We start from the raw sequence: 57,671 nt of genomic DNA, 5'->3' as shown, positions 1-57,671 counted from the left end.
ATGCGCGGGTGGGTCAGGGAGGATGTCTGCCCCAGCGCCTCGACGAACGCGTCGTGCTCGTCGTCGGCGTCCGGTGTTCCTTGGCGCGCGGACTGCTCGGCCGCGGTCGCGGTGGCCACCTGGAGCAGTACGTCCACCCCCCAGGCGGCCTGCCCGTCGGGCACTCCGCCCCGGTGCAGCAGAGCGAGGACGCTCTCGACCAGCGCCAGATAGTTCGGCCCGACGGGCCGTGCGACCAGGGCGGACTGCGCGAGACCGGGGTGGTCGAACAGGACGCGGGTGTACGACAGCAGCACCTGTGCCAGCCGGTCGCGCCAGTCGCCCTCGTCCGCCACCGGCGCGAGGTCGACCGCGCCGAGCAGTTCCTCCAGGATCGCGGCGTGCAGCTCGGCCGTGCCGGCGACGTACACGTACAAGGACGCGGGGCCGGTGTCGAGCTCCTGGGCAAGGCGGCGCATGGTGACGCGCTGAAGTCCCTCGGCGGCCATGAGGCGGACCGCCGCGGTGACGATGCCCTCGTGGGTGAGGGCGGGCTTGGCCGGGCGTTCGCGGCGGCTTCGGGGAGCTGAGGGTCGCGGAGTCACCCCCCGACCATAACGAACATGTTCGTTACGAACAAGTTCGTCACTCCGTGTCGCCCGTTCCGGGTGCGCCGGGCGGCCGGGGAACGGAGGATGCGAGGGGTGGCGAGCCGCACCGACCGCCCCGTCGTACCGAGAAGCGACGTCCTAGGGAGACGACACCATGGCGCCCGAGCGATCCTCTTCCGGCAGCACAGCACCGCGAGACCCGAGCCTCGCCCGGCCGATCGCCGAGCGGGCGGGCTGGAGCGAGGTGGACCTGCGCGCGGTGGACACCGTGCGGGTACTCGCCGCCGACGCCGTCCAGAAGACCGGCAACGGTCATCCCGGTACGGCGATGAGTCTGGCGCCGCTCGCCTACCTGCTGTTCCAGCAGGTCATGCGGCACGACCCCGCCGACGACCAGTGGCTGGGCAGGGACCGTTTCGTCCTCTCGTGCGGCCACACCAGCCTGACGCTCTACATCCAGCTCTACCTCGCCGGCTACGGCCTGGAGATGGAGGACCTGAAGTCGCTGCGGACCTGGGGATCGGCGACCCCCGGCCACCCGGAGTACCGGCACACCCGCGGCGTCGAGATCACCACAGGCCCGCTGGGCCAGGGCATGGGCGCATCCGTCGGGATGGCGATGGCCGCACGCCGGGAGCGGGGCCTGCTCGACCCGGACGCCGCGCCCGGCACCAGCCCCTTCGACCACCATGTGTACGTGCTGGCGTCCGACGGCGACATGATGGAGGGCGTCTCCTCCGAGGCCGCGTCGCTGGCCGGCCATCAGCAACTGGGCAACCTCATCACGTTCTACGACTCCAACCAGATCTCCATCGAGGACGACACCGACATCTCGTTCAGCGAGGACGTCCCCGCCCGCTTCGCCGCGTACGGCTGGCATGTGCAGACCGTGGACTGGACCCGCACGGGTGACTACGTCGAGGACGTCGACGCCCTGCTCACCGCGATCGAGGCGGCGAAGGCGGAGGACTCGCGGCCCTCACTGATCATGCTGCGCACGATCATCGGATGGCCCGCACCGACGAAGCGGAACACCGGCAAGGCGCACGGGGCCGCCCTGGGGGAGGAGGAGGTCGCCGGCACCAAGCGGCTCCTCGGCTTCGACCCCGAGGCGTACTTCCCCATCGAGGACGAGGTCCTCGCCCACACCCGGGCCGTGGGGGAGCGGGGCAGGGACGCCAGGGAGCGCTGGCGGCGGACCTACGGGGACTGGCGGACCGCCGACCCGGAGCGTGCGGCGCTGCTGGACCGGCTGCGGGAGCAGGAACTGCCGGACGGCTGGACCGACGCCCTGCCGGACTTCCCGGCAGACGCCAAGGGCATGGCGACCCGCAAGGCCTCCGGCGAGGTGCTCACCGCCCTCGCACCGGTCCTGCCCGAGCTGTGGGGAGGCTCCGCCGACCTCGCGGGCAGCAACAACACCACCATGGAGGGCGAGCCCTCCTTCGTCCCGGCCGACCGGCAGACCTCGGAGTTCCCGGGAGGCCCCTACGGGCGAACCCTGCACTTCGGCATCCGTGAGCACGCCATGGGCGCCGTGCTCAACGGCATCGCGCTGCAGAGCCTGACCCGCCCCTACGGCGGCACGTTCCTCACGTTCAGCGACTACATGCGCCCCGCGGTGCGCCTCGGCGCCCTGATGAAGCTCCCCGCCACCTATGTGTGGACCCACGACTCGATCGGCCTGGGTGAGGACGGCCCCACCCATCAGCCCGTCGAACACCTGGCCGCGCTGCGCGCGATCCCCGGACTCGACGTCGTACGCCCCGGTGACGCCAACGAGACCACCGTCTGCTGGCGGACGATCCTGGAGCACACCGACCGCCCAGCCGGTCTCGTCCTGACCCGGCAGAACCTTCCGGTGCTCGACCGGGCCGACGGCGTCCACGCTCCCGCCGCAGGAGCCGCGCGCGGCGCCTACGTCCTGGTGGAGGACCCCGGGACCGCCCCCGACGTCATCCTCGTGGCGACCGGTTCGGAGGTGCAGATCGCCCTCGACGGCCGCAGGCTGCTGGTCGACGAGGGACTGTCCGTACGCGTGGTCTCGATGCCCTGCCGTGAGTGGTTCGCCGAGCAGCCGCAGGCCTACCAGGACGAGGTGCTGCCACCGGACGTGCGCGCCCGCGTCAGCGTCGAGGCCGCCGTCGGGCAGGGCTGGCGCGAGGTGGTCGGCGACGCCGGCCGGATCGTCAGCCTGGAACACTACGGCGCATCGGCCGACTACCAGCGGCTGTACGAGGAGTTCGGCATCACCGCCGAAGCCGTCGCCGCCGCGGCACGCGCCAGCATCCGCGACGCGGTGGAACCCCCGAGGCCGGGCGGCAGGCGGGGCCAGTGACTCAGCTCATCTGGCGCCGTACCAGTTCGTGGAGCTGCCCGCCCGTGTCCGCGAGGAGTTCGGCGGGCGGCCCCTCCTGAACGACACGGCCGGCCGCCATGACGATCACACGGTCGGCGTCCATCACCGTGGACAGCCGGTGCGCGATCACGACACGGGTGGCCCGCAGCGACCTGGTGCTCTCGATCACGGTGCGCTGGGTCTCGTTGTCGAGCGCACTGGTGGCCTCGTCGAAGAACAGGATGCGGGGGCGCCGGACGAGCGCCTGGGCGATCATCAGCCGCTGTCGCTGCCCTCCGGAGATCGAGCCGCCGCCGGAGATCATCGTGTGCAGCCCCATCGGCATCCGCTTGATGTCCTCGGCCAGTCCCGCCATCGCGGCGGCCTCCCACGCCTCCTCCTGGGTGAAGACCTCGGCGCCGCAGATGCAGTCCAGGATCGATCCGGACAGCGGCTGGGCGTTCTGCAGGACCACCCCGCACTGACGGCGCACGGCCCCCCGGTCAAGCGATGTCAGATCCTGACCGTCGTACAGGACGCTGCCCGACACCGGCTCGTCGAAGCCGATGAGCAGCCTCAGCAGCGTCGACTTTCCGCATCCGCTCGGGCCCACGACCGCGACGAACTCGCCGGGCCGCACGCTCAGCGAGACCTCGTCCAGGACCACGGGACCGTCGTCGGAGTAGCGGAAGGACACCCCTCTGGCCTCGATCTGCCCGGACAGCGTGCCCGGCTGGGTGCTGGCACCGCGTACCTCGGGCGCCTCGTCGAGCACCGGCTTGATCTGCTCGAACATCGGCAGCACGGCGGCCGCCGACACGAACGCACCGGTGAGCTGGGTGACGGCCGTCAGCAGCATCGTCACGGACGTGTTGAACGTCAGGAACTCACTGGCCGTGAGGGACCCGCGCGCCGGGCCCGCGAGCAGCACGAAGATGATCAGTGAACACAGCGGCAGGTACACCGCGTTGAGGACGGTCGTCAGATTCTTGATCCGGCCCGCCCGCTTCTGCAACTCACGGCTGCGCGCGAACTCCGCAGCCCACGCGCCGTACGCGAAGCTCTCGGCCGCCGCGACCCGCAGCTTGGGCAGCCCCCGCAGCGTCTGGAAGGCCTGGTTGTTCAACTGGTTACCCAGCACGACAAGACGGCGCTGCCAGCGGAGCTCCCACATGCCCATGGTGAGGAACACCCCGGCGATGACCACCAGCATCGCGACCGCGGTGAGCGCCAGCGGGACACTGAACCAGAGCAGCAGACCCAGGTTCATCGCCCCGAGCGTGCCCGACTGCACCACGACGGGACCGGTGCCCGACAGCACCCTGCGGATGGAGCTCACCCCCATCGCCGCGCTCGCCAGTTCCCCCGTGGACCGCCCGGTGAAGAACTTTGTCGGCAGCCGCAGCAGACGGTCCCAGACAGCGGGCTGGAGCGTGCTCTCGATCCGCCCCTCCATCCGCAGGATCGTGAGGTTCTGCAACAGCATGAAGGCCGCCGAGACCACACCCGAGATGATGACGGCCGACGACACCTGCACGATGAGGGCGTTCTCGGCGTTGGGTACGTAGACGCCGAGCACCTTGCCGGTCGCGATCGGCACCAGTGACCCCAGGGCCACCGTCACCAGCCCCGCCAGCACCAGCCTGCGCAGGTCGCCCCTGGTCCCGAACAGACCGAAGCGCAGCAGCCGCCACTTGCCCAACGGCCGCTCGGGCAGCGGCCGGTAGAACATCACGGCACGCTCGTCGAACTCCTGGGCCGAGTCGCTGCCGACACGGCTGCGCCGCCCGGTCAGCGGATTGACCGCCTCGTAGCGGCCACGGCGCCAGAGCAGGGCGACCGGTGCTCCGGACGCGGCCCGATGACCCACCAGCGGCCCGGAGTTCTCCCGCCACCAGCGCCCGTCAAGACGCACCGCGCGGGTGCGGACGCGCGAGGCGACCGCGACCCGTTCGACCGGGTCGATCCGGTCGCTCACCGCCCCGCCCGCCGCCGGCTCGGCGAGGACGATCCCGGAATCCCGCGCCACCAGACGGCAGGCCGCGTACACCGCGTCGTCCGATGCCCCCACGGCGGGCGAAGTCCTTCTCCCGGACCGGCCGATCGAGGTCAGCAGCGCCTGGTCGGCCTCCTTGCGGACTGCCTCGCCCGCCTTCATGCCCGCCGCGGTCCGGTCCTCGTGGGCGCGCTCCAGCCGCTCGATCCAGCGGTCGAGCGCCGACAGCAGGCGGTACTGCTGATTGACCATCCCCTGCCACATCGCCGGATCGACGAGCAGGTCACCCGCGGCCTCGGAACTGAAAGCGGCGCCGTACTGCACGTCGCCGGGCGACACCGGCAGCCACAGGATGTCGTCGTCGCCCACCGCCCCGTCGACGGTCCGGCCGTCCAGCGGGGCCTCGAACAGCACCCGCCGGCCACGCCCCACACCGAGCGAGAAGGCGTGTTCCAGCAGGCTCAGCGTGGCGTCCCCGGTGTCGTAGTGACCGCGGGACTGCCCCTCGTACCCGCCTTGGCCCGCGTACTCGGGCCGGTACAGCTCACGCAGCGGGATCCGGCGCAGCGCGCACTCCTGGAGGGGGCGTCCGACCAGGGTGTGCTGCGGGCCCTCGACCGGGCCCAGGACGAGCGTTCCCGGTTCGAGCCGGCCCAGGAAGTGCCAGTGCCCCTGCTCCACCGCGTCCACCGCGAACAGGTCGAGGGCGCCGTCCACGACGAGCCACAGCACCTGGGGGCCCTCCAGCGACAGGCTCCGCAGCCCCGTGCAGTCGACCGGCTCACCCAGCGCCCCCAGCGCGCCGATGACCTGGTCCTGCCCGGGAGCCTCCTGGCCGGCGAGGGGATGTACGGATGCCACGTCAGTGCTCCCTGACCAGATCGGCGTAGGGGCCGCCGGCGGCCACCAGTTGCTCGTGGCGGCCGCGCTCCACGACTGTGCCGTGGTCCAGGACGACGATCTCGTCGCTGTCGCGCACGGTGCTCAGCCGGTGCGCGATCACGACACAGGCACAGCCGCGCCGGCGCAGGTTGTCGATGATGATCCGCTCCGTCTCCGCGTCCAGCGCGCTGGTGACCTCGTCCAGGACCAGGATGCTGGGGCGGCGCACGAGCGCCCGGGCGATCTCCAGACGCTGGCGCTGCCCGCCGGAGAAGTTACGGCCGTCCTGCTCCACCCGGCCGTGGATGCCACGGGGGCGGCGGGAGACGACGTCGTACAGGGCGGCGTCCCGCAGGGCCTCGGCCACCGCCTCGTCCGGGACCGAGGGGTCCCACAGCGCCACGTTGTCACGGACCGTCCCCTCGAAGAGGAAGACCTCCTGGTCGACGAAGGACACGGACGCGGCCAGGGCGCCCCTGGGGATGTCCTCCAGGCGCCGTCCGTCGATACGGATCGTGCCCTCCCAAGGGCTGTAGAGCCCCGAGATGAGCCGCGAGACCGTCGACTTGCCGCTGCCCGAACCGCCGACGAGCGCCACCTGCCGGCCCGGCCCCACGGACAGCGAGAAACCGGTGAGCAGCGGCTTGTCGAGCGGGCTGTAGCCGAAGGTGATGTCCTCCAGCGTCACATGGCCCTTGAGGCGGCGGGTGCTCGCGGCCGGCTCCCGGCGGGAGTACAGCGGGTCCACCGGGAAGTTCTCGACATCCTTGAGGCGGGCCACGTCGGCGGCGAAGTCCTGGATCCGGCCCGCCACCCCGTTGAGCCGGGTGACCGGTGCGGTGAAGCGGGTCACCAGGGCCTGGAAGGCGACGAGCAGACCGATCGAGATATGCCCCTCGACGGCCCGGAGACCACCGATCCACAGGATCAGCGCGCTGTTGAGCGTCGCGAGCGCGGGGGCGACGACGCCCAGCCAGGCGCTCGGTACCCCGAGGCGCTGCTGCTGCTCCAGCGTCGTCGCGTGCTGCCCGGCCCACCGGCGGAAATAGCCGTTCTCGCCACCGGTGGCCTTCATCGTCTCGATCAGCTGGAGACCGGTGTACGAGGTGTTCGTCAGCCGTGCGCTGTCGGCCCGCAGTTTCTGGGTGCCGGTGGCCCGCAGCCGTACGACGATGCGCATCGCGACCACGTTGAGCAGCGCGATCCCCACCCCGATGACGGTCAGTTGCGGATCGTACGTCCACAGCAGGAACGCGTAGAGGAGGACGACGATGCCGTCCACGCCCGCCGCGGTGAGATCCCGGGCGAGGGTCTCCGCCACGGCGTCGTTGGACTGGAGACGCTGGACGAGATCGGCGGGGCTGCGCTGCGAGAAGAAGGTGACGGGCAGCCGGAGCAGATGCCGGAAGAAACGCGCGCTGCCCAGGGTGGAGGAGATGATGCGCCCGCGCAGCAGATTCGCCTGCTGCAGCCAGGTCAGTACGACGGTGAGGGCGACCATGGTGCCCATCGCGGCGAACAGCACGCCCAGCAGCGAGGTCTGTTCACCGATCATAAACATGTCGATATAGGTACGACTCAGGGCCGGGAGCGTGGCGCCGACGGCCACCAGCAGCAGACTGGCGAGCAGCGCGACCAGCATCGTGCCCGTCGTGCCGCGCAGCCTGGCCGGCAGCGCGGTCATGACACCGGGCTTACGGCCGCCGCGCTCGAAGTCCGCACCGGGTTCTAGGACGAGGACGACCCCGGTGAAGCTGGTGTCGAAATCCTCGGCAGGGACGAACCGGCGGCCCTTGTCGGGGTCGTTGATGTGTACCCCCCGCCGTCCGAGCCGTCGCCCCATGCCGTCGTACACGACGTAGTGGTTGAACTCCCAGAACAGGATCGCGGGCGCCCGCACCTCGGAGAGGGCCGCGGGCTCCATCTGCATGCCCTTGGCCTGGAGACCGTAACCACGGGCCGCCTTGAGCACGTTGCTGGCGCGTGAGCCGTCGCGCGACACCCCGCAGGCGATGCGCAGTTCCTCCAGCGGAACATGGCGGCCGTAGTGGGCGAGCACCATCGCCAGCGAGGCCGCGCCGCACTCCAGGGCCTCCATCTGGAGCACGGTGGGGGTGCGTACGGTCTTCGTCCGTGCGCTCTTCGTCCGCCCGGCCTTCGGGTCCTGGCGCGACCGCCGCCTGTTGCCGGGGGACCCCTCGGGACGGTGTCGGCCGCGGCCGGGCGGCGGCAGCTGCTGAGCGGTGGGGGACGGGTGCGGTGCGGTCACGGGAGCAGCCAATCGATGGGGCGCTGGTCGGCGAGACGTACGGAGCCGGTGGCCAGGGTCATGGAGCCGAGCGCGTACGGCGGGCCCTCGGCCGAGGACCACCGGTAGCCGGACTTCGTGGAGCCCGAGCGCTCGATCTTCACCAGAACCGCCAACGGCCGCCCGTGCTCGGAGAACTGCTCGCCGAGCTGTGCGTCGCCGAGGAAGCGGGTGATCTGCTGCTGTGTCTGCGCGGCCCTGCCGACCGCGGCGACCTTGCCGCGCAGCACCCCGTACTGCTGGGCGGGCACGGACTGGACGGTGAGGTCGACGGAGGCGCCCACCGGGATGGACGCGGCACTGCTGCCGGACGCGTACAGCAGGACGACCAGCGGATCGTCGGCCCCGTCGGTCCGCTCGACGCTCGCCACGTCCGCGCCGGTGGTGACCACGGCGCCGACGGTGGCCGTCACCGAGGTGAGCCGGCCGGTGTCGATCGTACGGACGACGCGTTCGCCCTGCGGCGTACGGACCTTGAGTAGGGGGGAGTTCTTGGGCAGGGTCGCGCCCTCTTCGGCGAGCACCTCGGTGATCTGCCCGGCGACCGGACTCTGCAGGATGTAACTGCCGCGGGAGTGCGTGAGGATGCCGGGGGCGTCGAGCGTGCTGGCGACGGATCCCGTCACGGCCCAGAAGCAGGCGGCGGCCATCACGGCGACGGTGACGCAGAGGACGAGCAGGCCCTGCGGGCGGGCGAAGCGCACCGGAAGGTCGATTTGTTCGGGCGACTGCAGCTTGGAAAGGGCCTGTTGGCGGAACTGCACGGAACTCTTCCCTCACCTGTCAGCGGTCGGCACCGAGCCCCGGAACCATCGGGTTCCGGGGCTCGGCGGGGTGCTGCCGCGTCTCAGAGACCGGAGGTCAGGCCGGAGGCCAGACCGGTGACCGCGCCCGTGTTCACGCCGGTGGCGGACTCGACGAGACCGGTGACCGAGCCGACGACGCCGGCGACCGGGACGATGCCCTCGACGGTGCCCGTGACGTTGCCGACCACGCCGCCGACGAGGCCGCCCGAGACGTTGTCGAGGTCGCTGTCGGAGATCTCGGCGGTCTGGACCTGGGGGGTGTTGTTCATGATGAGCGCTGCCCTTCGTATGGAAATTGCCAATATACGGAAACCTGGGGTGCGGACTCCGTATGGGCCAGGATCAAAGCACGCCTGCGCCTTGTACAGCCAATCGAACTGCGGCGGATCTGTGGTTGTCGGCCCGCTGGAATCGACTTACGTGCAGAGGTGTTCATTTCATGGCGGCAGATCCTTCACGAGCTTCACCGGATGAATTCCGCGGCCTCGCAATGTCGCGCCGCCCAAGTGGGGCACTCCCGCCCCAATCGGCCCACGGCCTGGTCCAGGCCTGGACTTTCCGGCTCGGGCACGTGATCGCTGTGCGCACTCTGTGTGCAGGTTTCACCGATCCGGAGGCCGCCTTAATTCCGGGTGCGGGTGGTGTGGACTGCCGAAGAGGGTCCGGGGCGAGTTCGGAAGATGCGCGTATTCACACGGCCATGAAAAGGTGAACACGTCTCTATTTTATCTGTGTTCCTTCTGTGCCTGGACGACTTATTCGTGAAACGTTTTTCGGCGCTTCGTGCCCGCTGTGTCACGTGGCCTCCGGATGTGTGGAGAAGGCGTGCCGGGTGTCGTCGTCGACCGGCCCGCCGTCCCCGGGGCCGTCGGCCGGCCCTCCCGTGAGCTCGGCGACCTCCGCGAGAAGTCCCGCGCGGTCGATGGCGTCGCTCACGGTCGCCGGGACGGTGCACGCGTAGGCGCCGGCCACCGAGCCGTACAGAGCGCTCCGGCCCAGGTCCTCGCCCGTCAGCCGGCCGAAGAGGAAACCGGAGGCGAAGGCGTCGCCCGCCCCGTTGGAGTCGACCACCGGCCTGCGCGGCTCGACCACCGGGACATGGGCCAGCCCGTCGGCGGTCAGCAGATACGCGCCCCCGGCCCCCGCGGTGGCGATCACGACCTCGGCCCGCCCCCGCTCCAGGATGTGGCGCATCGTCTTCTCCTTGTCGAGCAGGGCCGCCGTGGACACGAAGACGATGTCCGCGCCGTAGGCGAACGGCTCGTGATACGGATTCTCGCCGTCCCAGTTGTGGAGGTCGGTGGAGATGCTCAGGCCCGCCTCGCGCAGCTGGGGGAGGGCGAAGGCGCACGGATAGGTGAGGGAGACATGCGCGTGGCGGCTCGCCGACGCCAGGGAGCGGACCAGCTCCTCGGGCAGCCGGTCGGACTCGTGGGAGCGGGTGTCGTCGTAGAGGGAGAGCCGACGTCCGTCGGGACCGACGAGATTGACGGCGCGCTTCGTCCCGCCGGGCAGGGGCACTTCGCTGAACCCGATGCCCCGGTCGCGGTGGAAGGCCCGGACGAGCTCGCCGGAGGAGTCGTCCCCGATCATGTCGAGGTGGTGGGTGCGCAGTCCCAGCGCGCTCAGCCCGAGCGCCACGAAGTCGCCGGTCTGCCCGGCACGGGTCTCGATGCCCGGCTGGATCATGTAGCTGTCGGCGTAGGGAAGCGGGAGCTCGGGGACGTACACGATCGTGTCGACGCCCGACCCTCCCAGGACGAGGACGTCGTATTCGCTGCTCATCGCTGTTCCTCTCGCATACGAGGGGGCGGCGCTGTCCAGCCCTCGCGGCGACCTCGCGGCCGGGCCGGCAATCACCGCTGATCGCAGGCGAGTCAAGCAGCTGCCGACGATCTCGGCAAGAAATTGCAGAGCATTTCAGCAAGGGATTACGGGCATCGGCCGGAGGTGTCCGGCCGGTGGGTGCGAACGACTCCGCCCCCACCGGAACACCGGCGGGGGCGGGGTCGCCCGTGTCACTGTGCGGCGGTCCAGGTCGTGTCGTCGTTCTCGAAGGCGCTGAGGCTCGGGTCGTGGTCGGAGGCACCGATGTCGTACATCGATGTCATCCAGTGGTAGAAGTTGTCGCCCCGCTCCCGCAGGAGCTCGTACAGCCGCCGCATCAACCGGTCGCGAACCGGGGTGAATTCGGGGTGGGTGTACCGGTTGCTGAGCTCGTGCGGGTCCGCCTCCAGGTCGTACAGCTCGTTGACCGACTCCGGGTTGACGACGAGCTTGTAGCGGTCGTCGCGGATCATCCGCTGCGGGTAGGGGAAGTGGTGGCCGTGGAACTCCGCGACCAGCTCGCCCGGCCACGCGGGGCTCTCGCCCCTGACCAGCGGGACCAGGCTGCGGCTGTCCACCGCGGGGGACGGGTCGCAGCCCGCCAGTTCGAGCAGCGTCGCCGTGCAGTCGGTGAGGCTGACCAGCTCGTCCCTGACCTGGGGGGCTTCACCGGGGATCCGGATGATGCCGGGGATGCGGTAGATGTCCTCGTACATCGCCGGGCCCTTGTCGTGGAGCCGGTGGGCGCCGGTGAACTCGCCGTGGTCCGCGGTGAAGAACACCGAGGTGTTCTCACCGAGCCCCAGCTCGTCCAGTCGGGTCAGGATGCGCCCGATCTGCTCGTCGATCAGGGTGACGTAGCCCCAGTAGACGGCGATCAGCTTGCGCGTCGTCTCGATGGGGATGGTGTCGAACGCCCAGTGCGCGCTGTAGTTGCGCTGCACCGGTGGTTTGCCCTCGAAGGTCTCGGCGATGGACGGCGGCAGCTCGACGAGCTCCGGATCGTAGAGGTCGAAGTAGGCGTCCGGGAGCAGATAGGGCAGATGCGGGCCGAAGAAGTGTGTGGCCAGGAAGAACGGCTCCTCGCCCGCCGCGTACCGCTCCAGATGCTCGATGGCCCGGGTGGCCAGATAGTGCTCGAACGTCGCCTCCACCGGCTGGTGCAGCCGGGCGGCCAGCAGATTTCCCTGGTTCCCGCCCGGTGCCGTGCCCCGGATCGGCTCGGAGATGCGGTACGGCGGCAGTCCGCGCTCCTCCAGGTACGCCAGGTAGTCCGGGTGGTCGACGGGGTTGTGCCAGCCCGGCAGATCAGGGCCATCGAAACCGTACGAGGCCGCGTTGCGGTGGGTCCCGCCGTGCCACTTGCCGATGAGACCCAGCCGGTAGTCGCGCTCGGCCAGGGCCGCGGGGAAGGTGAAGGCGTCGTCCCGCAGATCCTCCAGATACCCCACGTTGCGCTCGTAGTTGGCGAGCAGCCGGTGCCGGAAGGGAGCCTGTCCGGTGAGCAGGCTCGCCCGGGCCGGGGTGCAGATCGCCGTGGGCGTGTAGAAGCGGTCGAAGCGGGTGCCGGTGGCCGCCAGCCGGTCCAGGTTCGGCGTGGCGACATGCGGGTTGCCGTAACAGCCGAGGGTGTCCACCCGGTGCTGATCGGTCATCAGGAACAGCAGGTTCACTTCTTGAACGCCTTTGTGTAGAGGTCGCCCTCGTAGTACGTGTCCGCCGCCGGGACCTTCTTGAGCTGACCCGTGTTCACGAAGAACTCGCCGAGCCCGTCCAGCCAGCCGTCCACGGTGCCGTCCCCTGTCCTGGCCACCAGATCGGCGGTCGACAGCGCCTCCACGTTGGCCGCGTCCGCCACCACCTTGGCGCGGTCGATCTTCAGCAGCGATGCGGTGGCGTCGATGGCCTCGTCGGGGTGCGCGGCGCGCCAGTCGTTGGCCTTCTGGAGGACCTTGACGACCTTGGCGTCCTGCTTCGCGTCGCTCTTGGCGGGCGAGACGAAGGCGTTGGGGAACGCCCGGTCCTTGAAGTCCTCCGTGCTCGCGACCTCCTCGAGTTCGGGCTTCTTCGCCTTGATGTTGTCGATCAGCGGATACCAGAGGCCCGCCCCGTCGATCTGACCGGCGGCGAACGCCGACACGACCGTGGACGGGTCCATCGGCACCTTCTCGATGTCCTTCTCCGACATCCCGGCCTTCTTCAGGGCCAGATCGAGCACCATCGCACCCGAGGTGCCTTCGGGCACACCGACCTTCTTGCCCTTGAGGCCCTTGACGGAGGTGATGCCGGGCTGGGCTATGACCCGGTCGGCGCGGCCCAGGGTGTTGATCGCGATGATCTTGGCCTTGCCCGAGGCGGGCAGCCACAGGGCGCCGGGGCCGATGTACCCGTAGTCGAGGTTGCCGGATCCGAGCGCCTGGATCTGGAGGGGGCCGTTGGTGAACGTGCTGTACTCGGCCTTCAGCCCCTGGTCCTTCCACAGCCCCTGTTTGTCCGCGATGGCCAGCAGGCTCGCACCGTTGTAGTCGCTGATGTAACCGAAGTGGACGGTGGAGGCTCCGTCGGACGACGAGTCGCCGGAGCACCCGGTGACGGAGAGTGCGAGGGCGGACACGGCGACGGCCGCTGTGAGGGCGCGCTGGGACAGACGCATGACGCGGGTTCCTTAGGGGAGTTCGGTGAAGGGCGCGGTTTCAGGCGGCCGCGGGGGCCGGGGTCTGGTGGTAGACGGACGTCCACACGGCATTGCGGATCCGGGCGAACTCGGGCGAGAGCCGGATGGCTTCGGTACGCGGATACGGCAGGTCCACATCGATGACCGACTGGATCCGGCCGGGCCGCGCGGCCATCACCACGACACGCCGGGCGAGATACACGGCCTCGTCGACGTCGTGCGTGACGAACAGGACCGTCCGCCTGTCCCGGCTCCAGGTGTCCAGGAGCTGGTCCTGGAGCTGGACCCTGGTCAGCGCGTCCAGTGCGCCGAAGGGCTCGTCCATCAGCAGCACCTGAGGATCGACCGCGTAGGCACGGGCGATGGCGCAGCGCTGCTTCATCCCGCCGGACAGCGTCTTGGGCAGTGCGTCGGCGAAGTCGGTGAGGCCGACCAGATCGATGGCGCGCTCCGCCCGCCGCCTGCGCTCGGCGGCCGGCACGGACGCCAGCTTCAGCCCGAACTCGACGTTGCCGCGCACGGTCAGCCAGGGGAACAGCGCGTACTGCTGGAAGATCACCCCACGGTCGGGTCCCGGCCCGGCGACCGGCTTCCCGTCGACGAGGACCTCGCCCGAGGTCGGGACGGCCAGCCCGGCGGCCAGATTGAGCAGGGTGCTCTTGCCGCACCCGGACGGGCCGACGACGGTGACGAACTCCTCGTCACCGATGTCCAGCGACACCTCGTCCAGGGCGGTGAAGGTGGTCTTCTTCATCGGGAAGGTCCGTGAGACGTTCCGGAAGGAGATCTTGGCGTTCATCGGGTCTCCTGCCAGCGGGTGAGGCGGCGTTCGGCGAGCAGCAGCAGCCGGTCCATCAGCAGGCCGAGCAGGCCGATGGTGATCACGCCGACGAAGATGGTGGGGAGGTCGTAGTAGAGCTGGGCCTTCTGCATCTCGTAGCCGAGTCCCTCCTGCGCGGCGATCAGCTCCGCCGCGACGAGGGTGCCCCAGGCCGAGCCGAGACCGATCCGCATCCCGACGAGGATGAACGGCGCCGATGCGGGCACGACGACCTTGAGGAAGATCGTCCCGTCCCGGGCGCCCAGGACCCTGGCCGCGTCGATGAGTGTCCTGTCGACCCCCACGACGCCCTGGAAGGCCGCCACGACGCTCGACAGGAACGCCGCCAGGAAGATCACGAAGATCTTGGGCACCTCGCCGATGCCCATCAGTACGATGGCCAGCGGAATCAGGGCCAGCGGCGGCACGGTGCGGAAGAACTGGACGTATGGCTCGAGCAGCCCGCGCGCCACCCCGTACCAGCCCATCAGGAAGCCCACCGGCACGGCCAGCAGGGTGCCGAGCGCGAAGCCGAGCAGGACCCGCCGCAGGCTGGCCAGCACGTCGTCGGCCAGTGTGCCGTCAGCGATCAGCTCACCCGCCCTGTCCGCCACGGCGACGGGGCCCGGCAGCCCCTGCACCCCGAGCGAGGCCAGCCAGGACCACACACCGATGCCGGCCACCAGCGCGATCAGGTTCAGGGCGAGCGTGGGAACACGGGGCCGCTTCCGCCGCGCCTCCTGGGGGTCTCCGGTGCTTTCCCGTGCGGGAGCGTCCCGCTCGACGGGTGTCTCCGTGGAACTCATGTGGCGTCCTCGGGAAGGTCTTCGCTGCCCGGTGCCGGGTAGCGGGCGAGCAGAGGGGATTCATGGAGGGCGAGGGCGACTCCGCCGAGCGCGCCACCCGCCTCGCCCAGCCCGGCGGGCAGCAGCGTCACACGTCCACGGGCCAGCGGCATGACATGGGCGTCGAGAGCCTCCCGCACGGGTACGAGCAGCGCTTCGCCGGCCCGGGCCAGCTCACCGCCCAGCACGATCACGCCGGGGCCGACGGCGTTGACGACCCCCGCGAGCACCGCGCCGGTCCTGGTGCCCGCCTCCCGCAGGACCTGGTGTGCCGCCGGGTTGCCGTTCTCGACCGCTCTCAGGAGGGTCGGTACGTCGTCGGCGCGTCCGCCCAGGGCGCGGTAGGAGGCCAGGACCGGCCCGATCGACGCGATCGTCTCCAGGCACCCCCGGCCCCCGCACTCGCAGGGGCCGCCGTCGGGATCGGCGGTGATGTGCCCGAGCTCGCCGGCCAGGCCGTCCATGCCCCGGTGGAGCGAACCGTTCACGACCAGCCCGCCGCCCACTCCGTGCGACAGCCGCAGATACAGCACGTCCTGGCTCGATGACGCCGCCCCCCAGGTGGACTCCGCGAGGGCGGCGAGCCGGGTGTTGTTGTCCAGCAGGACCGGGGCCCCGAACCGCTTGCCGAGCAGCCCGGCCAGGGCCCGCAGCGGCTCCTCCGGAGTGCCCCCGGCCGTGCGTACCGGGCCGACGACGCCGACCCCGACCGCACCGGTCGTGCCGAGGGCGGCCAGCCGGAGCGTGCCGCCCGCCAGCGTGGCGACCAGCCGCTCGGCCAGCTCCACCCGCCGCTCCCAGGAGAGCCCGGGAGGATGTGACCTGCTTGCCGAACCGATCACCTCGTGTGCCACGTTGGCGGCGGCCACATGGACGGCACGGCGCGCGAAGTCGATGCCGACGGCCTGGCCGGCCGCCGGATTGAGGGTGAGGTGTTCCACCGGACGGCCGCGCTTGCGCGGACCTGGCTCAGCGGCGGCTGTGACGACGGCGCCGCTCGCGACCAGGGTCCCGACTATGTCGTACAGCGTGGTGCGCGACAGCCCGGCCTGGCGTCCGAGCTCGGCCCGGCTCTGGGGTCCGTGCCGGCGCAGCAGACCGAGTACGCGCTCCTCGTGCCCGCGCCTCAGCCGCGAGAGAGGGCCACCGTGTGAGTGCATGGCGTCCAGCATGAGGACCACGCGATTTTTTAGTCAATGACCCGGAAAAATATTCATGTTGCTGCAATGACGGCGGGGTCAGTCCGTGCGCACAGACCGGAAGCCGAGGTTCCCCGTGGTGCTGTCCGGGGTGTTGCGGGTACGGGCGGCCACCCGGTACCGGTTGCAGTACGAGCGGTGGCACAGATAGGAACCGCCCCGCATCACCTTGGACTCGCCCGCGGACGGGCCGCGCGGATCGCTCCGGCGCACCGTCGGATGTGCGGTGCTCCACCAGTCCTGGCACCACTCCCAGACGTTGCCCGCCATGTTGTACAGACCGTGGCCGTTCGGCAGGTAGGCATCGACCGGGGCTGTCCCCGTGTAGCCGTCGTCGGCGGTGTTCTTCGTGGGGAAGTGCCCCTGCCAGATGTTGCAGCGGTGCTCCCCGCCCGGCGTCAGCTCGTCGCCCCACGGGTAGCGGGCCTGCTCCAGGCCGCCCCGGGCCGCGTACTCCCACTCGGCCTCCGTCGGCAGCCTGGTGCCCGCCCAACGGCAGTACGCGCGTGCGTCGTTCCAGGAGATGTGCACCGCGGGATGGTTCCCGCGGTCCTCGATCCCGCTTCCGGGTCCCTCGGGTGCGTTCCACCGGGCGCCCTCCACCCCGCACCACCAAGGAGTGGCGTCCGGACGGCCGGCGCCGCGCCGGAGCGCGGCCGGGAGGAACCCGGCGAAGACGTACGACCAGCCGAACCGCTCGGCCTCCGTGACGTACCCGGTGGCCGAGACGAACGCCGCGAACCGCTCGTTGCTGACCGCGTGCGCGTCGATGTGGAAGGCGGAGACCCGCACCTCGCGGACCGGGCCCTCACCGTCGTCCCGGAACCCGTCCGGATCCTCGGAGCCCATGAGGAACGACCCGCCGGGGAGCAGGACCATCCCGTCGGCTGCGCGCTTCGCGTCGGCTGTCCCTTTCGCGTCGGCTGTCCCCTTCGCTCCGGGCGTCCCCTTCGTGTCGGACATCCCCTTCGCGCCGGGTGGCTGAGGGGTGTCACGGCCGGGGGCGGCCTGGTCGGAGGGAGTGGTTCCGGACAGGCCGTCAGGCCTCCCGCGGCCGGGGGAGCAGCAGCCGGCCGGTGCGATGTCGTTCATACCGCGATCCTACGAGCACCGAGGCCCCCCTACACGGATGATCGTCACCGCCCAAACCTCGTCACGGCGTGGCGTGCCGTCCAACGGGTGACATCTGGCTCCCTGTCACACGATGAGCCCACCCCGTCCCTCGAATGCGGCCTCCCCGAGTGGTGAGCCTCCGGATTTCGACTGACGGTGGATCACGTCGCACCCGTGATCCGAGGAGCCGGCAACCAGCCGGCCAGCGCGGGGGTGGCGAAAGGACTGTGTATCCATGCGCTCTACCCGCACCCTGTTCGCATCGGCCGCCGTCACGGCGGTCCTCGCGGTCTCCGTTCCCGCCGCATACGCCGTGACCTCGGCGGACGACTGGAGCAAGGACAGCGGTTCCTCCGCCGGCAGCAACGACAGCCACGAGAAGTCGGACTCGGGGAAGTACGCCAAGCCCGAGGGCGGTGTGCACGCCGGTGGCGGCGCGCTGGCCGGTCTGTCGTCCGATGACTGGCAGAAGGACAAGGAGTCCGGCTCGGACAGCGAGAAGGACTGGAAGCACGACAAGCCCGAGGGTGGCGTCCACACCGGTGGCGGGGCGCTCGCCGGTCTGTTCTCCGATGACTGGCAGAAGGACAAGGAGTCCGGCTCGGACAGCGAGAAGGACTGGAAGCACGACAAGCCCGAGGGTGGCGTCCACACCGGCGGCGGGGCGCTCGCCGCCGTGTCGTCCGACGACTGGCAGAAGGACAAGGAGTCCGACTCGGGCTCCGGTGACAGCGAGAAGAACTGGAAGCACGAGAAGCCCGAAGGCGGCGTCCACACCGGCGGCGGAGCGATGGCGCTCTCCGGCAGCGGCCTGGCCGCCGGTTCCGTGCTGATGCTCGGTGGCCTCGGCGCCGTCGCGTACAAGCTGCGCCGCCGTAACGCCTCGGGTGCCGCGGCTGTCTGACAGGTGCCCCGCACCGCTGAATGAATCCTGTCGTGGCCGCCGCCCTCCTCCGGGCGGTGGCCGCGCCGATTTTCCCGTACGGCCCGCCCCTGTGCCGCCCGCCCGTATCGCCCGTCCCTCCCGTACAGCCCACCCGTCACTCCCGTACGCGAAAGGCAGCACGCGCATGGCCGCCCCGCAGCAGTCCGAACCAGATTCCGCCGCCTCCCCTGCCCTCGGCCGTTCTCTGCTCTGGCCCGTCGCGGCGGTGGGGCTCGGCTTCCTCCTCGTCTACAACTCCTTCGACGCCTCGGCCGGAGTCCCGCCGGCGCCCTCCGTGGTCTCCCTCCCCGCGGCCTCGGCCACCGCGTCGCTCGCGCCGACGGCATCCTCGTCCGCCACTTCGCTCGGGCTGCCCGCGTCCGATCCCAGGCGGATCTCGATCAAGTCGATCGCGGTCGACGCGCCCTTCACGCCGCTGTCGATCGGTTCCTCCGGGCAACTGGACGCGCCGCCCGCGAACGACCCGAATCTCGTGGGCTGGTTCAAGGACGGCGCCACCCCCGGTGAGCGTGGGACCTCGGTGGTGGCAGGGCATGTCGACACCAAGACCGGCCCCGCGGTGTTCCTGCTGCTCAGCACGCTCAAGGCCGGAAATTCGGTCGACATCACCCGTCAGGACGGCGCCACGGCCACCTTCAAGATCGACTCGGTCGAGACCTTCAGCAAGGCGGACTTCCCGAACGACCGGGTGTACTCCGACAACGGAACCGCACAGCTGCGGCTGATCACCTGTGGCGGCGTCTACGACAAGAAGAAGAAGGACTACAAGGACAACGTGGTGGTGTTCGCCCACCTTGCCTCGGTCAAGAACTCCTGAGGGCCTCCGGCACCTGGCCGTGTCCGCGGCTTGCCTCTGACGTAAGGGTGAGGGCTTAGCGTCTGCGTGCTCCGGCCACCCGGGCCCGGAGCACGCAGACGAGGAGTCCGCCATGACCGCGTCCCCGGCCCTGCCCCGTACGTCCCGCGAGGTACAGCTCACGGCCGTACCCGACGGCCTGCCGCGCCCCGAGCACCTGCGCGTCGTGGCACAGCCGCTTCCACGGCCGGGGGAGGGGGAGGTGCTGGTCCGCAACACGTACTTCCAGGTCTTCCCCGCCCTGCGCACCCTCATGGGGGGCGGGGCCGAGGGCGCCGGTCGAGCTCGACACGTTCCAGCTGGTCGTCAGGCGGATCACTCTGCGGGGGGATCACCGGGCAGGACCACCAGGAGGTCCACGCCGAATGGATCCGGACATTCGGCGGATGGCTGCGCTCCGGTGGGATCACCTTTCCGCATGTACGGATCGCGGGCATGGACAAGGCCCCTGCCGCGTCGCACGCGTTGATGGCCGGACAGCATCTCGGCACGGTGGTGGTCGAGGTGTAGGGCCGGGACTTCACAGCGGCACACGGGGGTGGAGATGCGGATCGGTGACGCCGCGGCGGCAGCCGGGACCACACCGAGAGCGCTTCGGTTCTACGGGGAGCGAAGGCGAGCCGAATCCCGGGGTCGCCGCGCGGAGGCTGGCCGTGCTCGACGCGGAAATCGCCTGCCTGACCCGGCTGCGCGAGCAATTGGCGGCCCGGGTCGGGACGGTGGAGCAGCTCGCCCCGCTGTCACGGGTGAGGCCGTAAACGGCGACCGTAAACGGGTGGGGCCGTAAACGGGTGAGGTCGTAATATCCGACGGTGACGAGGACCCCCGCGGACGCGCGGCCACAGCAGCGGTATCCGGACCTCTCCGAGCTCGGGCCGCTCGTCCGGCACACGGACCGGCGTACGCGGTATCAGGGGCTCACCCACCTCGCCGATCGGGCGGCCTCACCCCGGCTGCCTGCCGGCGAAGCGGCCGAGCTGGCGGGACTGCTGCCGCGCGACCTGCCGCAGTCGCCGGACGAATCGCTCCTTCTGGCCCAGCTGTACGCGCGCCTCGGAGCCCACCTCCCGCACCGGCGGCTGCCCGCGTGGCGTACGGCTCCGCTGCCGGCACGGGTGAGGATCGCCTGGCTGCGCGCCGAACTCCTTACGGACCCTTCGACGTTGCGGGACGAGCGGCCGGGCGAGCCGCTCTACCAGGCCGTGCGCGGCATCGACGCACGTGACGCGCACCGCCCGGACCTACTCGTGGCCGAAGCCCTGGACAGCCGGGACGCCGTCCTGCGCACGGAGGCGGTCCGGCTGATCAGACAGGGCCTGCACGCCGGTCTGCTTGCGCCCGGCCTTGCCAGGGACCATCTGGCCGGGCTGCTCGTCGCGGACCCTGACGGCGCTGCCGCCGCTGCCGCAGCCCTGGAGGAACTGGCCGAACCCTGGGCGGCGACGGGCCCTCTTCCCGCGGCACGTTTCGCCCCGTATCTCGACCCGGACCACCCTGCACCCGTGGTGGCACTCGCGCTCACCGCGGCGGCCCGGCACGGGCACGGTGCACTGCTGCCGGGCATGGCCGCGAACCCCGCCGCCCCTCCGGCGGCCCGGCGCCTCGCCCTGGAACTCCTCGGTGACCTGGCCGAACGTGGTGACATCGGCGCGATCCTGGACATCGCCGCCCAGGACCCCCTGCTGCTCGGCGGACCCGCGGTGAGCTGTCTGCACGGGCTCCACCGGCGCGGGCACTTCCCCGACGCGTCCCAGGCACCGGCCCTCATCGGCCTGGCGCTGGCCGATCACACGATCGACGTCCGCACCGTCGCGACGATCCTCTACACCTGCCGCCACACGGTCCTCGACCTGCTGGCCGGGGCCGGAGCAGGAGACGGCGACGACAGGGACAGGGGCAGGGACGAGGGGATGCCGCGCCGGCTCGCCCTGCTCGTCGCGCTCGCCGGGCAGGGGACGGGGGACCTCCCGGTCGGGGCGGCCGTCACCCGCCTGCTCCCCTTCGCGCGCGTACCCGTGCCGTTCCTCGACGCCATCCGTGAACTGCGTTACGCGGACGCCGAGGAGGCAGTGCTCGCCCTGCTGCCCGAGGCTCCGGCCGCGGCCCTCGCCACGCTCGAAGCCATCGGCGGAGACCGTACGGTCGCGGTGCTGACCGACGCGCTCGGCCCGCACACCGACGGCAGCGGAATCGCGTCGTTCCTCCGCCCCGTGCACCACCGGGCGCTGGAACTCCTGTGGCAGCTGAACACCGATCCGGACCTTCGGCGCCACCTCATCGCCCGGGTGGATCCCGCGGCGCTGCCACCCGTCGTCGCAGCCGGCCTGGGCGCACCCGACGAGCGTGAACTGGCCCTGCTGACCGCAGGTATCGAGCCGGGCGATCCGGTGCTGGCACTGTGCGCGCTCACGGCCCACGGCAGCGCCTGCGTCCTGCCCGCCGTCACCGGTCTGCTGCTGCGGGTCGTGAGCGAACTGTCGGCGTCATGGGAGGCGGTGGAGACGGGCCCGCGCCCGGAACCCGCCCGCGCGGCGGAACCCATCGTTCCACAGGAGGCCGTGGACGCGGTACGCGGTCTGGGCGGACGCCTGTACGAGCGGCGCAGCATCAGGCCGTCCTGTCTGCTCGGTGCCCGCAACAAGGGAGAGGCGGGTGACGCGCTGCTGGCCGGCATCGTGCTGGACCTGCTGGACCGGCCGGAGCTGCCGGCCCGTCAGCAGTCGGTCCTGCTCGAAGTCCTGCGGCGCGCACCGTCCGCGCGGGTCCGCCCCCGTGTGCACCGGCTGCTGCGCCACCGTGATCCGCATGTACGCAAGCACGCGATCGCACTCCTGGCGGCGGGCACGGAGCGCACGGAGCGCGAGGACGCGCAGGCGCTTTCGGCCACGCTGATCGCGCTGACCCGGGCCGATGACATCCAGACCGTACGGCAGGCGCTGCTGGCGCTCGCCCGGGCGGAGGCCCGCTGGGCCTGCCCCGCGATCGCCGCGCTCCTTGACCACCCGACCATGAACATCAGGAAGACCGCCGCGGCGGCCCTGGCACGCGCCGGGACACCGGCCGCCGTGCCCGGCCTCCTGCGCGCACTCGGCCGCAACGACAACCCGGGCCTGCGCACCGGGCTCGTCACCGCACTTCGGGCGGTGCTGGGCGATGCCTGTACGGCCACGCTCCTGGCCGCCACCGCAAGCTCCCAGGCCCCCCGCGAACGCGCGCTGCTACTACGAGGCCTCGACGGCGCGCTGGCCTACCGCACGGTCACCGCGCTGGCCGACCAGGGCTCCCCGGTCGTGCCCGACCTGCTCAGGGCGGTGACCGACGGCCTGATCGCTCTCGGCGGGGGGAGCGCAGCCGATCTCGGGGACCTGGTGCCGGGGCACGGAACCGCCGGGTCCGGTCGCCCGCAGGACGGGGACGCGGACTCCTGGGCCGCCGTGCTCGTCGGCCACGGCTGGAGCGTCCCGGCCGCCCTGCGCGTCGCGGACGGCTCTCGGACTCTGCCGGCCCAGCGCCTGAGGGAGCTGCGGCCGATGCTGGCGCACTGGCTGCGGCTGGCCCGGGACGTACCGGACGAGGCCAGGGACCGGGTCATCGGCCTCGTCCTGCGACTGTGCCCCGCGCCATGGTCGGCCGAGGAGCTGGAGAACCTCGCGGATCACGCCCGGCTGCTGACGGAAGGCCTCGCCGGTGAGCGGGAACACCGGCCAGAGCTCCTTCGCGTGCTCCAGGCCGTGGCGCCCGGACTGCCCGGCGCGGACCGCATGGCGCTCGCCGACGCCGTACGCGCCATGTCTCCTCCTCACCATCTGTGGGCGCTGCGGCTGCTCCGGGCCTGCGACACCGTGCTGGGCAGGGGCGATCTGGACGCGGCCCTGGCCGCCGCCCGCCTCGACCCCGATGTGACGGAGGCCGAAACCGCCGTACTGCGTGAGGTGTTCGGCATGCCCGAACCGCTCACGCCCGACTCCGCGGCGCGGGAGTGGCGGGCAGCTCTGCGCTCCGCCCTCCGCACCCGCCACGCCCTGGAGGAGTTCCGGCGCAGGGGCCCGCAGCCGCCGGACTCCCGGCTTCGCCTCTCGGCCCTCATGGCCGCGTACGCCGACGCCGGCGACGAGGACGTGCGCACCCTCCTCGTCGACTGGATGGCGGACCTCCAGCCGCTCGGCACACCCCCGTGGACGCTCGCCGAGACCACAGGACCGGCTTCAGGAACCGTACGCGCCGACAACCAGGGCCGGCCTCGTTCCGCCGCCCTGCGCACCCGGCTGCTGGACCTGCTGGAAGCGCCCGACGCAGCCCGCAGGGCCGACGCAGCCCGGCAGCTCCTGGACTGGCCGGAACCGGGGACCGCACGCGCGGTCCTCGACACGTACCTCAGGGGGCGGATCCCCCCGCCGGCCGGGGGCTCTCTGGCTCGGGCGCTGGCAACCGTCGATCCCGCGGAGCTGGACGGCGGAGACGTCGTGCCCGCCCGGGTGGTGCTCCTCGCCCGTCAGCTGGGCCCCTGGGAGCTGGTGCCGTTGATCCCGCTGCTGCTCGGATGGTGGGAGCAGGGCACCGCGGACCTGCGGAGGGAGGCAGGCCACGCCCTGCGGGCGGCGCCTGCCGAAGTGCTGGCCGGGTACCTGCTGCCCCGGATCGAGGAGGGTGCCTGGGGCCTCTTGGACCTGCTGGCGGGCCGGCGGCTGCTGGGCACCCCCGACAGGACGAGGCTCCGGGAGCGGCTGCGCGCCGAGGGGCGCGACGACCTGGCCGAGGGGCTCGTCCTGGACCAGGGGATGGGCCCGGCCCGGCGTACGACGCCTCCCGTCGCGGCGGTCCACCGTCCGGGACGGGCGGAGCTGCTGCGCCTGGCCCGTACGGGCGGCCCGGAACAGATACGCAGGGCACTGACCCGCCTCACCGAGGAGCACACCGGCGGCCTGGACCAGGACCTGACTGAGCTCATAGATGAGCTGCTGAAGCATTCACGGCCCAAGGTCAGGCTGCACGCCCACCGGACCTCGCGCGCCCTCCTCGACCGGCCGGTCCATCTGTTCCACACCACCGTCCTGCTGGACGACCCGCAGTCGGACATCAGGCGGATGGCCATCAGGACACTCAGCCGCGCCGGGTGGGAGCCCGCCGTTCCCGCGTTGGTCGCCCTGCTCGACCACCCGCACCCGCTGGTGCGCCAAGAGGCCGGGGCGGGGCTGCTGTTGATGGGGGCCGCCGCGATTCCCGCGCTTCGGCACGCCGTCGGTGGGGCGCGTCCCGACCGACGATCCCGCTACGCCGTCGTCCTGGAGCGGCTCACCGCGTCCGACGACGGTGGGCCGCCCGTGCCATGAGCGCTCAGTGGGCGGCGCCCTCCCGCTCGGCCACGGCGACCTGGCGCAGTGTGCGGCCGGTGCGCGCCGAGCGGGCGTGGTAGGGATCGGGGGTGCCCGGCCTGTCGTGGACGGCCAGCCGGTCGTTGGCCTTGATCAGCAGCCAGGCCTCGGGGCCCGGGGTCCCGTCCTGGTCGTCGATGCGGAAGCGGGTGAGTGCGAACTCCCCGTGCAGCTTGGCCCCGTCGAGCCGGAACGTGGCGTGACCGCGCTCCAGGGACTCCGCGAACGGGACGGGCGCCCCCGCGAGGTCGTGGCTGGTCGGGCTGTAGATGCCCTGGTCCCAGACGATCACGGTGCCGCTGCCCTGCTCGTCCCGTGGAATGACACCTTCGAACTCGCGGTACTCCAGGGGGTGGTCGTCCGTCGGCACGGCCAGCCGTTTGTCGCTCGGGTTGTCGGAGGGGCCACGCGGCACGGCCCAGGACTTCAGGACGCCGTCGACCTCGAGGCGGAAGTCGAAATGCATGCGCCTGGCGTCGTGGATCTGCACCACGAAACGCCGTGTGCTGTCGCTGTCCACGCCTGATCCTTCCGCCGGGATGCGTCGGACGATGCGCGCCTGCCCGGTCGGGCCGCGCGAGCCCGCACAGTCCATGTCTCCACTGTGCGGCCGTCGGCCACACGCCGCACGGCGGCAGTCGTACCGGGTCCGGTGCGAAGGGGCCATGACTTGTGCCCGTACCCGTCCGGTCTGGACCAGATCCTTGACGGACCTACGAGCACTGCCTTAAATCAAGTGTTGAAAGATACGTCCGGGGTAAGCGCGTCACGCGTTCATCTCTCGGCGGATCTGTCATGCGCATGACTGTCATCCCCCCACCTGAAATGAAGTGATGACTGTGCCTTCCCCCCACCGCAGGGTGCGCCGTCTCTCGAAGAGGCGCCGCACGACTCTGTACGCCGCTCTCTCCCTGCTGTGCTGTTCCGTGGTCATGACCGCGCTGCCCGCCGGCGCATCGGCCGCACCCGACACGCAGACGGGCGCCTCCTCCACGGCTGCCCGCTCGGCGCAGGCCGTGGCGTTCTCCGACGACTTCGACGGACCCGCGGGTTCCGCCGTCGACAGCGCCAAGTGGCTGACGGAGACCGGCGACAACGTCAGCAACCACGAAGGGCAGTACTACACGGCGGGCACCGACAACGCCGCACTCGACGGCGACGGCAACCTCGTCATCACCGCCCGCAAGGAGAACCCCGCCAACTACCAGTGCTGGTACGGGACCTGCGAGTACACCTCGTCCCGTCTCAACACCTCGGGCAAGTTCACCTCGACGTACGGGCACGTCGAGAGCAGGATGAAGATCCCGCGCGGCCAGGGCATATGGCCCGCCTTCTGGATGCTGGGCGCCGACATCGGTGACGTCGGCTGGCCCAACAGCGGTGAGATCGACATCATGGAGAACGTCGGCTTCGAACCCGGCACCGTCCACGGCACCCTGCACGGTCCCGGCTACTCCGGCGCGGGCGGCATCGGCGCCGGCTACAGCCTCCCCGACGGGGCCGCCTTCGCCGATGACTTCCACACCTTCGCCGTGGACTGGGCCCCCGACTCCATCACCTGGTCCGTCGACGGCACCGTCTACCAGGAGAGGACGCCCGCGGACCTCAACGGCAACGACTGGGTGTTCGACAAGCCGTTCTTCCTCATCCTCAACCTTGCCGTCGGAGGCGACTGGCCGGGCAACCCGGACGGCAGCACCAGCTTCCCGCAGGAACTCGTCGTCGACTACGTCCGTGTGACCACCGGCGACTGAGCGCGGACGCCGGCCGGGGGCACCCACTGCCGCCGGCCGGCGTGCCGACGTAGCATGATCTGCATGGAGCAGCGAACACTCGGCAGGACCGGCCGTGACGTATCGGTCGTAGGACAGGGCACCTGGCAGCTGGGCGGGGACTGGGGCGAGGTGCGGGAGGCCGACGCCTTCGGCGTCCTCGACGCCGCGGTCGAGTCGGGAGTCACCTTCTTCGACACCGCCGACGTCTACGGCGACGGCCGCAGCGAGCAGCTCATCGGCCGCTATCTGAAGGACCGCCCGGACGCCGACATCTTCGTCGCCACCAAGATGGGCAGGCGCGCCGAGCAGCTCCCGGAGAACTACGTCCTGGACAACTTCCGCAGCTGGAACGACCGTTCGCGCACCAACCTGGGCGTCGACACCCTCGATCTCGTCCAGCTGCACTGCCCGCCCACGGCCGTCTACTCGTCCGACGCCGTGTACGACGCCCTGGACACGCTTGTCGCCGAGCAGCGGATCGCCGCGTACGCGGTGAGCGTGGAGACGTGCGCCGAGGCCCTCACGGCCATCGCCAGGCCCGGCGTCGCGAGCGTCCAGATCATCCTCAACCCGTTCCGCCTCAAGCCCCTCGACGAGGTCCTTCCCGCCGCCGTGGCCGCCGGGGTCGGCATCATCGCTCGCGTTCCGCTCGCCTCGGGGCTGCTGTCGGGCAGGTACACCGCCGACACCGTCTTCGCTCCCGAGGACCACCGCACGTACAACCGCCACGGCGAGGCCTTCGACCAGGGCGAGACCTTCTCCGGCATCGACTACGCGACCGGTGTGGCAGCCGCGGCCGAATTCTCCGAGCTCGCTCCCGAAGGCGCCACCCCCGCGCAGACCGCTCTGCGCTGGATCATCCAGCAGCCCGGAGTCACCAGCGTCATCCCCGGTGCTCGGTCGGTGGAGCAGGCCCGCGCCAACGCGTCGGCCGCCGCTCTCCCGCCGCTCCCGCAGAGCACCCTCGACGCGGTGCGCGACCTGTACGACCGACGGATCCGCGCGGAGGTCCACACCCGCTGGTGAGCCGACGGCTCACTCGTCCCCGTCGTTCCCGCCGTCCCCGTCCTGATCGGCCGGCGCGGGCGATTCGAGCCCCGCAGTCGGGGTGGAGCCGGGATCCGGGGTGTCCGCCGCCCCGGTGTCCGGTGCGAAGAGGATCGTGCCCAGATACACCGCCGCCAGGAAGGCGACCGTTCCGGCCACGGCGCTCGCCACGCGCGGACGGCGGCGGATGGCCTCACTCGTGCTGATCCGGCGCGTCGTGGCCGACCTCGTCGCCGACCTGGACGCCCGGGGCGCGGGAGCGGCCCTTCTGCGGCCGGTGGCCTGCGGCAGCCGGTACGTCGACGCCCCCTGGACGGCCGGGGCGCCGGGGGCCGGTGCGGCAGCGGACGGGGCCGGCCGCGGGGCTGTGGGCCGTGCGGCGGCGGCTGTGTGCTGCGGCAGTGGCTCGGGCCGCCCCCGCCAGGCATCCGTACGGAACCAGTCGGAGACCTGCTGGGCGCTCGGCCGGTCCTCGGGCTGTTTGGCCAGCAGACCCAGCAGATACGAATCGAAGGCGGGGGAGACGTCCACCCCCCGCTGTCTGACCGGCACCGGAGGCGTGTCCACGTGCTGGTAGAGCGTCGCGGTAGCCGTGTCCGAGCGGAACGGCGGCTGCCCGACCAGCAGTTGGTAGACGACACAGCCCAGCGAGTACATGTCCGACGCGGAGTCGGCCGTCCGCCCGAGGGCCCGCTCGGGGGCCAGATACAGGCTCGTACCGACGATATGGCCGGCCGTGGTCAGCGCCGTCGACGGGTCGTCGACGAACTGGGCGATGCCGAAGTCCCCGATCTTCACCGACCCGTCGGCGTCCAGCATCAGGTTGCCGGGCTTGATGTCCCGGTGGACGATGCCCTGCCGGTGAGCCGCGGCCAGACCTGCGGCGGCCTGGCCGGCGATGAGCGCGACCTGCTCGGGGTGGACCGACTCCTGCGCCTCCAGCAGATCCCCGAGGCTCCGGCCCTCGACCAGCTCCATCACCAGGAAGAAGCGGTCCTCCCAGGACCCGAAGTCGAACACGGCCACCAGATGAGGATGGCTCAGGCGCGCGGCCGTCTGCGCCTCCAGGCGGAAGCGCGCGGTCGACGAGGCATCGGCCTGGTCGCCCAGCAGCAGCTTCACCGCCACGGCCCGCCCCAGGACTTCGTCCGTGGCGCGCCACACCTCGCCCATACCACCACGGCCGATGGGGGATATCAGCCGGTACCGTCCAGCAACCAGCACCTGTGCACACCAATCTCGAATTATGGCCCGCTCCGACTGCCGCGGCGGCGACCTCATCGGGCTCATCGCCTCGGTACGGTGCGTGGGGGTGCGCGGCCTGATCAGGATATCTGTCCCCCGGGGCTCCGGTCGCCCGGCCCGAGCCCCGGACGTGCAATCCGGCCAATCGGTGGTCAGGACCGGCCTGTTCTCACCCGTCTCTCACTCACGGGCGAGCCAGTCGAGCACGGCAGCGGCGGTGAACTCCTCCTGCCCGCCCGGGAACAGCAGGTCCGCCTCCCCGAACACCGTCCCGTCCGCCGGGGCCCGGTTGTCGGGTATCGCCACACAGCGCATTCCCGCCGCTCGGGCGGCCCGGATCCCGGGGACCGCGTCCTCGAGAACCACGCACGATTCCGGCGCCACACCGAGCCGTCCGGCGGCCTCCAGGAACACGTCGGGCTCCGGCTTGCCGTGCGCCACCTCGTCGGCGGACACGTACAGGGGCAGGTACGCGTCCAGGCCCGTGACCGCGAGCGTGACCTCGATGGCCGCCCTTGACGACCCCGAAGCCACCGCCAGCGGCACCCCGTCCCCGTGCAGACGCCCGACGAGGGCGCGCATCTCGGGGAAGGCGGTGGTGGAGGTGCCGGCCAGCTCCAGATACAGGGCGTTCTTGCCGGCCAGCAGTTCGTCGACCGGCGCCTCGATCCCGTGCTCCTCCCGCAGAGCGGTGAGGGTCTCACGGGTGCTGATCCCGATGAAGCGGCTGTGGTCCTCCCAGCTGAAGTCCCGCACACCGTACCGGGCGAGGAGCCGGCGGCCCGCCTCGTAATAGTTCGGCTCGCTGTCGACGAGGGTACCGTCGAGATCGAAGAGGACGGGCGGAGCGGGGAGGCGCGGGGTCTTCATGGCCTCCAGCATGCCCGACGGTGCTCAGCCGGGGCCCGTCGCCCGCCCCACCGCCTCGACCAGCGGCAGGACCCGGTGAGCGACCCGCTCGCGCAGGGCCACCTCGGTCCGGGTCCTGACCACGCCGGGCAGCTGGATCAGCCGCTGGATCAGGTCCTCCAGATGTCCGTTGTCACGGGCCACCACGCGCGTCAGGAGATCGCCGCCCCCGGTCGTCGAGAAGGCCTCGATGATCTCGGGGACGGCGGCGAGCGCGTCACCCACCTCGTCCAGATGCCCCTGGGTGACCTCCAGGTGGACGAAGGCGAGCACCGGGTGGCCCAGGGCCGCGGGGGAGAGTGCGGGGCCTGTGCCCGTGATCACGCCGGCCCGCTCCAGGCGGTCCATCCGGGCCTGGAGCGTGCCGCGTGCCACACCGAGGATGCGCGCGTACTCGCGAACGCTGGTGCGCGGCTGCTCGATGAGCAGCCGGAGGATGCGGGTGTCGAGGGCGTCCACCGCCATGTCCGGCAGCTCTCCTCCAGGCTCGGTGATCGGTCGCCCGACTTTAACCGGAGGGAGCCGCCGGCCGCTGCGTGGACGCCGTCACCCGGGCCCGGACGGAGTCAGCCGCAGCAGGGTCCCCTCGCCGTCGGCCGACAGGACGAGTGAACCGTCCGGTGCGGCGGCGATCCCGGCGAAGCGACGGGCGAGGCCCGGGAGGCCGTTGGCGAACAGTGCGGGCTCCGCCTCCGGGGGGACGGGCGCGGTGCCCGGTGACGGGCCGACCGGCAGATCGTCGGCCTCCGTCCAGCTCGCACCCGTCGTGAGGGAGACCGCGCGCACCCTGTGGTGTCCGGTCTCCACCGTGTACAGCGTGTCGCCCAGGATCGTCAGCCCCTGCGGTGCACCGAGGCCGTCGGTGACGACGGTGGCCGCCCCGTCCTGCCCGAGGCGCAGCACGGCCCCCGTCTGCTCGTCGCTGACGTGACACCGGCCCGCCGCGTCGAAGGCCACGTCGACCGGACGGCCGAGCCCTTCCGCCAGCACGGTCACCTCGTCGTCCGCGTCGACGGCCAGCACCCTGCCGCCGTCCGACTCGGCGACGACGAGCGAGCCCGCCGGGCCCACGGCGATCCCCATGGGCCGGCTCAGTCCGCTCACCCGGGTCCGCATCGAGCCGTCCTCGGGGTCGTAGGTCCTGACATCGCCGAACTGCGAGGTCAGATGCAGGAGGCTGCCCTCCGCCGCGATGCCGTGGACGAACGGCGCCAGGACATGACGGGCAGGCTCACCCGCGTCGACGGCCCTGTCGGTGCTGCCGGTGCCGTCGGGCCTGTCAGCCCTGTCAGCCCTGTCAGCCCTGTCAGCCCTTTCAGCTCTGTCGGCCGGCGTGGCTTCAGGGGCGGCCGGTGGACCCGCCACCCGGTAGTGGTCGGCCGCGTACACCGTGCCGCCCGGGCCGACCGTCACGCCGTAGGGGCCGTCGAAACCGCGTGGCACGATCACCCGGGTCCGCCCGTCGGGCCGCATCTCGGTGATGCCGCCGCTCGCGTAGCTGGAGACGAACATCCGGTTCTCCGCGTCGAACGCCGCGTTGTCCAGTCCCTGCACCCCACTGGTGATCAGCGTCCTGGACCCGGTGCCGTGCAGGTCGATGCGGGTCACCCTGCCCTCGGGCCCGAGCGACAGGACGTGCAGTACGCCGCCCTGGTCGAAGCGCACCGCGACCGGCAGGTGCACCTGGTCCGCGACCATCTCGGGCTCCCCGCCGTCCGGTGGGATGCGCCAGACCTGCCCGCTCATCATGTGCGGGTAGTAGAGACAGCCGTCGGGCCCGCGCTGCATCGCGTTGCCCATGGCGAGCCCCTCGGTGAGCACGGCCGGCTCACCTCCGTCGGGGAAGAGCTCCAGCAGACGGCCGTCGGGCTTCATCTCGTTGACGAACAGCCGGTCGCCGACGCAGGTGATGCCGTTGGGGTTCTTCACCTCGTCGCACACCAGGGAGTACTCACCCTGCGGACTGCGCCGCCAGACACGGCCCGGGACCAGGTCGGCGATGTACATCGAGCCGTCCGCCCCGAAGGCCAGGTCGTCCGGTGACTGGACAGGACCGCCCGACGGTACGACGACGTCGAGATCACCCCCTGCCAGATCGACCGCGCTGATCCGGCCACCGAGGAACTCGGCGACGTACAGCCGCCCGTCGGGGCCGAACGCGATGCCGTTGGAACCCCACAGCGGATTGGCCGGGTTGAGCCGCTCGGCCGCCGGATGGCCGGCCCGTGGCCGGGCCCCGTCGAACCTGCTGGGATACGCCGCTGCCTGCTCGTCCGTCTCGCGCACGTGCTTCACTCCGCCTCGACCAGTACGTCGTCCATGCCGTCGCCCTCGCGCCAGTTCCTGAGCAGCTCGTGGAATGCGACAGGACCGTCACCGAAGGATTCGCTGCGCGCCCGCGGCTTGCCCTCGTTGTTGTAGTACCCGGGGGTGCACTCCGCCTGGAAGGCGTGCAGGTTCGGGGCTTTGCGGCGGATCGTCGCCACCCACTCCTCCTGCGCCTCGACCGTGGGTTCCACGCGCCGGGCCTCGCGCTTGTGCGACTCGGCGACGACCTCGGCGACGTGCGTGGCCTGCTCGTCGAGGATGTGGACGTAGTTGACGGAGCTGGCGTTCTGCAGCGGGCCGAGCTGGAAGAAGTTCGGGAAGCCGTTGCTGTAGAACCCGTGCAGCGTCTTCGGCCCCTCCGCCCAGGAGTCCAGCAGGGCGACGCCGTCCCGCCCGTACACCGGGAGCTTCCCGGACATCACACCGGAGATCCCGACCTGGAACCCGGTGGCGAAGATGATGCAGTCGACCTCGTACTCGATGCCGCCGACCACCACGGAATTCGTGGTGATGCGCTCGACGCCGTGACTGTCCGCGGTGTCGACCAGCGTGACGTCGGGGCGGTTGAAGGTCTGCAGATAGTGGTCGCTGAACGTGGGCCGCTTGCACATGTAGCGGTACCAGGGCTTGAGCTTCTCGGCGGTCCCGCGGTCCTGGACGACGGCGTCCACCCGGGCGCGGATCTCGTTCATCTTCTGGAAGTCGGCGATCTCGTACGCCCGTTCACGCTCCTCCTCCGGCACGTCCGCGTGCGCGTCGGTGGGGATCAGCTTCTCCTGGAGCCGGGCCGTGCTGGTCCAGGCGTCGTCCACCAGGTCCTCGTCGACCGCCTGGCCGGTGACGACCTCAAGGAAGTTCTCCATGCGCCGCCGCTGCCAGCCGGGCTCGAGCGACTCGGCCCACTCCGGGTCGGTGGGCCGGTTGGCGCGGACGTCGACCGAGGAGGGCGTGCGCTGGAACACGTACACCTGGCGCGCGTCCGCTCCGAGGTGCGGGACGACCTGGATGGCCGTGGCGCCGGTACCGATGAGTGCCACGCGCTTGTCGGCGAGTCCCGTCAGGCCGCCGTTCTGGTCGCCACCGGTGTACGCGTAGTCCCAGCGGCTGGTGTGGAAGGTGTGGCCCTCGAAGGTCTCGATGCCCGGGATGCCGGGCAGCTTCGCCTGGCTGAGCGTTCCGCTGGACACCACCACGTAGCGGGCCCTGATGCGGTCCCCGCGGTCCGTGCTGACCGTCCACTCCGACGCCTCGTCGTCCCAGCGCAGTTCGGTGGCCTCGGTCTGGAAGCAGGCGTCCCGGTAGAGGTCGAAGTGCCGGGCGATGGCCTGCGAGTGCTCGCGGATCTCCTCACCCGGTGCGTACTTCCACTTCGGGATGTAGCCGACCTCCTCCAGCAGCGGCATGTAGGTGTAGGCGTCGATGTCGCAGTGGATGCCGGGATAGCGGTTCCAGTACCAGGTGCCGCCGAAGTCCCCGCCCTTCTCGATCACCCGGATCGACCCGAGGCCCGCCTGGCGCAGCCGTGCGGCGGCGAGGAGACCGCCGAATCCGCCGCCGACTATCACCGCGTCGACCCGGTCCAGCAGGGGTTCCCGGGTGAAGTGCGGGTCGGCGTGGGGGTCGGCGTCGTAATAGCCGAACTCCCCGGCGACGCGCTGGTACTGGGCGCTGCCGTCGGGCCGGATGCGCCGGTCGCGTTCGGCACGGTACTTACAGCGCAGCTCTTCCGGGTCGAAGCCGAGCTCCTGCGTATCCGGGCCGGTGGACGTGGGTGAGGTATGGGGGGAGGGCATGCGGTGACTCGTTCCTCTTGGCGGTTCAGGGGCCGGCCGACACTAGAAATGCATGCTACACATCATGTGGTAGATGCATATCTCGGCCAAGGGGTAGGGGATGGCCCGAAACTGACGGTCCGTCCCGGGTGTTCAGACCGCTGACCAGCCGTTGTCGACGGGGAGGATCGCCCCGTTGATGTTGCTCGCCGCGTCGGACGCGAGGAAGTGGATCGCCGCCGCCTGCTCCTCCGCCTGTGCGGGCGAGCCGACGTTGCCCATGTAGGGGGAGAGGGCGGCCGGTCCGTGTGCGCCCCGGTCGGCGTCGACCCGGATGTTGGTGAGGGTGCCGCCGGGTGCGATGGCGTTGGAGCGGATGCCCTTGTCGCGGTACATGACCGCCAGGGACTTGGTCAGGCCGACGATGCCGTGTTTGGACGCCGTGTAGGCGGCACCCGCCGCGCTGCCCCGCAGGGACGCCTCGGACGCGGTGAACACGACGGCGCCCTTCCCCCCGGCGAGCATGTGTGGCAGCACGGCCCGTGTGAGGCGGAACGGAGCGGTGAGGTTGATGCCGATGACGCGCTCCCACTCGTCGTCGCCGGTGTCGGCCGCGGCCGACATGCTGTCCATGACTCCGGCGTTGTTGACCAGGACGTCCACGCGTCCGAACTCCGCCACCGCCGTCGCGGCGACCCGGTCGACGACGGCCTGGTCCCGCAGGTCCCCGATCACGGTCACCGCGGTCCCGCCGGCCCGCTCCGCCTCCCAGGCGACGGCCTGTGCGGACGCGTCGTCGACGTCGGCGATCACGATGCGCGCCCCCTCCTTCGCGAACAGCAGGGCGGTCGCCCGCCCGATGCCCGATCCGGCGCCGGTGACGATGACGCTGCGGCCGGGGGTGCTGGTGGTGACGCTCACGTGGTGCTCCTCGCGTTCGGGGCGTGTTCGGTGGCTGGGGGGCACGCTACATTTAATGGCGGGCCATGCCAAAGTGGCGAGTGGTGCCAGAAAAAATATCGCTACGATGGGCGCAGCCGGAGGGAAGGTGGCCGAAAATCGTGGAAACCGCGCACGCCGGAGCCCGCCTGGGGCGCCCGCCGCTGACCGAACGCCGCAAGGCCGCGACCCGGCTGGAGATCGCCCGGGAAGCCGTACGTCTCTTCGCCGACCGGGGCGTGGCCGCGACCACCGCCGAGGAGATCGCCGCCGCCGCGGGAATCTCGCAGCGGACCCTGTGGCGCTACACCTCGTCGAAGGAACTGTGCGTACGCCCCCTGCTGACCTACGCCCTCGACTTCGTCACCGCGCTCATGAGGTCGTGGCCGCGCGACCGGCCACTGGTGGAGACCGTCGCGGGGTCACCGTCCTCGCCCCCCGACGACTCGGCCGACGCGGACGCACTGCGCGACCTGGTCAGGCTCACGCGGACCGAGCCCGGGCTGCGCGCCGTATGGCTCCAGGTCCATCACGACGCGGAGCGCCCCTTCGCCGAGGTCATCGCCGAGCGGGCGGGCCACGGGCCGGACGACCTCGAACCACGGGTGCGGGCGACGCTGCTCAACGGCGCGCTGCGTATCGCCGTCGAGCAGTGGGCGTGGAGCGAGGACCCGCAGCCCGCCTCGTTGTCCCGCACCATCCACCGTGCCCTGGACATCGCCAGGTCCGGTCTGCCCGACTGACGGGCGGCTCACCGGCCGGTGCCCGGTGGCCCTGCGACCCACTGGCCCGGCGGCCCCGGGGTCGCGCGGACCGGAGCCTGGACGTGTCCGCTCGCGCGGCCCGTCGTTGACCAGGGCATGAACCTGCGGCCCATCTCCCTCGTGCTCGTCGCCCTGCTGAGCGCGGCCGGCTGTGTCTCCGTCCCGGCCGAAGCGGAGCGGCCCGTGCCCTCCGCTTCCGCGCACTCCGCGAACGCCCCAGCCGCGCAGTCGTCCACGGCGCCCACCGCACCCCCGGCCGCCCACGACGACCTGGGCAAGACCGCCGACGAGCGCGAGCGCACGAGCGGCGAGCACAAGAAGCGGAAGAACGAGGAGGCGGAGCGCTCGCCGGCGCCTGCCGACGCGGCCGCACCGCCGGCGCGACAGGAGGCACGGGAGCAGCCGGGGGGCGCGGCCCCCGCCCGTCCCGCGCCCCCGGCCGGCGCCGGCACGCCCCGCAGGGCTCAGCCGCAGCAGACGTACGACATGCGCACCGTCTGCGCGCGGGGTCAGGGTGTCGCATCCCCCGAGATCGTCGACCTGTGCCGCACCCGCTACGGCCGATGACGGCACGGGGCGCCGGGGCCGGCGCGCGACGGGCGGCCGGGCCGGCTCACGACGGGCGCTGTTCGTGCAGGTCGCTCGCCTTGACGCCGACGAGCAGCAGCGCGACGGCAAGCAACACGATGCCGGCGCTGATCTGCAGGCCGAGAGCGAGGCTCCCGGTGCTTTCCTGGATGAATCCGAGCAGAGAGGGAGAGGCGGCTGCCGCGAACGAGCCCATGGAGGTGACAAGGGCGATCCCTGTGGCCGCCGCGCGTTCGCCGAGGTAAATGGACGGGATGGAGTAGAAGACGGTCAGGCCGGAGTAGTGGGCCGCGGCCAGGATGGCCAGGAGCAGGACCACCACGAACACGTCGCCCCCGGAGACCGAGAGTGCCACCATGGTCACCGCGGCGACGGTCCAGCTGAGGGCCGCGTGCCAACGGCGTTCCAGGGTCCGGTCGGAGTGGCGCCCCACGATCAGCATGACCACGATGCCCAGCAGGGGTGGCAGAGCTGAGAAGAGACCCAGGTCGAGAACGTCTCCGACGCCCGCTTCGGCGATGATGCGCGGCGTCCAGAAGGACACCGCGTTGGCGAGTGTGTAGGCGCCGCAGGCGCAGAGGCCGATGATCCACACCTTGGGGTCCCGCAGGGCGATGAACAGGCCACCGCGTCCCCCGCCGGAGACCTGCTGTGCGGCCTTGCGCTTCTGGTCCGCGTCGAGATCAGCCCGGACGGCCGCACGCTGCACCGGCGTCAGCCAGCGTGCCTGCTCGGGTTCGTCGACCAGCCAGAGCAGGACGGCGCCGGCGAGCAGGATGGGGGGAATCCCCTCGATGACGAACAGCCACTGCCAGTCGGCGAAGCCGTCGCTGCCGTCGAAGGCCTTCATGATGGCGCCGGACATGAGGGAGCCGAGGATGCCGGAAACGGGCACACCGGCGAAGAACAGCGCCGTCATGCGGGTACGGCGCGCGGAGGGGAACCAGCGCGAAAGGAAGAAGAGCGCGCCCGGGAAGAAGCCGGCCTCCGCGACGCCGAGGAGGAATCTGGCGATGTAGAAGGTGACTTCGTTGTGGACCAGGGAGGTGGCGACGGTGACGACACCCCAGGAGGCCATGATGCGTACCAGCGTCTTGCGCGCCCCGAGGCGTGCCAGCAGTGCGCTGCTCGGGACCTCGAAGAGGATGAAGCCGACGAAGAAGAGGGTCACGCCCAGGCCGTAGACGGTTGAGCCGAAGCCGAGGTCCCGTTCCAGGCCCTGCTGGGCGATACCGATGTTGGTGCGATCGATGAAGCTGACGATGTAACAGATGATCAGAAGCGGCATGACGCGCCTGGCGATGGTGCGGTATGTCGCGGTTCGGTCGACCTCGGACGCGTCGACTGCGGTATGTGTCTCGGTGGATACGGACGGATCGGCCACGGCGTACGGCTCCTTTGCCGGTGGGTGTCGCCAAAGGTGGCGGGCGCTGCGAGTTTCTGCCTCCTAAGTTGATAAAGTCAACACCCGTGTCAGGGATACCATGCCGCCCATGGTGAATCGCGAGGATGGTCGAGACCTGGTGCCGATCTCTGATCTGCTGTCCTATCGGCTGTCGCGTACGTCGTCGGCCCTGTCCCGCAGCGCGGCGCTGCGCTATCGCCGCGAGTTCGACGTCAGTCTCGGTGAGTGGCGCACCATCGCGCTCATCGGCGCCGATCCGACGCTGACGCTCAACCGCTTGGCCCGCCGGGCCGGGCTGGACAAGGCCCAGATGAGCCGAGTCGTGCGCGGCCTGGTCGAGCGTGGGCTGGTGAATCGTACCGAGGGGGCGGGGCGGAGCCGTCAGCTGGCCCTCACGGAGTCCGGGGTCGAGGTGTACCGGGGGCTGATCGGGGCGGCGAACGAGCGGGACGCGGCCTTCTCGGCCCTCCTCTCCGACGATGAGGCGCGGGCCCTGGGGCGCGCGCTGGAGAAGCTGGCCGACCTCGCCCTCTCCCTCGAGCAGCTGGAGCGGGAGTCCCTGGAGCGAGAGTGACTGTTGACAAGTTCAACACCTGGGGGGTAGTTCTGGTCGGGTCAGCCTGAGGAGGTGGCTCGATGACCGACAAGGTCACCATCTGTGAATGCTTCGCCCGGGACGGGCTGCAACACGAACCCACGTTCGTGTCGACCGAAACCAAGATCTCCCTGCTGGAAGGGTTCGCCGACGCGGGCTTCCGGCGCATCGAGGCGACCAGCTACAGCCATCCACGATGGGTTCCCGCGTTCGCCGACGCGAGCGAGGTCCTGGGGGGCGTCGTCCACCGCCCCGGTGTCGCGTACAAGGCGACGTGCCCCAACCCGCGAGCCGTCGAGCGCGCCCTGGCCGACCACGACCGGGGCGCGGGCGCCGAGGAACTCAGTCTGCTGGTGTCGGCCAGTGAGAGTCACACGGAGAAGAACCTGCGCACTTCCCGGGCGCAGCAGTGGGAACGGGTCGAGAGCATGGTCCGCCTGGCAGGCGGCCGTTTCCGGCTGATCGGAGTCGTTTCCGTCGCCTTCGGCTGCCCCTTCGAGGGGCAGGTCGACCCGGGGCGTGTGGCGGACGACGTCGCCCGCTTCGCCGACCTGGGCGCGGACGCCGTCACCTTGGGGGACACCACCGGTGTCGCGACCCCCGCGGCCGTCGCCGGTCTGTTCAGCCGGCTGGAGCGAACCCACCCCGGCCTGGCCGTCGTCGCCCACTTCCACAACACCCGCGGAACGGCTGTCGCGAACGCGGTCGCCGCCCTGGAGTCCGGCTGCCGGCACTTCGACAGCGCCCTGGGCGGCGTGGGCGGCCATCCGTCGAAGATCGGCTACGGAGCCGGCCTCACCGGCAACGTCTGCACCGAGGATCTGGTGAGCCTGTTCGAAGCCATGGGCGTCGATACCGGAATAGACCTGGACGCGCTCGCCTCCGCGTCCCTGGCCTGTGAGAAGGCGTTGGGCCGCCCCCTGCACAGCATGGTGGCCCGCGCGGGTTTCGCGCACTCCGCCGCCTGACCCCACCCATCGCCCGACCGAGGAGAACCTTTCGTGACCGTCACGACCAGCGGGCAGCCGACCGACGCGCAGATGCCGGGATCCGATGTGCTGCGCGTCGAGGACCGGGGCCCTGTCCGTGTCATCACTCTCAACCGCCCCGACAAGCTCAACGCCCTCGACACGGCGCTCACCCGGGCCCTGAGTACGGCGCTCACCCGGGCGGAGGACGACAGCCGGGTCCGCGCCGTCGTTCTCACCGGCGCGGGCCGTGCCTTCTGCTCGGGCGCTGACCTGTCGGAATTCCCTTCCCTGACCCCCGACGAGCCGGACGCGGTCCTGGAGAGGGCGGCCCTCACCGCGGGTCTGCAGACTCGCATGCAGCGGATGGGGACTCCGGTCGTCTCCGCGGTCCGTGGCGCGGCGGTGGGCGGCGGTGCCGGCCTCGCCATCGCCGCCGACATGACCGTCGTCGGCACGGACCTGAAGTTCGGATACCCGGAACTGCGGCACTCCATCGTTCCCGCGCTGGTCATGGCAGGGATCCAGCGCCAGCTGAGCCGTAAGCTCGCTTTCGAGCTGATCAGTACAGGGCGGCTGCTCTCCGCCACAGAGGTCCTGGAACACGGTCTGGCCAACCGTGTCGTGGAACCGGACAGGGTCGTCGACGAAGCGCTCGTGATCGCGGAGCGATGGGCCGCGGTGGAACCCCGCGCCCTTCGCGCGGCCAAGGACCTGTTCTACCGTGTCGCGGACCTGCCCACCGAGGCGGCGATGCGGGCCGGGCAGGACGTCAACGCGCTGATGCGGGGGTTCCGCCGGTGAACACCCCCACCGCGCCGGGCCCCCTCGCCGGCATCACGGTCCTCGATTTCTCACGCGTGCTCGCCGCCCCGATGGCCACCCAGATCCTCGCCGAGCTGGGAGCCACCGTCATCAAGGTCGAACGACCGGGCGGTGGAGACGAGACCCGCGGCTTCGAGCCACGCCTGCCGCAGGGAGAAAGCGCCTACTTCTTCGCGTTCAACCGCGGCAAGCGTTCGATCACTCTGGACCTCAAGAACCCGCGCGGTCAGGAGGTCGCCCGCCGGCTGGCCGCCCGCGCCGACGTCGTCGTGGAGAACTTCCTGCCCGGCGCCATGACCCGGCTGGGACTCGGGTACGAGGAGCTCTCCGCCCTGAACCCGGAGCTCGTGTACGTCTCAGCCACCGGTTTCGGCCAGAGCGGTCCCGACCGCCTGCGCAAGGGCTACGACACGGTCTTCCAGGCGCTGTCCGGTGTCATGGCGATGACCGGGCAGGCCGACGGACCACCGAGCAAGACCGGGGTCCCGGTGGCGGACATGACGTCCGGGCTCTGGGTCGTCATCGCCGCTCTCACAGGTCTCGCCGGCCGCGGCGTGACAGGCCACGGGCGCCACTTCGACATCTCGATGATGGACGTCCAGCTCAGTCTGCACGCACTCAACGCCGCCCGGCTGTTCGCCCTGGACGAAGATCCCGGACGCACCGGAACCGAACACCCGGGACGCGTCCCGTCCGCCGCCTTCCAGGCCGCCGACGGCGGCTGGCTGCACATCAGCGGCAGCGACCAGCACTGGGCGTCCCTGTGCTCCGTGCTCGGTCTCGCCGAACTCGGCGCCGACCCGGCCCTGCGGCACAACAAGGGGCGCGTCGTCCAGCGCGACCGTGTGATGACGGAGCTGCGCGCCGCCGTGGCCGGACGGGACCGCGAGCCCTTGCTCAAGGAGCTGCGCGTCGCCGACATCCCCGCCGGCGAGGTCCGCGGCGTCCGCGAGGCCCTGGCCGATCAGCACACACAGGCGCGGGGCGTCGTCACCCAGTTCGAGCACCCCACCGAAGGCACCTTCCGGGCCCTTCGCACCCCTCTGAGGGAGACCGGTGGACAACCTGCGCCCGTCGGCTCTCCGCCGCTGCTGGGCGCCGACACCGACACCGTGCTCACGGAGTTCGCCGAGCTCGGCGACAGCGAGATCGAGGGCCTGCGGGCCGCGGGGGTGATCTGAGATGAACGGGCAGGAACAGCCGAGCGGCCCCGACGAGCCCCGGGTGATGTGTACGGTCACCGACGGCACGGCCCACGTCGAACTGGCCCGGCCGCACGCCCGCAACGCCGTCGACCTCTCGATGTGCCGGGAGATACGGGACGTCTTCGAGGAGATCGACGCCGATGACGGGATCCGCGTGGTGCTCCTGTCCGCGCGCGGTCCCGCGTTCTGCGCCGGAGCCGACCTCAAGGAGCGGGCGGGCCGCGACGCCTCATGGGTCCGCCGAAGGCGCCTCGCCTCGTTCGCCGCCTACGAGGCCATCGAGCAGTGCCGTCACCCGGTGGTCGCACTCGTGCACGGCGCTGTGGTCGGCTCCGGTGGTGAGATCACCCTCGCCGCCGACTTCGCCGTCGGTGCCGAGAGCACCACGTTCCGCTTCCCCGAGCCGCACTGGGGAACGGTCGGAGCCACTCAGCGCCTCCAGCGGGCCATCGGTAAACGCCGGGCGAAGGAGCTCCTCTTCACCGGCCGGCCCATGGGCTCCGCCGAGGCGCTCGACCTCGGAATCGTCTCCCGACTGGTCCCCGATGACCTGCTGGCCGGGACCGGTGCCGACATCGCGGGCACGATCGCGAAAGCCCCTGCTCTCGCCATGGCGCTGACCAAACGAGCCGTCGACCTCGGCGGTGAGACAGACCTCGACCGCGGCATCAGGATCGAGATGGCGGCCGTCGAGCAGTGCCTGTCCGACGGTGGCTGGCGAGACGGCGTCGACCGGTTCGCGGACCGCTCCGGAAAGTCCGGTACCAACGACGTGGAGGAGCGATGAACCTCAGGACGGCATGTCCGCTGACCGCCCACGAGGCACTGGAGAGGGCAGCGCTGCTGGCCCCCGATGTGGAGGCCGTGGTGACCGCCGAGGAACGGATCACGTACGGAGAACTCGCCGCCGAGGTCGTCAGGATCAGGGCCGCGCTCGCCGCGGCGGGCATCGGCCGAGGCGACCGCGTCGGTCTCTGCCTCGGCAACGGACCCCGATGGGTCGCCCTGTTCATCGCCCTCGGATCGGTCGGAGCCGTGACCGTACCCGTGAACACCCGGTACACCGCCGACGAAGTGGGCCACACCCTGGAACACGCGAAGGTCTCCACGCTGTTCGTCGCCGACCGGGTGCTCCGCGTCGACTTCTGCGCCGTCCTGCGCGACCTCGGCATCGGCGTGGACGGTACGCCCTCCTGCCCCGGCCTGCCCGAACTGAGGAGGGTCGTGGTGTGTGGCGATGACGTACCCGGCTGGGCGACGGCGTGGCCCGACTTCCTGGACGCCGCAGGGGAGGAGACAGCGGCGACCGGAACCCCCGACGACCTCATGCTCGTCCAGTACACCTCGGGCACGACCTCCCGGCCCAAGGGCGTTCTGCTCACCCAGCGCAGTATGTGCGCCGACGCGTTCTTCTCCGGCGCCCGCCTCGGTCTGCGCACCGGGGACCGCTTCCACAGCGCCCGGCCGTTCTTCCACGTCGCCGGCAGCACGCTGTCCGTCCTGGCATCCGTCCAGCACGCCACCACACTGGTGACGATGCCGAAATTCGAGGCGGAGGAAGCGCTCCGGCTGCTGGAGAGCGAGCGCTGCACCCACTTCTCCGGCAACGACACGATCGCCCTGATGCTGCTCAACCACCCCGGCCTCGCGCACCGCACCCTCCACCTGCGGGGAGCATGGGTCGCGGCCTCGGCGACCGTCATCCGCAGGGTGATCGACGAGCTGGGGGCCCGCGAGTGCGTCGCCGGATACGGGCTCTCCGAAGGGTCCCCCAATGTCGCCCAGTCCTGTTGGTGGGAGGACGAACAGGTAAGGGCTTCCGGCGCGATGCTGGTGGAACCCGGCGTCGAGGTCCGCATCCGGTCGGCGGACGGGACCCGGGACTGTGACCCGGACGAGGCCGGCTCGATCCTGGTGCGCGGATGGAACGTCATGCGGGGCTACCTCGACGCTCCGGAGGCGACAGCGGCAGCCATCGACCCGGAGGGCTGGCTGGCCACCGGTGACGTCGGCGCGCTCGACGCCAACGGCCGGCTGCACTTCGTGGGACGCACGAAGGACATCATCCGGGTCGGCGGTGAGAACGTCGCACCGGCGGACGTGGAGGACACGCTGCACCGCCATCCGAGCGTCCGGCAGGCCGTCGTGGTCGGGGTACCCGACGAGCGGCTGGTGGAGGTGCCCTTCGCCTTCGTGGTCCTCACCGAAAAGGGGACCACGGAGGACGAGCTGATGGCCTGGGCCCGTACGCGTATGGCGGGTTTCAAGGTGCCACGCCATCTGCGGATCGTCGACGGGTTCGAAGGCATCGGCATGACCGCCAGTTCCAAGGTCCAGAAGAACCGCGTCGCAGCCCACGCGCGTGCGCTGCTCGGTCGAGGGGAACATGAGGTGCCGGCATGATCACCATTCCCACTCCGGTCACCCGTCTGCTCGGGACCCGTCTGCCTGTCATCCAGGCGGGCATGTCATGGGCCTCGTCGAGCTCGGCGCTCCCTCTGGCGGTCAGCCGCTCCGGCGGCCTCGGAGTCGTCGCGGCCGGCCCCATGCGCCCGGACGACCTCGCCCGGGTGCTCGACGAGACGGCGGCGGGCACCGATCTTCCTTGGGGTGTCAACCTGCCGCTCCACCGGGCCGACGCGGACGGGGTCATCGATCTGCTCCTCTCACGACGGCCTCCGGTACTGATCGCCTCCCAGGGCGGACCGCGCCGCTACCTGGAGCGTTTTCGTGACGTGGGCACCGTCTGCCTGCATGTCGTGGCCGGTGCCGAACACGCGCGGAAGGCGGCCGACGCGGGCGTCGACGGACTGGTCGTCGTCGGAGCGGAGGCAGGTGGACATCCGCCACCCACCATGGTGACCACACAGGTTCTCGTCCGTGCCGTGGTCTCGGCCGTTCCGGGGATACCCGTGATCGCGTCCGGCGGGATCGCGGACGGCGCGGGACTGGCCGCGATGCTGGCCCTGGGCGCGGGCGCCGCCCAGTTCGGCACCCGGTTCCTCGCCACCCGGGAAGCGACCGTGCACCCGGATTACAAGGCCGCGGTCCTCGCGGCAGGTGTGGAGGACACCCGCACGGTCGGGCACGGGCTCGGCCTCATACGCGCCGTCGGGAACGACTTCACCGAGCGCATGCGACGCCTGGAGGAATCAGCAGCCACGCTCGACGTACGCCGCAAGGAGTTCCAGGGCGCCAGTCTCAAGGACGCCGCCCTGCACGGCCGCGTCCATGACGGCAAGGTCGAAGCAGGGCAGTCGGCGGGTCTCGTCGATTCGGTGCTTCCCGCGGCCGACGTCGTGGCGCGCATCGTCACCGAGTACCGGAGCGCACTCACCCGCCTGCCCGCACCGACGCTGCACCGGGAGCCGTGACTGCCGAGCTGTCGGCTCCCCTGGGAGCTGGGCCGTTGGCTCCGGCGCGGCCGGACCGCGGGAGGCCCGGGTGGGCCAATGGCTCAGTGGATAAGGCTTCGGTTGAACCACCAGCACCCCGGATGCTGCAATAGTCCTGTCAATGGCGCTGCGGGTCCCCCGGGATCTCTGCGGCGCCTTTCTCGTGTCCGCGCTTGTTCCCGCGCCGGTCGATGTGTGAAAGGGGCAGGGCGACTTGCTGAAGAGGGCGTTCGTGGCACCGGATCCGGGGCGGCTGCGGTTGCGGTTCGCCTCCCGGGCCGTGCTCGGCATCGGGCTCGCCGTCGCGCTGTGCGGAGCGGTCGGGCACTCGCCGGCGGCTGCCGTCGCCGGTGGCCTGGCCGCGCTGCTCGCCCTGTTCACGGTGGCCGACCCGACGGTGCGTGGGCAGGCGGTCACGACCGCTCTTCTCCCCGTCGTCGGTCTCCCGGTGCTCACGCTCGCCGCCGTGCTGCACGATGTGCCCGTCGCCCGTGACCTGGCCTTCCTCGCCGTCGTGGGGGCGGGGGTGTACGCGCGGCGGTGGGGACCGCGCGGGCACTCGCTGGGCGTGTTCGGCTTCATGGCCTACTTCTCCGCCCAGTTCCTGCACACGGAGCCCGGTGGCCTGCCCGAGCTGTACGCGGCCGTGCTGCTCTCGCTCGCAGCGTCGTCGGTCGTGCGGTTCGGGCTGTGGTGCTACGAGCGGCGGCTCGGGGCACCCCTGGCACTCGCTCTCCCCGCCGGGGCGTCGGGGCTCGGACGGATCACGACGCGGCAGGCCGTGCAGGCGACGGCCGGGGCCGGCTTCGCGCTCGCGGCGGGGCAGGTGCTCTCCGACCAGCGCTGGTACTGGGCGGTCGGCGCCACCTGGTGGGTGTTCGTGGCCACGACCTCGCGGGGTGAGACGGTGGTGCGCGGGTTCAGACGGTTGCTGGGGACGGTGCTCGGGATCGGGCTCGGCTTCGCCGTGGCCGTACCGCTGCACCATGAGCCGGTCGTGGCCGCCGTGGTCGTGGCCGTCAGCGTGTTCGGGATCTTCTACACCGCCGCCGTCTCCTACACCTGGATGATGCTGGCCGTGACCGTGATGGCGAGCATGCTCTACGGGCTGCTCGGCGTGCTGGACGCGCATCTGCTCGTGCTCCGGGTGACCGAGACGGCTGTCGGGGCGCTCGGCGCCGTACTGGCGGTGCTGTTCGTGCTGCCGGTGACCACGCACGCGGTGACCGAGGCGTGGGTGGAGCGCGCGCTGCGGTGCGTGCACACCTGCACGGCGGAGGCCGCCGCCCGACTCGCCGGGAGCGAGGCCGCCGACCCGCACCGGCGCGCCGCCGAACTGGAGGCGATCCTCGGGCGGGTGCGGCTGACGCTCGGCCCGCTCGTCCATCCGCTCAGTCCGTTCCGCGCGCGCAAGGCGCGAGCCGGGCGGGTGCTCGCGCTGCTCGATGTCTGCGCCCGCGAGGTGCGGGGACTGGCGTCCGTCGCGGCGGACCCGGAGGCGTCCCACGACGCCCGTCTGGCCGCCGCCTGCTGGCGCGTGGAGGCCTCGGTCGAGGCCCTGACGGCACCGGTACGGGCGCGCCGCCGTACCGCGGCGGCCATCGCCGGAGGTACGCAGCACGAGGGCGCCGCCGAGCCCGCGCTGGCGCATCTGCACACCCTGGAGAGGGCACTCGCAGATCTCGCCGCACCCCTGCACAGCTCCCCGCGCGCTCCGCTGATCGGCGTCTGACGCCCCACTCCGGGGCCGGGTGAATCGGACCGGACCAAAATGCGCCGCCTGCTACCGTCGGCCGGGAAGATCGTGACGGACGTGAAGAGGGGTAGCGCGATGGGCGACGACCACGCAAAGCGGGCATTCATAGGGTCGTTCACCTCGGCGGGCGGCCGGGGGATCAGTGTTGTCGCCGTCGACCGGGACACCGGGGCGCCGTCCGTACTGGCCTCCACGGACGCCGTGACCGACCCGTCCTTCCTCGTGACCGGCAGCGCTCCCGGGACGGGGGAACCCGTGCTGTACGCGGTCAGTGAGACCTCCGAGGGCGCCGCCGCGGCATTCGCCGTCGACGAGGACGGCACGCCGCGACTGATCGGCGAGGTGCGGACGGTGGAGGGGAGCAGCCCCACCCATCTGGCCCTCGCCGCCGGTCATCTCCTGACGGCCAACTACGGGTCGGGCAGCGTCACCGCGCTGCCCGTCCAGGACGACGGCTCGCTCGGGCCCGCGACCGGGGTCCTGCGGCACGAGGGCAGCGGTCCCGACGCGGGCCGCCAGTCGGGCCCGCACGCGCACCAGGTGCTGGCCGACCCCTCGGGAAACTGGGTGCTGAGCGTGGACCTCGGCACGGATTCCGTACGTGTCTGCGCCCTCGACACCGCCACCGGCTCTCTGCGGCTGCACAGCGAGACGGCGCTACGGCCGGGGACCGGACCGCGCCATCTCGCCTTTCACCCGTCCGGGGGACACGCGTACGTCCTGAACGAGCTGGAGCCGACGGTCACCGTGTGCCGGTGGGACGCTGCCGGGGGCCGGCTCGAACCGCTGGGGGAGACGCAGGTCCTGCCGCACGACCCCGCCGAGGACACCGCCGTGCGTACGTACCCGTCGGAGCTGGTCGTCTCCCGCGACGGCAGGTTCCTGTGGACAGCCAACCGCGGTCACGACAGCATCTCCGTCCTCACGCTCGACGAGACGGCCGAGAAGCCGGTCCTGGCGGCGGCCGTGGGCTGCGGCGGGCGGTGGCCCCGGGATCTCACCCTCGACCCCACCGGGCAGTGGCTGTACGCCGCGAACGAGCACTCCGGGAACGTCAGCTGGTTCGCCCTGGACGCGGAGACGGGAATCCCGGCACACGCGGGCTCCCTCGACGTTCCCGCCGCCTCCTGCGTGGTCTTCGCCTGACGACTGCCCGCTCCCGGCACCCGGACCGGGCGCCGGGAGCGCGGCGGATCAGTGCGCCTGGGCGCCCTGCGGGGTCGCCGGGGTGATCCCCAGCGTCGTCGCGTACAGGGAGAGCACCAGCTTGCCGATCGCCGGGTAGGCGCCGAGGGGCTCGGCGGTCGAGCAGCCGGCCTCCTTCGCGGCGGCCTCCAGCAGCGCGGCGTCGATCTCCGGGCCCACCAGGTACGGCGCGAGCGCGAGTTGCTCGGAACCGGAGTTCTGCAGCTGCGCCGCGATCGAGGCGACCGAACCGTCCACGTCCAGGGCCGCGGCCATCACCGGTACGGCGAGACGGGCGGCCAGCAGCATGCCGGTGATCCCGGCGGCCTGCACGGCCTCCTCGCCGCCCACAGTGGCCAGCACGATGCCGTCGGCCGCGGTCGCCACGGTGAACAGCCTCGCGCGGTCGGCGCGTGCCAGACCGGCCTCCGAGAGACGTACGTGCAGCGCTTCGGCGAGCAGCGGGTGCGGACCCAGCACGTCGGTCAGTTCCGTCTGCGTACCGCTGTCCACGACGGCCTGCCGTATGCGCCCGATGAGGGCGCTGTCCGGGCCCGCCAGCAGCGGCACCACGACGGCGGACGGGCCGGAGGGCTCGGCGACCTCACGGCCCGCGGCGGTGGCCTGCTCGTAGCGCGCGGTGCGCTCGGCGGCGGCGTGGGTGAGTACGGAGACGAGGGTGGGATATTCGGCGTCGTCGCCGTCGAGGTAGCCGATCTGTGCGTTCAGACCGGGCAGCTCGGAACGGGCGATGCTGATCACTTCCTCGGCCAGGCTGCGCGAGGCCGGGGAAGGGGTACCGGGAAGGGCAAGAACGAGCGCGGCAGCGCCCTCAGGTGCGACCACGGGCTCCGGGCGGCGGTGCCGTCCGGACTGGCGAGGTCGCGGCATTCGTACAGGCAGGCCGGAAGCGGGCCCAGTGGGGGTGCTCATGGCGCCGCATGCTACTGGTTTTGGGTGCCCCTCTGTTCGGGGAGGGGGGCGTCAGGCGTTATCTGTCCGTATATGTCTGTTGAGCGGCAAAGCGGGCAACTGACCTGCTCTGTCCGGACAGGTGATCGGCCGAATCGCCTACGTTACTCCCGGTACGAACAGGAGCGACGGGTGGGGCGGCAGCCGAAGGCCCGGTCCGGCGAGCGCGCGGGCGATCTCCAGCGCGCCGTGCAGCGGATCGCCCTGCGCGGGGACCACCCGTGCCTGCGGAATCTGCCGGGCCAGCTCGCCGCGCAGCGGCCCGAGCAGAGGCTCGCCCATGCGGAACAGCCCACCGGTCAGCGCGACTTCGCAGTCACCGGGGCGGAAGCCGGCGGGGTCCGAGGCGACAGGGTCCGAGCCGGCGGGTTCCGGGCCGGCGGGGCGGGGGCACACCGCGGCCGCCGCTCCGGCGATGTGTGCCGCGGCCTCCCGCAGGATCCCCGCGGCGACCTCGTCCTCGCCTGCGCAGGCCCCGACCTCCGGGGCGAACGAGGCGAGCAGCGCGGGACGGTCCGTACGCGGATAGAGCAGGCCGGGAAGGCCGGTGGCCGGTCCGAAGGCCGCCTCCGACCGCGCCAGCAGCGCGGGCGACCCGCCGCGCCGGCCGTCGTGGGCCCGCATCGCCGCGTCCAGCCCCGCGCGGCCGATCCAGGCGCCCCCGCCGCTGTCGCCCAGCAGATGCCCCCAGCCGTCGGCCCTGCGCCACGACGTGAGATCGGTGCCCAGCGCGATCATGCCGGTGCCGCCCGCGACGACCGCTCCAGGACGCTGCCCCAGCGCTCCGGCGTACGCGGTCACCGCGTCCGCCGCCAGGGCGATCCGCCGCACCCCCAGCGCGTCCGCCAGGGCGCCCGGCAGCCGCGCCCGCAGCTGGTCGCCGAGCGTCGCCATTCCCGCCGCCCCGACCACCGCGGTGGCCACACCTGCTCCGGGCCGGCCCGCCTGCTCCAGCAGTCCGCGTACGGCGGGCAGCAGCTGCTCCAGAAGGTGCCCGGCGTCGATACCGTCCGCCCCTGTCCGCACCGGCTCGGCGCAGACGGTGGTGCGCACCGGGCGGACCGCGTCCACCGTCCCCAGCGCCACACGCAGCCCCGACCCGCCCGAGTCGACGCCGACGACGAAGGGCGGGTCGGGGGCGCTCGTCACGGCAGTCGCCAGTCGACCGGCTGCGCCCCCTGGCGCTGGAGCAGGTCGTTGACCCGGCTGAAGGGGCGCGAGCCGAAGAAGCCGCGGTCCGCGGACATGGGGGAGGGGTGCGAGGACTCGATCGCGGGGTAATCGCGCAGCAGGGGACGCGCATTGCGCGCGTCACGCCCCCACAGCACCGATACCAGCGGCGTCCCCCGGGCCGCCAGCGCGCGGATGGCCTGCTCGGTGACCTCTTCCCAGCCCTTGCCCCGATGCGCTGCGGGGCGCCTGGGGGCCGTGGTGAGCGCCCTGTTGAGCAGGAGCACCCCCTGCCGGGTCCAGGGTGTCAGATCGCCGTTGGAGGGCCGTGGAAGGCCCAGATCCGCGTGCAGCTCCCGGAAGATGTTCTCCAGGCTGCCCGGCAGTGGACCGACGTCCGGCGCCACGGCGAAGCTCAGGCCGATCGCGTGCCCCGGCGTCGGGTAGGGATCCTGCCCCACGATCAGGACGCGTACGTCATCGAACGGCTGCTGGAACGCCCGCAGGACATGGGGCCCCGAGGGCAGGTAGGTGCGCCCGGCGGCGATCTCCTCCCTCAGGAAGTCGCCCATGGCGGCGATGCGTTCGGCCACCGGCTCAAGAGCTTGCGCCCATCCCGGCTCGACGATTTCTTTCAACGGTCGTGCTGCCACGGGCCGCACTCTACTGCCGCCCCGACCCTCCACGGACCCGCCCCTGCCACCTACCCGTTCCCCCGTAGGCCGGGCGGCCGGTTGAGCGACAGCGCTCGGTGCCGAGGCCTGTCGGCCGCTCCTGCCCTACCCGTCGGCCGGTCCGCGCATCCGTGTCAGCAGGTGGGTGGTGCTCCCGTCGGCCTCCTCGATGTCCCGCACCTGCCGGAAGCCGACGCGACGCAGGAGTGCCGACGAGGCGTGGTTCTCGGCGGCGACCGTGGCGTGCACGTCCCGCAGGCCGAGCGGGCCGAACCCGTAGCCGACGAGGGCCGTGGCGAGTTCCGTGCCGAGGCCCTGCCCCCAGGCCGCCGGAGCGAGCGCGTAGATGATCTCGTGGCCACCGGACTCCGGCGTGGGTTTGATCTCCGCGTGACCGACGATCTCCGGGGCCGCGCGGAAACGTACCGCCCACACGTCGAACAGCTCCCGCGCGTACACCTTGGTGAAGATCCGCCCGAACAGAGCGCGGTCCTCGGCCGGACTGGAGGGGCCGTCGCCCATCCAGCGGGAGACGCGTTCGTCCTGGAACAGCGCGACGAACTCCTCCTCGTCGGCCGGTGCGTAGGGGGCCAGCTCCAAGCGCTCCGTGAACAGCCGGGGACTCATGGTGTGCCGCCTCAACGTGCCGGTGGGGCCGTGCTGCTGCGGACCACCAGGCTCGTTGCCAGGTCGACGCGGGTGGTCGCGGGCTGTTTGCCCCTGCCCAGGTCGAGAACCAGGCGGGCCGCGGTCTCTGCCATCTCTATGAGCGGCTGGCGCACCGTGGTGAGCGGCGGGCCGATCCAGCGGGTGAGCGGCAGGTCGTCGAAGCCGACCACGCTGAGGTCCTCCGGGATCCGCAGCCCCAGCTCCCGCGCCGCCTCGTAGACACCGAGTGCCTGAAGGTCGTCCCCGGCGAAGATGGCCGTGGGGGGTTCCGGCAGCCGCAGCAGCTCCAGGGCGGCCGTGTAGCCGCCCTCGTGGTTGAACTCGCCCTCCCGGACGAGCCCCTGGTCCATCGGGATCCCGGAGGTCTCCAGGGCAGCCCGGTAGCCGTCGAGCCGCGCGCGGCTGCACATCATGCGCGCGGGTCCCCCGATGACGCCGATCCGGCGGTGGCCAAGACCCGTCAGATGGCGGGTGGCGGCAAGGCCGCCCTGCCAGTTGGCGGCACCGACCGACGGGATGTCGTCACCCGGGTCACCCGCCGGATCGACGACGACGAACGGGATGGACCGGCTGGTCAACTGGGCGCGCTGCGCCGCGTCGAGGTCCGAGAGCACCAGGATCACGCCGGCCGGGCGACGGGCCAGTACGCCGTCCACCCAGGTCTGGCCCGGGGTGAGCCGGCCCGCGCTCTCCGAGAGGACGAGACTCAGGCCCTCGCCCCTGGCGACGTTCTCGACGCCCCGGACGACCTCCATCGCCCAGGCGCTGTCCAGCTCGTGGAAGACCAGGTCGATGAGCCGGGACTGCTGGGAGGCGCCGCGCCTGCGGCGGTAGCCGTGCTGCAGCAGCAGCTCCTCCACCTTGGTACGCGTACCGGGGGCGACGTCGGCACGCCCGTTCAGCACTTTCGAAACTGTCGGAGCCGAAACTCCGGCCGCTCGGGCGATCTCCGCCAGCGTGGCGGTGCTCTCCGACGACTCGTCGACGGGCGCCTTCTCCTGTTGGGGCTGGACCTTTGCGGGGCTCATGCACGAATCGTAGCTCCCTCGTGGACCCGGACTCCCGTCCGGGCAAGGTTCGTAAATCCTTCCTCCTGACCTCTTGACGGGCCAGAAACACGACCGTACGGTTCCGGCAACATTCGATAGGCACGCCGAAACATTCGACAGAGGGTGCGGTCATGCGGTCGGGGATATTCACTCAGGGCACACGTTCGACGAGATGGGCCGCGGCGGGCGCGGCGATGGTCATGACCGGTCTGCTGGCCGGCTGCGGTTCCGGTGGCGGCGGGAGCGACAGCGGGACCATCACCGCCTACGTCTACGGGGACGACGCGGTCAAGGTCCAGGAAGCGGCGGTCAAGAAGTTCAACAAGACCTCCAAGGTCAAGGTCAAGCTGGTTCCCGTTCCCGGCAGCGACTACGTGAACAAGCTGCGCAGCGCCATGGGTTCGCCCAACGCCCCGGACGTCTTCTACAACTGGGGCGGCGGATCCATCAAGCCGTACGTCGACTCCAAGGGCCTGGTCGACCTGACGTCGACGATCAAGAACGACGCGACGCTCAAGGACGGCTTCATTCCGTCGATCATGACGGCCGGCAGCCTCGAAGGGAAGGTCTACGGGGTGCCCATGCGCGGCATGCAGCCCGTGATGCTCTTCTACAACAAGACCCTCTTCGCCGAGCACGACGTGGAGCCGCCGAAGACCTGGGAGGACCTCCAGGCCGCCATCAAGACCTTCAAGGCCGCGGGCATCACCCCCTTCGCGCTGGGCGGCGCCGAGAAGTGGCCCGAGCTGATGTGGATGGAGTACCTGCTCGACCGGATCGGCGGCCCCGAGGTATTCCAGAAGATGCAGGACGGTGACCCCGAGGGCTGGGGCGACCCGGCGGTGCTCAAGGCGGCCCGGACCGTCAAGCAGCTGATCGACGACGGCGCCTTCGGCAAGAACTTCAACTCCGTGGACTACGGCAGCGGAGCGGCGCCCACCCTGCTCAGCAAGGGCAAGGCCGCCATGCACCTCATGGGTTCGTGGGAATACTCGACGCAGCTGGGCAAGGCCCGCGAATTCGCCGAGAAGGACCTGGGCTGGACCACGTTCCCGACGGTGGCGGGCGGGGTCGGTGACCCGGCGAACATCGTGGGCAACCCCACCAACTACTGGTCCATCAACGCCAGGACCAAGCACAAGGACACCGCGATCGCCTTCCTGAAGACGATGGCGTCGAAGGAGTACGCCCAGGCGCTCGTAGACAACGGTGACGTCCCGACCACGTCCAACGCGGCCTCGATGCTGAGTGGTTCCCCCAACCCCAAGTTCGCCACCGACCAGTACGAAATGGTGGAGAAGGCCCCGAGCTTCACCCTCTCGTGGGACCAGGCACTCGAGTCCAAGTACGCCGAGCCACTGCTCACGGAGATCAGCAAGCTGTTCGCCGGCAAGTCGACCCCTGAGCAGTTCGTCGAATCGATGAAGGCCGAAAAGTAACGATGTCCCACCACACTCCGGTCGTGAAGAGTCGCGGAGACGGAAAGAGGCGCGGAGACGGGAAGGCGGCCGTCGGTAACGTCGGCCGCCCGCCGGTCGCCTGGGCCGTCCCCGGCATCCTCTTCTTCGCCGTCTTCGCGATCATCCCCCTGATGATCGCCCTCTATCTCTCCTTCTGCGAATGGGACGGGCTCGGCTCCCCCACCCTGACCGGCCTGGACAACTGGACCAGGCTCCTCAAGGACTCCGAATTCGGCCAGGCCGCGTGGCTGAGCCTTCTGCTCACCACGATCAGCTGGGCCTTCCAGACCCCGGTGGCCCTGCTGCTGGGTGTCTGGGCCGCGGGCCGCCAGCGCAGCCGCGCCTTCCTGTCCGCGATCTTCTTCATCCCGCTGCTGCTCTCCACCACCGCGATCTCGATGCTCTTCCGTGCCCTGCTGGACCCCAACTTCGGTGTGATCCAGACGATCGGGCCCTGGCTCGGCATCGATCCCAACGTGATGGGCTCGTCCACCGGCGCACTGCTCGTGGTGGCGTTCGTCGGCGGCTGGCAGTTCATGCCCTTCCACACCCTGATCTACCAGGGCGGCGCCCGGCAGATCCCGGAGGTCCTCTACCAGGCCGCCTCCATCGACGGCGCGGGCATGGTGCGGCAGTTCTTCCACATCACCCTGCCGCAGCTGCGCCACACGATCACGACCTCGTCGGTCCTCATGATCGTCGGCTCGCTGACCTACTTCGACACCGTGCTCATCATGACCAAGGGCGGCCCCGGCACGGACACCACGATCCTGCCCTACCTGATGTACCGGACCGGTTTCCAGACGTACGACCTGGGCTACGCGGCGGCCATCGCCACGGCGCTCGTCGTCGTGGCCACCAGTATCTCGCTGATCATGGTCCGGCTCAGTGGCTTCGGGTCCATGCGGTCCACCCGGGAAGGTATGTGACGAGATGTCGATCGACACCCGCCCCGCCGCGCCGCAGCAGCGCGTGACCCCCACCCCGCCGCGTCGCGGCCGTCCGGCCAGGCGCAGGCTCGGCAACCCCGTGGCCGGCATCGGCTCGCTGATCTGGCTCGTCATCGTCATGGTGCCGCTCTACACGCTGGTCTCCGCGTCACTGATGCACCAGGACCAGGCGCTGAACGGCGACCCGCTTGCGATCCCCACGGAGCCCACGCTCGACAACTACCGCTTCGTGCTGGACAGCGGGTTCCTCTCGCTGATCGTCAACACCGCGGTCGTCGCGGTGGCCACGGTCGCCCTCGTGCTGGTGTTCTCCGTACCGGTGGCGTACGTGGCGGTGCGCACCCGCAGCCGCCTCTCGTCGCTCGCCTTCAGGACCTTCCTGCTCGGTGTCGCGATCCCGGCGCAGGCGGTGATCGTGCCCCTGTATCTGATGATCGGCAAGATGGGTCTGTACGACACCCTGTGGGCGATCATCCTGCCCACCGCGGCGTTCGCGATGCCCGTCGCGGTCCTCGTGCTCAGCGGCACGATGCGTGACGTCTCCGAGGAGATGTACGAGGCGATGGCCCTCGACGGAGCCTCGCCCATACGCATGCTCTGGCAGCTGGCGGTTCCGCTGTCCAGGGCCGGGATCAGCACCGTGGCGATCTTCTCCGCCCTGCAGGCGTGGAACGGCTTCCTCTTCCCGCTGATCCTGACCCAGTCGGAGGAGCAACGTGTACTGACGCTGGGGCTGTTCAACTTCCAGAGCCAGTTCGGAGTGAACATCCCCGCGGTCCTGGCAGCGATCGTCCTCTCCGTCATACCCATCTTCGCCGTGTACCTCGTGGCCCGGCGGGCGCTGATCAACGGACTGATGGGGGTGGGCGGCAAGTAGTACACCGACGCCGCCCGGACCACCGCACTCATGAGAGGAACCCCTGCCGTCATGGCGATCCACCCCGTCCCGCAGGCCCGTCAGACCGAACCGCCCCCCGTTGTCGACGGCCCGTGGCGCGACCCTTCGCTCAGCCCCGAGGTGAGGGTGGCCGACCTGGCGTCCCGGATGACGCTGGAGGAGAAGTCCGCCCAGCTGTACGGAATCTGGGTGGGCGCCGACTCGGAGGGCGACGGAGTCGCACCGCATCAGAACGACATGGTCGACCCCGTCGACTTCGAGGACATCACCACCCGCGGACTCGGCCAGCTCACCCGGCCGTTCGGCACCGCCCCGGTCGACCCGGGCGTCGGCGCCGTCTCGCTGGCGACCGCTCAGGCCAGGATCGTCGAGGCGAACAGATTCGGCATCCCGGCGCTCGCCCACGAGGAGTGCCTGGCCGGTTTCACCGCCTGGGGCGCCACGGCCTACCCGGTGCCGCTGGCCTGGGGCGCCGCCTGGGACCCCGAGCTGGTCGCCGAGATGGCCCGGCGGATCGGCGGCGACATGCGCTCGGTCGGTGTCCATCAGGGCCTCGGCCCGGTCATGGACGTCGTGCGGGACCTGCGCTGGGGCCGGGTGGAGGAGACCATCGGCGAGGACCCCTACCTGGTCGCGACCATCGGTACCGCGTATGTCCGGGGCCTGGAGTCCACCGGGATCGTCGCCACGCTCAAGCACTTCGCGGGCTACTCCGCGTCGGCCGGCGCCCGCAACCTCTCCCCGGTCAGGGCAGGCGCCCGGGAGATGGCCGATGTGATCCTGCCGCCGTTCGAGATGGCGCTCCGCGACGGCGGCGCCCGCTCGGTGATGCACTCGTACGCCGAGGTCGACGGGGTTCCGGCGGCAGCCGACCCCGCCCTGCTCACCGAGCTCCTGAGGGACACCTGGGGATTCGAAGGCACCGTCGTCGCCGACTACTTCGGCATCGGCTTCCTCGAAACCCTGCACAAGGTCGCAGCCGACCGCGGCGACGCCGCCCGCGTCGCCCTGACGGCGGGCGTCGACGTGGAGCTGCCCACCGTGCGCAGCTACGGTGACGTGCTGGTCGCCGCGGTGCGCGAAGGACTCGTGGCCGAGGAGCTGGTGGACCGCGCCCTGCGCAGGGTCCTGCTGCAGAAGTGCGAGCTCGGCCTGCTCGATCCGGACCGGCAGACCCTGCCCGCCGCGCTCGACGGGGTGGATCCGGAACGGGCCCGCGGCACGGTGGACCTCGACCCGCCGGGCAACCGGGCCCTGGCCGCGCTGCTCGCCGAGCAGTCCTGCGTCCTGCTGGCCAACCCCGGTGGGGCGCTCCCGCTGAAGGGCACCGGGCGGATCGCGGTCGTGGGGCCACGCGCGGACGACCCGCTGGCCATGCTCGGCTGCTACTCCTTCCCCAGCCATGTCGGGGTCCAGCACCCCGAGTCGCCCATGGGGATCGACGTGCCGACGGTGCTGGAGGCCCTCCGCGAGGAGTTCCCCGGCGTGGGCATCGACTACGCCCAGGGCTGCGAGGTGGACGGCACCGACACCTCAGGGGTCGAGGAGGCCACCGCGCTGGCGGCCGGCGCCGACGTCTGTGTGGCCGTGCTCGGCGACCGGGCCGGGCTGTTCGGCCGCGGTACATCGGGCGAGGGCTGTGACGTCGCCGACCTGGCGCTGCCCGGTCTCCAGGGTGAGCTCCTGGACGCGCTGCTGGCGACCGGCACCCCGGTCGTCCTGGTGCTGCTGACGGGACGGACGTACGCGCTCGGCGGCCGGGCGGACCGGCTGGCCGGCTGCGTGCAGGCGTTCTTCCCCGGCGAGGAGGGCGGCCCCGCGCTCGCCGGTGTGCTCTCGGGGCGGGTCAACCCCTCGGGACGGCTGCCGGTGAGCGTGCCCGACGGCCCCGGCGGCCAGCCGTGGACGTATCTGCAGCCGCCCCTCGGCCGGGCCAACGGGGTCAGCAATCTGGACCCGACGCCGCTCTATCCCTTCGGCCACGGGCTCTCGTACACCTCGTTCGACTGGGAGGCCGGTGCGGACGTGCCGGCCGAGCTTCCCACCGACGGCGAGACCGACCTCGCGGTCACCGTCCGTAACAGCGGGGGCCGGGACGGGGTCGAGGTGGTCCAGCTCTACGTCCACGATCCGGTTGCCCAGACCACACGGCCCGAGGCCCGGCTGATCGGGTACGCCCGGGTGCCGCTCGCCGCGGGGGAGTCCCGGAAGGTCAGCTTCCGATTCCACCCGGACCTCGTCTCCTTCACCGGAACGGGCGGGCGCAGGATCGTCGAGCCGGGCGATCTGGAGCTGCGCTTCGCCACATCGAGCGACGTGGCCGACGTCAAGCACACCGTGCGGCTGCGTCTCACCGGGCCCGAGCGGACCGTCGGCTACGGGCGCCGCATGGTGTGCGCGACATCGGTCGACTCGCCGGTCGCACAGGAATGACGTGGGGGGGGGGGCGGCCCCCCCCCCCCCCCCCCCCCCCCCCCCCCGCCCGCCCCCCCCGCGGCCCGCCCCCCGCCCCAAGCCCGGGGGGCGGGGCCGGCCCCGGCGAGGAAAGAGACCAGC

The 57,671-nt window shown here is 71.3% G+C and carries 47 protein-coding genes (1 of these 47 running past the window's edge); 22 read left to right on the top strand and 25 right to left on the bottom strand.

Annotated features, from left to right (window positions below; translation table 11 throughout):
- Window positions 1–584, bottom strand: the 5' portion of a protein-coding gene (locus tag AB0C75_RS20165) for a TetR/AcrR family transcriptional regulator (protein WP_362892622.1). 100 nt of this gene lie to the left of the window's left edge; only the first 584 of its 684 coding nucleotides appear in the window; the start codon lies at window positions 582–584; the stop codon falls past the left edge of the window.
- Window positions 585–744: 160 nt separating this feature from the next.
- Between AB0C75_RS20165 and tkt the strand changes: the two genes are divergently transcribed.
- The gene (tkt, locus tag AB0C75_RS20160) at window positions 745–2,928 is read left to right on the top strand and encodes a transketolase (protein WP_362892620.1); all 2,184 of its coding nucleotides are present in this window, start codon (window positions 745–747) and stop codon (window positions 2,926–2,928) included.
- A 1-nt stretch (window position 2,929) separates the two neighbouring features.
- Here tkt and AB0C75_RS20155 read toward each other — a convergent pair whose 3' ends face one another.
- From AB0C75_RS20155 to AB0C75_RS20105, 11 genes are all read right to left on the bottom strand, one after another.
- The gene (locus tag AB0C75_RS20155) at window positions 2,930–5,785 is read right to left on the bottom strand and encodes an NHLP bacteriocin export ABC transporter permease/ATPase subunit (protein ID WP_362892619.1); all 2,856 of its coding nucleotides are present in this window, start codon (window positions 5,783–5,785) and stop codon (window positions 2,930–2,932) included.
- 1 nt (window position 5,786) lies between these two features.
- Entirely contained in the window at window positions 5,787–8,075 is a 2,289-nt protein-coding gene (locus AB0C75_RS20150) for an NHLP family bacteriocin export ABC transporter peptidase/permease/ATPase subunit (protein WP_362892617.1), read from the bottom strand.
- Window positions 8,072–8,878 (bottom strand): HlyD family efflux transporter periplasmic adaptor subunit, encoded by an 807-nt coding sequence (locus AB0C75_RS20145; RefSeq protein ID WP_362892615.1) that lies wholly within the window; start codon window positions 8,876–8,878, stop codon window positions 8,072–8,074. Before AB0C75_RS20145 ends, AB0C75_RS20150 begins: the two co-directional genes overlap by 4 nt.
- An 83-nt stretch (window positions 8,879–8,961) precedes the next feature.
- Window positions 8,962–9,189, bottom strand: a complete 228-nt coding sequence (locus AB0C75_RS20140; protein ID WP_362892613.1) for a type A2 lantipeptide — start codon at window positions 9,187–9,189, stop codon at window positions 8,962–8,964.
- A gap of 526 nt (window positions 9,190–9,715) precedes the next feature.
- Window positions 9,716–10,705, bottom strand: a complete 990-nt coding sequence (locus AB0C75_RS20135) for an adenosine kinase (protein ID WP_362892611.1) — start codon at window positions 10,703–10,705, stop codon at window positions 9,716–9,718.
- 233 nt (window positions 10,706–10,938) lie between these two features.
- Window positions 10,939–12,420 (bottom strand): sulfatase-like hydrolase/transferase, encoded by a 1,482-nt coding sequence (locus AB0C75_RS20130; RefSeq protein ID WP_362892609.1) that lies wholly within the window; start codon window positions 12,418–12,420, stop codon window positions 10,939–10,941.
- Entirely contained in the window at window positions 12,417–13,400 is a 984-nt protein-coding gene (locus AB0C75_RS20125) for an aliphatic sulfonate ABC transporter substrate-binding protein (RefSeq protein ID WP_362892607.1), read from the bottom strand. Before AB0C75_RS20125 ends, AB0C75_RS20130 begins: the two co-directional genes overlap by 4 nt.
- Window positions 13,401–13,440: 40 nt before the next feature.
- The gene (locus AB0C75_RS20120; protein WP_362892605.1) at window positions 13,441–14,220 is read right to left on the bottom strand and encodes an ABC transporter ATP-binding protein; all 780 of its coding nucleotides are present in this window, start codon (window positions 14,218–14,220) and stop codon (window positions 13,441–13,443) included.
- Complete coding sequence (locus AB0C75_RS20115; RefSeq protein ID WP_362892603.1) at window positions 14,217–15,047, bottom strand: ABC transporter permease; 831 nt, start codon at window positions 15,045–15,047, stop codon at window positions 14,217–14,219. Before AB0C75_RS20115 ends, AB0C75_RS20120 begins: the two co-directional genes overlap by 4 nt.
- Window positions 15,044–16,258, bottom strand: a complete 1,215-nt coding sequence (locus tag AB0C75_RS20110) for an ROK family protein (RefSeq protein WP_362892601.1) — start codon at window positions 16,256–16,258, stop codon at window positions 15,044–15,046. The genes AB0C75_RS20115 and AB0C75_RS20110 overlap by 4 nt, the downstream gene beginning before the upstream one ends.
- Before the next feature lie 66 nt (window positions 16,259–16,324).
- A complete protein-coding gene (locus AB0C75_RS20105) occupies window positions 16,325–17,164 on the bottom strand; it encodes a formylglycine-generating enzyme family protein (protein ID WP_362892820.1) in 840 nt (279 codons plus the stop codon).
- A 469-nt stretch (window positions 17,165–17,633) separates the two neighbouring features.
- Between AB0C75_RS20105 and AB0C75_RS20100 the strand changes: the two genes are divergently transcribed.
- The 4 genes from AB0C75_RS20100 (at window position 17,634) to AB0C75_RS20085 (ending at window position 24,530) form a co-directional block, all read left to right on the top strand.
- The gene (locus AB0C75_RS20100; protein WP_362892599.1) at window positions 17,634–18,302 is read left to right on the top strand and encodes a hypothetical protein; all 669 of its coding nucleotides are present in this window, start codon (window positions 17,634–17,636) and stop codon (window positions 18,300–18,302) included.
- A 166-nt stretch (window positions 18,303–18,468) separates the two neighbouring features.
- Window positions 18,469–19,161, top strand: coding sequence for a class F sortase (locus tag AB0C75_RS20095; RefSeq protein ID WP_362892597.1), 693 nt, complete (start codon window positions 18,469–18,471; stop codon window positions 19,159–19,161).
- Window positions 19,162–19,273: 112 nt separating this feature from the next.
- On the top strand, window positions 19,274–19,669 hold the full coding sequence (locus AB0C75_RS20090) for a hypothetical protein (protein ID WP_362892595.1): 396 nt from the start codon (window positions 19,274–19,276) through the stop codon (window positions 19,667–19,669).
- Window positions 19,670–20,012: 343 nt separating this feature from the next.
- Complete coding sequence (locus AB0C75_RS20085) at window positions 20,013–24,530, top strand: HEAT repeat domain-containing protein (protein WP_362892593.1); 4,518 nt, start codon at window positions 20,013–20,015, stop codon at window positions 24,528–24,530.
- Window positions 24,531–24,534: 4 nt separating this feature from the next.
- On the opposite strand, the gene AB0C75_RS20080 is transcribed toward AB0C75_RS20085, so the two are convergent.
- Window positions 24,535–25,167: a DNA polymerase ligase N-terminal domain-containing protein gene (locus AB0C75_RS20080; RefSeq protein ID WP_362892591.1), complete on the bottom strand. Its 633-nt coding sequence runs from the start codon at window positions 25,165–25,167 to the stop codon at window positions 24,535–24,537.
- 238 nt (window positions 25,168–25,405) lie between these two features.
- Between AB0C75_RS20080 and AB0C75_RS20075 the strand changes: the two genes are divergently transcribed.
- Both AB0C75_RS20075 and AB0C75_RS20070 read left to right on the top strand, forming a co-directional pair.
- A complete protein-coding gene (locus AB0C75_RS20075) occupies window positions 25,406–26,326 on the top strand; it encodes a glycoside hydrolase family 16 protein (RefSeq protein WP_362892589.1) in 921 nt (306 codons plus the stop codon).
- A gap of 54 nt (window positions 26,327–26,380) precedes the next feature.
- Window positions 26,381–27,373, top strand: a complete 993-nt coding sequence (locus tag AB0C75_RS20070) for an aldo/keto reductase (RefSeq protein WP_362892587.1) — start codon at window positions 26,381–26,383, stop codon at window positions 27,371–27,373.
- Window positions 27,374–27,382: 9 nt separating this feature from the next.
- On the opposite strand, the gene AB0C75_RS20065 is transcribed toward AB0C75_RS20070, so the two are convergent.
- From AB0C75_RS20065 to AB0C75_RS20040, 6 genes are all read right to left on the bottom strand, one after another.
- A complete protein-coding gene (locus tag AB0C75_RS20065) occupies window positions 27,383–28,618 on the bottom strand; it encodes a serine/threonine-protein kinase (RefSeq protein WP_362892585.1) in 1,236 nt (411 codons plus the stop codon).
- 201 nt (window positions 28,619–28,819) lie between these two features.
- Window positions 28,820–29,509 (bottom strand): HAD family phosphatase, encoded by a 690-nt coding sequence (locus AB0C75_RS20060; protein ID WP_362892584.1) that lies wholly within the window; start codon window positions 29,507–29,509, stop codon window positions 28,820–28,822.
- A gap of 24 nt (window positions 29,510–29,533) precedes the next feature.
- Complete coding sequence (locus AB0C75_RS20055) at window positions 29,534–30,013, bottom strand: Lrp/AsnC family transcriptional regulator (RefSeq protein ID WP_362892582.1); 480 nt, start codon at window positions 30,011–30,013, stop codon at window positions 29,534–29,536.
- Window positions 30,014–30,094: 81 nt separating this feature from the next.
- Window positions 30,095–31,834, bottom strand: coding sequence for an SMP-30/gluconolactonase/LRE family protein (locus AB0C75_RS20050; RefSeq protein WP_362892580.1), 1,740 nt, complete (start codon window positions 31,832–31,834; stop codon window positions 30,095–30,097).
- A gap of 5 nt (window positions 31,835–31,839) precedes the next feature.
- The gene (locus tag AB0C75_RS20045) at window positions 31,840–33,669 is read right to left on the bottom strand and encodes an NAD(P)/FAD-dependent oxidoreductase (RefSeq protein WP_362892578.1); all 1,830 of its coding nucleotides are present in this window, start codon (window positions 33,667–33,669) and stop codon (window positions 31,840–31,842) included.
- Window positions 33,670–33,801: 132 nt separating this feature from the next.
- The gene (locus AB0C75_RS20040; RefSeq protein ID WP_362892576.1) at window positions 33,802–34,569 is read right to left on the bottom strand and encodes an SDR family NAD(P)-dependent oxidoreductase; all 768 of its coding nucleotides are present in this window, start codon (window positions 34,567–34,569) and stop codon (window positions 33,802–33,804) included.
- Between the two features lie 140 nt (window positions 34,570–34,709).
- Between AB0C75_RS20040 and AB0C75_RS20035 the strand changes: the two genes are divergently transcribed.
- Both AB0C75_RS20035 and AB0C75_RS20030 read left to right on the top strand, forming a co-directional pair.
- On the top strand, window positions 34,710–35,330 hold the full coding sequence (locus AB0C75_RS20035) for a TetR family transcriptional regulator (protein ID WP_362892575.1): 621 nt from the start codon (window positions 34,710–34,712) through the stop codon (window positions 35,328–35,330).
- Window positions 35,331–35,447: 117 nt separating this feature from the next.
- Window positions 35,448–35,918: a hypothetical protein gene (locus AB0C75_RS20030; RefSeq protein WP_362892573.1), complete on the top strand. Its 471-nt coding sequence runs from the start codon at window positions 35,448–35,450 to the stop codon at window positions 35,916–35,918.
- A 46-nt stretch (window positions 35,919–35,964) separates the two neighbouring features.
- Here AB0C75_RS20030 and AB0C75_RS20025 read toward each other — a convergent pair whose 3' ends face one another.
- Window positions 35,965–37,323, bottom strand: a complete 1,359-nt coding sequence (locus tag AB0C75_RS20025) for an MFS transporter (protein ID WP_362892571.1) — start codon at window positions 37,321–37,323, stop codon at window positions 35,965–35,967.
- A gap of 109 nt (window positions 37,324–37,432) precedes the next feature.
- Here AB0C75_RS20025 and AB0C75_RS20020 point away from each other — a divergent pair, with 109 nt between their 5' ends.
- The 9 genes from AB0C75_RS20020 to AB0C75_RS19980 all read left to right on the top strand — a co-directional run bounded on the left by AB0C75_RS20020 (window position 37,433) and on the right by AB0C75_RS19980 (window position 47,234).
- Window positions 37,433–37,918 carry a MarR family transcriptional regulator gene (locus AB0C75_RS20020; protein WP_362892569.1) on the top strand — a complete coding sequence of 162 codons (486 nt, stop codon included), beginning with the start codon at window positions 37,433–37,435 and terminating at the stop codon, window positions 37,916–37,918.
- Window positions 37,919–37,980: 62 nt separating this feature from the next.
- A complete protein-coding gene (locus tag AB0C75_RS20015; RefSeq protein WP_362892567.1) occupies window positions 37,981–38,907 on the top strand; it encodes a hydroxymethylglutaryl-CoA lyase in 927 nt (308 codons plus the stop codon).
- 33 nt (window positions 38,908–38,940) lie between these two features.
- Window positions 38,941–39,711, top strand: a complete 771-nt coding sequence (locus AB0C75_RS20010) for an enoyl-CoA hydratase/isomerase family protein (RefSeq protein WP_362892565.1) — start codon at window positions 38,941–38,943, stop codon at window positions 39,709–39,711.
- Complete coding sequence (locus AB0C75_RS20005; protein ID WP_362892563.1) at window positions 39,708–40,913, top strand: CoA transferase; 1,206 nt, start codon at window positions 39,708–39,710, stop codon at window positions 40,911–40,913. Before AB0C75_RS20010 ends, AB0C75_RS20005 begins: the two co-directional genes overlap by 4 nt.
- A gap of 1 nt (window position 40,914) precedes the next feature.
- Window positions 40,915–41,724, top strand: a complete 810-nt coding sequence (locus AB0C75_RS20000) for an enoyl-CoA hydratase/isomerase family protein (RefSeq protein ID WP_362892561.1) — start codon at window positions 40,915–40,917, stop codon at window positions 41,722–41,724.
- A complete protein-coding gene (locus tag AB0C75_RS19995; RefSeq protein ID WP_362892559.1) occupies window positions 41,721–43,340 on the top strand; it encodes an AMP-binding protein in 1,620 nt (539 codons plus the stop codon). Before AB0C75_RS20000 ends, AB0C75_RS19995 begins: the two co-directional genes overlap by 4 nt.
- Entirely contained in the window at window positions 43,337–44,311 is a 975-nt protein-coding gene (locus tag AB0C75_RS19990) for a nitronate monooxygenase (RefSeq protein WP_362892557.1), read from the top strand. The genes AB0C75_RS19995 and AB0C75_RS19990 overlap by 4 nt, the downstream gene beginning before the upstream one ends.
- A gap of 235 nt (window positions 44,312–44,546) precedes the next feature.
- Window positions 44,547–46,064 carry an FUSC family protein gene (locus tag AB0C75_RS19985; RefSeq protein ID WP_362892555.1) on the top strand — a complete coding sequence of 506 codons (1,518 nt, stop codon included), beginning with the start codon at window positions 44,547–44,549 and terminating at the stop codon, window positions 46,062–46,064.
- A 99-nt stretch (window positions 46,065–46,163) separates the two neighbouring features.
- A complete protein-coding gene (locus tag AB0C75_RS19980) occupies window positions 46,164–47,234 on the top strand; it encodes a lactonase family protein (RefSeq protein WP_362892818.1) in 1,071 nt (356 codons plus the stop codon).
- 48 nt (window positions 47,235–47,282) lie between these two features.
- Here the strand turns inward: AB0C75_RS19980 and AB0C75_RS19975 are convergent, their stop codons facing one another.
- The 5 genes from AB0C75_RS19975 to AB0C75_RS19955 all read right to left on the bottom strand — a co-directional run bounded on the left by AB0C75_RS19975 (window position 47,283) and on the right by AB0C75_RS19955 (window position 51,786).
- The gene (locus AB0C75_RS19975; protein ID WP_362892553.1) at window positions 47,283–48,206 is read right to left on the bottom strand and encodes a hypothetical protein; all 924 of its coding nucleotides are present in this window, start codon (window positions 48,204–48,206) and stop codon (window positions 47,283–47,285) included.
- A gap of 138 nt (window positions 48,207–48,344) precedes the next feature.
- Window positions 48,345–49,394, bottom strand: coding sequence for a BadF/BadG/BcrA/BcrD ATPase family protein (locus AB0C75_RS19970; protein WP_362892551.1), 1,050 nt, complete (start codon window positions 49,392–49,394; stop codon window positions 48,345–48,347).
- Window positions 49,391–50,068: a uracil-DNA glycosylase gene (locus AB0C75_RS19965; protein WP_362892549.1), complete on the bottom strand. Its 678-nt coding sequence runs from the start codon at window positions 50,066–50,068 to the stop codon at window positions 49,391–49,393. The genes AB0C75_RS19970 and AB0C75_RS19965 overlap by 4 nt, the downstream gene beginning before the upstream one ends.
- A 126-nt stretch (window positions 50,069–50,194) precedes the next feature.
- Window positions 50,195–50,716 carry a GNAT family N-acetyltransferase gene (locus AB0C75_RS19960; RefSeq protein WP_362892547.1) on the bottom strand — a complete coding sequence of 174 codons (522 nt, stop codon included), beginning with the start codon at window positions 50,714–50,716 and terminating at the stop codon, window positions 50,195–50,197.
- 11 nt (window positions 50,717–50,727) lie between these two features.
- On the bottom strand, window positions 50,728–51,786 hold the full coding sequence (locus AB0C75_RS19955; protein WP_362892545.1) for a LacI family DNA-binding transcriptional regulator: 1,059 nt from the start codon (window positions 51,784–51,786) through the stop codon (window positions 50,728–50,730).
- 215 nt (window positions 51,787–52,001) lie between these two features.
- Here AB0C75_RS19955 and AB0C75_RS19950 point away from each other — a divergent pair, with 215 nt between their 5' ends.
- The 4 genes from AB0C75_RS19950 to AB0C75_RS19935 are packed head-to-tail and all read left to right on the top strand — an operon-like array spanning window position 52,002 to window position 57,548.
- Window positions 52,002–53,246 carry an extracellular solute-binding protein gene (locus tag AB0C75_RS19950; protein ID WP_362892816.1) on the top strand — a complete coding sequence of 415 codons (1,245 nt, stop codon included), beginning with the start codon at window positions 52,002–52,004 and terminating at the stop codon, window positions 53,244–53,246.
- A 23-nt stretch (window positions 53,247–53,269) separates the two neighbouring features.
- On the top strand, window positions 53,270–54,196 hold the full coding sequence (locus AB0C75_RS19945) for a sugar ABC transporter permease (protein WP_362892543.1): 927 nt from the start codon (window positions 53,270–53,272) through the stop codon (window positions 54,194–54,196).
- Between the two features lie 4 nt (window positions 54,197–54,200).
- Window positions 54,201–55,094 (top strand): carbohydrate ABC transporter permease, encoded by an 894-nt coding sequence (locus AB0C75_RS19940; RefSeq protein WP_362892541.1) that lies wholly within the window; start codon window positions 54,201–54,203, stop codon window positions 55,092–55,094.
- 51 nt (window positions 55,095–55,145) lie between these two features.
- The gene (locus tag AB0C75_RS19935) at window positions 55,146–57,548 is read left to right on the top strand and encodes a glycoside hydrolase family 3 N-terminal domain-containing protein (RefSeq protein WP_362892539.1); all 2,403 of its coding nucleotides are present in this window, start codon (window positions 55,146–55,148) and stop codon (window positions 57,546–57,548) included.
- Window positions 57,549–57,671: the final 123 nt, after the last annotated feature.

This window comes from Streptomyces sp. NPDC048565, from assembly GCF_040650935.1.
Lineage (GTDB): Bacteria > Actinomycetota > Actinomycetes > Streptomycetales > Streptomycetaceae > Streptomyces.
The sequence above is the reverse complement of the archived record's forward strand: the minus strand, read 5'-3'. Positions and strand labels throughout refer to the sequence as shown.

What these genes read in the sequence shown, in the direction of transcription:
- AB0C75_RS20045 (WP_362892578.1), bottom strand. Translation starts at nt 33,669, where the DNA reads ATGCCCTCCCCCCATACCTCACCCACGTCCACCGGCCCGGATACGCAG.
- AB0C75_RS20070 (WP_362892587.1), top strand. Translation starts at nt 26,381, where the DNA reads ATGATCTGCATGGAGCAGCGAACACTCGGCAGGACCGGCCGTGACGTA.
- AB0C75_RS20135 (WP_362892611.1), bottom strand. Translation starts at nt 10,705, where the DNA reads ATGAGCAGCGAATACGACGTCCTCGTCCTGGGAGGGTCGGGCGTCGAC.
- AB0C75_RS20100 (WP_362892599.1), top strand. Translation starts at nt 17,634, where the DNA reads ATGCGCTCTACCCGCACCCTGTTCGCATCGGCCGCCGTCACGGCGGTC.
- AB0C75_RS20030 (WP_362892573.1), top strand. Translation starts at nt 35,448, where the DNA reads ATGAACCTGCGGCCCATCTCCCTCGTGCTCGTCGCCCTGCTGAGCGCG.
- tkt (WP_362892620.1), top strand. Translation starts at nt 745, where the DNA reads ATGGCGCCCGAGCGATCCTCTTCCGGCAGCACAGCACCGCGAGACCCG.
- AB0C75_RS20105 (WP_362892820.1), bottom strand. Translation starts at nt 17,164, where the DNA reads ATGGTCCTGCTCCCCGGCGGGTCGTTCCTCATGGGCTCCGAGGATCCG.
- AB0C75_RS20140 (WP_362892613.1), bottom strand. Translation starts at nt 9,189, where the DNA reads ATGAACAACACCCCCCAGGTCCAGACCGCCGAGATCTCCGACAGCGAC.
- AB0C75_RS20080 (WP_362892591.1), bottom strand. Translation starts at nt 25,167, where the DNA reads ATGGACTGTGCGGGCTCGCGCGGCCCGACCGGGCAGGCGCGCATCGTC.
- AB0C75_RS20000 (WP_362892561.1), top strand. Translation starts at nt 40,915, where the DNA reads ATGAACGGGCAGGAACAGCCGAGCGGCCCCGACGAGCCCCGGGTGATG.
- AB0C75_RS20095 (WP_362892597.1), top strand. Translation starts at nt 18,469, where the DNA reads ATGGCCGCCCCGCAGCAGTCCGAACCAGATTCCGCCGCCTCCCCTGCC.
- AB0C75_RS20015 (WP_362892567.1), top strand. Translation starts at nt 37,981, where the DNA reads ATGACCGACAAGGTCACCATCTGTGAATGCTTCGCCCGGGACGGGCTG.
- AB0C75_RS20055 (WP_362892582.1), bottom strand. Translation starts at nt 30,013, where the DNA reads ATGGCGGTGGACGCCCTCGACACCCGCATCCTCCGGCTGCTCATCGAG.
- AB0C75_RS20120 (WP_362892605.1), bottom strand. Translation starts at nt 14,220, where the DNA reads ATGAACGCCAAGATCTCCTTCCGGAACGTCTCACGGACCTTCCCGATG.
- AB0C75_RS20115 (WP_362892603.1), bottom strand. Translation starts at nt 15,047, where the DNA reads ATGAGTTCCACGGAGACACCCGTCGAGCGGGACGCTCCCGCACGGGAA.
- AB0C75_RS19950 (WP_362892816.1), top strand. Translation starts at nt 52,002, where the DNA reads ATGGTCATGACCGGTCTGCTGGCCGGCTGCGGTTCCGGTGGCGGCGGG.
- AB0C75_RS19940 (WP_362892541.1), top strand. Translation starts at nt 54,201, where the DNA reads ATGTCGATCGACACCCGCCCCGCCGCGCCGCAGCAGCGCGTGACCCCC.
- AB0C75_RS20125 (WP_362892607.1), bottom strand. Translation starts at nt 13,400, where the DNA reads ATGCGTCTGTCCCAGCGCGCCCTCACAGCGGCCGTCGCCGTGTCCGCC.
- AB0C75_RS20110 (WP_362892601.1), bottom strand. Translation starts at nt 16,258, where the DNA reads ATGCTGGACGCCATGCACTCACACGGTGGCCCTCTCTCGCGGCTGAGG.
- AB0C75_RS19935 (WP_362892539.1), top strand. Translation starts at nt 55,146, where the DNA reads ATGGCGATCCACCCCGTCCCGCAGGCCCGTCAGACCGAACCGCCCCCC.
- AB0C75_RS20060 (WP_362892584.1), bottom strand. Translation starts at nt 29,509, where the DNA reads ATGAAGACCCCGCGCCTCCCCGCTCCGCCCGTCCTCTTCGATCTCGAC.
- AB0C75_RS19960 (WP_362892547.1), bottom strand. Translation starts at nt 50,716, where the DNA reads ATGAGTCCCCGGCTGTTCACGGAGCGCTTGGAGCTGGCCCCCTACGCA.
- AB0C75_RS19955 (WP_362892545.1), bottom strand. Translation starts at nt 51,786, where the DNA reads ATGAGCCCCGCAAAGGTCCAGCCCCAACAGGAGAAGGCGCCCGTCGAC.
- AB0C75_RS19980 (WP_362892818.1), top strand. Translation starts at nt 46,164, where the DNA reads ATGGGCGACGACCACGCAAAGCGGGCATTCATAGGGTCGTTCACCTCG.
- AB0C75_RS20075 (WP_362892589.1), top strand. Translation starts at nt 25,406, where the DNA reads ATGACTGTGCCTTCCCCCCACCGCAGGGTGCGCCGTCTCTCGAAGAGG.
- AB0C75_RS19990 (WP_362892557.1), top strand. Translation starts at nt 43,337, where the DNA reads ATGATCACCATTCCCACTCCGGTCACCCGTCTGCTCGGGACCCGTCTG.
- AB0C75_RS20090 (WP_362892595.1), top strand. Translation starts at nt 19,274, where the DNA reads ATGACCGCGTCCCCGGCCCTGCCCCGTACGTCCCGCGAGGTACAGCTC.
- AB0C75_RS19995 (WP_362892559.1), top strand. Translation starts at nt 41,721, where the DNA reads ATGAACCTCAGGACGGCATGTCCGCTGACCGCCCACGAGGCACTGGAG.
- AB0C75_RS20020 (WP_362892569.1), top strand. Translation starts at nt 37,433, where the DNA reads ATGGTGAATCGCGAGGATGGTCGAGACCTGGTGCCGATCTCTGATCTG.
- AB0C75_RS19975 (WP_362892553.1), bottom strand. Translation starts at nt 48,206, where the DNA reads ATGAGCACCCCCACTGGGCCCGCTTCCGGCCTGCCTGTACGAATGCCG.